The sequence below is a fragment of the Paraburkholderia dilworthii genome, assembly GCF_000472525.1.
Taxonomy (GTDB): domain Bacteria; phylum Pseudomonadota; class Gammaproteobacteria; order Burkholderiales; family Burkholderiaceae; genus Paraburkholderia; species Paraburkholderia dilworthii.
Window position 1 is genome coordinate 1 of the sequence record NZ_AWZT01000016.1, and the last position, 57,076, is coordinate 57,076.

General features: G+C 62.4%; 51 protein-coding genes and 3 pseudogenes (1 of these 54 cut by a window edge). 20 read left to right on the top strand and 34 right to left on the bottom strand.

The annotated features are described in order from the left end of the window. Both F759_RS43025 and F759_RS0115765 read left to right on the top strand, forming a co-directional pair. Nucleotides 1-288, top strand: a pseudogene (locus F759_RS43025) (SEL1-like repeat protein); the annotation flags it as partial. Nucleotides 289-320: 32 nt separating this feature from the next. Beyond that, nucleotides 321-584, top strand: coding sequence for a PAAR domain-containing protein (locus F759_RS0115765; RefSeq protein WP_027800703.1), 264 nt, complete (start codon nt 321-323; stop codon nt 582-584). A gap of 125 nt (nt 585-709) precedes the next feature. Here the strand turns inward: F759_RS0115765 and F759_RS0115770 are convergent, their stop codons facing one another. After that, complete coding sequence (locus F759_RS0115770) at nt 710-1,621, bottom strand: LysR family transcriptional regulator (RefSeq protein WP_027800704.1); 912 nt, start codon at nt 1,619-1,621, stop codon at nt 710-712. A gap of 170 nt (nt 1,622-1,791) precedes the next feature. On the opposite strand from F759_RS0115770, the gene F759_RS0115775 reads away from it, so the two are divergent. Next, entirely contained in the window at nt 1,792-2,862 is a 1,071-nt protein-coding gene (locus F759_RS0115775) for a hypothetical protein (RefSeq protein WP_027800705.1), read from the top strand. Between the two features lie 19 nt (nt 2,863-2,881). Here the strand turns inward: F759_RS0115775 and F759_RS0115780 are convergent, their stop codons facing one another. Then, nucleotides 2,882-4,291, bottom strand: a complete 1,410-nt coding sequence (locus F759_RS0115780; RefSeq protein ID WP_027800706.1) for an MFS transporter — start codon at nt 4,289-4,291, stop codon at nt 2,882-2,884. Nucleotides 4,292-4,619: 328 nt separating this feature from the next. On the opposite strand from F759_RS0115780, the gene F759_RS0115785 reads away from it, so the two are divergent. Beyond that, on the top strand, nt 4,620-6,143 hold the full coding sequence (locus F759_RS0115785) for a CoA-acylating methylmalonate-semialdehyde dehydrogenase (RefSeq protein WP_027800707.1): 1,524 nt from the start codon (nt 4,620-4,622) through the stop codon (nt 6,141-6,143). Nucleotides 6,144-6,220: 77 nt separating this feature from the next. Here F759_RS0115785 and F759_RS0115790 read toward each other — a convergent pair whose 3' ends face one another. The 6 genes from F759_RS0115790 to F759_RS0115815 all read right to left on the bottom strand — a co-directional run bounded on the left by F759_RS0115790 (nt 6,221) and on the right by F759_RS0115815 (nt 13,237). Further along, complete coding sequence (locus tag F759_RS0115790) at nt 6,221-7,561, bottom strand: MFS transporter (RefSeq protein WP_027800708.1); 1,341 nt, start codon at nt 7,559-7,561, stop codon at nt 6,221-6,223. A gap of 49 nt (nt 7,562-7,610) precedes the next feature. Then, entirely contained in the window at nt 7,611-8,174 is a 564-nt protein-coding gene (locus tag F759_RS0115795) for an isochorismatase family protein (protein WP_027800709.1), read from the bottom strand. 28 nt (nt 8,175-8,202) lie between these two features. After that, entirely contained in the window at nt 8,203-8,655 is a 453-nt protein-coding gene (locus F759_RS0115800; protein WP_027800710.1) for a MarR family winged helix-turn-helix transcriptional regulator, read from the bottom strand. A gap of 79 nt (nt 8,656-8,734) precedes the next feature. Next, the gene (locus F759_RS0115805; RefSeq protein ID WP_027800711.1) at nt 8,735-10,669 is read right to left on the bottom strand and encodes a putative bifunctional diguanylate cyclase/phosphodiesterase; all 1,935 of its coding nucleotides are present in this window, start codon (nt 10,667-10,669) and stop codon (nt 8,735-8,737) included. Next, nucleotides 10,666-11,196, bottom strand: a complete 531-nt coding sequence (locus F759_RS0115810; RefSeq protein ID WP_027800712.1) for a YfiR family protein — start codon at nt 11,194-11,196, stop codon at nt 10,666-10,668. Before F759_RS0115810 ends, F759_RS0115805 begins: the two co-directional genes overlap by 4 nt. Before the next feature lies 1 nt (nt 11,197). Continuing rightward, nucleotides 11,198-13,237, bottom strand: a complete 2,040-nt coding sequence (locus tag F759_RS0115815) for a TonB-dependent receptor plug domain-containing protein (protein WP_027800713.1) — start codon at nt 13,235-13,237, stop codon at nt 11,198-11,200. 250 nt (nt 13,238-13,487) lie between these two features. Here F759_RS0115815 and F759_RS44100 point away from each other — a divergent pair, with 250 nt between their 5' ends. From F759_RS44100 to F759_RS0115845, 6 genes are all read left to right on the top strand, one after another. After that, nucleotides 13,488-13,838, top strand: a complete 351-nt coding sequence (locus F759_RS44100) for a hypothetical protein (RefSeq protein WP_244438841.1) — start codon at nt 13,488-13,490, stop codon at nt 13,836-13,838. A 356-nt stretch (nt 13,839-14,194) separates the two neighbouring features. Continuing rightward, nucleotides 14,195-14,479 (top strand): CsbD family protein, encoded by a 285-nt coding sequence (locus F759_RS0115825; RefSeq protein WP_027800715.1) that lies wholly within the window; start codon nt 14,195-14,197, stop codon nt 14,477-14,479. Nucleotides 14,480-14,587: 108 nt separating this feature from the next. After that, nucleotides 14,588-14,962 carry a phage holin family protein gene (locus tag F759_RS0115830; protein WP_027800716.1) on the top strand — a complete coding sequence of 125 codons (375 nt, stop codon included), beginning with the start codon at nt 14,588-14,590 and terminating at the stop codon, nt 14,960-14,962. Then, entirely contained in the window at nt 14,959-15,261 is a 303-nt protein-coding gene (locus F759_RS0115835) for a hypothetical protein (RefSeq protein ID WP_027800717.1), read from the top strand. Before F759_RS0115830 ends, F759_RS0115835 begins: the two co-directional genes overlap by 4 nt. 149 nt (nt 15,262-15,410) lie before the next feature. Further along, entirely contained in the window at nt 15,411-16,580 is a 1,170-nt protein-coding gene (locus tag F759_RS0115840) for a zinc-dependent alcohol dehydrogenase (RefSeq protein WP_027800718.1), read from the top strand. A 93-nt stretch (nt 16,581-16,673) separates the two neighbouring features. Then, complete coding sequence (locus tag F759_RS0115845) at nt 16,674-17,288, top strand: hypothetical protein (RefSeq protein WP_027800719.1); 615 nt, start codon at nt 16,674-16,676, stop codon at nt 17,286-17,288. Nucleotides 17,289-17,422: 134 nt separating this feature from the next. On the opposite strand, the gene F759_RS0115850 is transcribed toward F759_RS0115845, so the two are convergent. Then, nucleotides 17,423-17,680, bottom strand: a complete 258-nt coding sequence (locus F759_RS0115850) for a hypothetical protein (RefSeq protein ID WP_027800720.1) — start codon at nt 17,678-17,680, stop codon at nt 17,423-17,425. A gap of 211 nt (nt 17,681-17,891) precedes the next feature. Here F759_RS0115850 and F759_RS0115855 point away from each other — a divergent pair, with 211 nt between their 5' ends. After that, nucleotides 17,892-19,100, top strand: coding sequence for a zinc-dependent alcohol dehydrogenase (locus tag F759_RS0115855; protein WP_027800721.1), 1,209 nt, complete (start codon nt 17,892-17,894; stop codon nt 19,098-19,100). A 99-nt stretch (nt 19,101-19,199) separates the two neighbouring features. Next, nucleotides 19,200-20,957 carry a RecQ family ATP-dependent DNA helicase gene (locus F759_RS0115860; RefSeq protein ID WP_027800722.1) on the top strand — a complete coding sequence of 586 codons (1,758 nt, stop codon included), beginning with the start codon at nt 19,200-19,202 and terminating at the stop codon, nt 20,955-20,957. Here the strand turns inward: F759_RS0115860 and F759_RS0115865 are convergent. The 8 genes from F759_RS0115865 to F759_RS0115900 form a co-directional block, all read right to left on the bottom strand. Further along, nucleotides 20,936-21,955, bottom strand: coding sequence for a UDP-glucuronic acid decarboxylase family protein (locus tag F759_RS0115865; RefSeq protein ID WP_027800723.1), 1,020 nt, complete (start codon nt 21,953-21,955; stop codon nt 20,936-20,938). The two genes, F759_RS0115860 and F759_RS0115865, sit on opposite strands and share 22 nt — an antisense overlap. Nucleotides 21,956-22,031: 76 nt before the next feature. Then, complete coding sequence (locus tag F759_RS0115870; RefSeq protein ID WP_027800724.1) at nt 22,032-22,988, bottom strand: glycosyltransferase family 4 protein; 957 nt, start codon at nt 22,986-22,988, stop codon at nt 22,032-22,034. Beyond that, the gene (locus tag F759_RS0115875) at nt 22,978-24,117 is read right to left on the bottom strand and encodes a glycosyltransferase family 9 protein (protein WP_027800725.1); all 1,140 of its coding nucleotides are present in this window, start codon (nt 24,115-24,117) and stop codon (nt 22,978-22,980) included. Before F759_RS0115875 ends, F759_RS0115870 begins: the two co-directional genes overlap by 11 nt. Continuing rightward, complete coding sequence (locus F759_RS0115880) at nt 24,114-25,193, bottom strand: glycosyltransferase (RefSeq protein ID WP_027800726.1); 1,080 nt, start codon at nt 25,191-25,193, stop codon at nt 24,114-24,116. The genes F759_RS0115875 and F759_RS0115880 overlap by 4 nt, the downstream gene beginning before the upstream one ends. Further along, nucleotides 25,190-26,935 carry a carbamoyltransferase family protein gene (locus F759_RS0115885; protein WP_027800727.1) on the bottom strand — a complete coding sequence of 582 codons (1,746 nt, stop codon included), beginning with the start codon at nt 26,933-26,935 and terminating at the stop codon, nt 25,190-25,192. The genes F759_RS0115880 and F759_RS0115885 overlap by 4 nt, the downstream gene beginning before the upstream one ends. Nucleotides 26,936-26,960: 25 nt before the next feature. Beyond that, nucleotides 26,961-28,235, bottom strand: coding sequence for a lipopolysaccharide heptosyltransferase II (gene waaF, locus F759_RS0115890; RefSeq protein ID WP_027800728.1), 1,275 nt, complete (start codon nt 28,233-28,235; stop codon nt 26,961-26,963). Next, nucleotides 28,232-28,837 carry a D-glycero-alpha-D-manno-heptose-1,7-bisphosphate 7-phosphatase gene (locus F759_RS0115895; protein ID WP_027800729.1) on the bottom strand — a complete coding sequence of 202 codons (606 nt, stop codon included), beginning with the start codon at nt 28,835-28,837 and terminating at the stop codon, nt 28,232-28,234. Before F759_RS0115895 ends, waaF begins: the two co-directional genes overlap by 4 nt. 109 nt (nt 28,838-28,946) lie before the next feature. Beyond that, nucleotides 28,947-30,242, bottom strand: a complete 1,296-nt coding sequence (locus F759_RS0115900; RefSeq protein ID WP_027800730.1) for a glycosyltransferase family 4 protein — start codon at nt 30,240-30,242, stop codon at nt 28,947-28,949. Between the two features lie 483 nt (nt 30,243-30,725). On the opposite strand from F759_RS0115900, the gene F759_RS0115905 reads away from it, so the two are divergent. Further along, complete coding sequence (locus F759_RS0115905; protein ID WP_027800731.1) at nt 30,726-33,407, top strand: ATP-binding cassette domain-containing protein; 2,682 nt, start codon at nt 30,726-30,728, stop codon at nt 33,405-33,407. A 53-nt stretch (nt 33,408-33,460) separates the two neighbouring features. On the opposite strand, the gene F759_RS0115910 is transcribed toward F759_RS0115905, so the two are convergent. Both F759_RS0115910 and F759_RS0115915 read right to left on the bottom strand, forming a co-directional pair. Next, nucleotides 33,461-34,405, bottom strand: coding sequence for a glycosyltransferase family 2 protein (locus F759_RS0115910; RefSeq protein WP_027800732.1), 945 nt, complete (start codon nt 34,403-34,405; stop codon nt 33,461-33,463). A 69-nt stretch (nt 34,406-34,474) separates the two neighbouring features. Next, entirely contained in the window at nt 34,475-35,161 is a 687-nt protein-coding gene (locus F759_RS0115915; RefSeq protein WP_027800733.1) for a PIG-L deacetylase family protein, read from the bottom strand. A 212-nt stretch (nt 35,162-35,373) separates the two neighbouring features. On the opposite strand from F759_RS0115915, the gene F759_RS0115925 reads away from it, so the two are divergent. Next, a complete protein-coding gene (locus F759_RS0115925) occupies nt 35,374-36,405 on the top strand; it encodes a flavodoxin family protein (protein ID WP_027800734.1) in 1,032 nt (343 codons plus the stop codon). Beyond that, nucleotides 36,317-37,027 (top strand): annotated as a pseudogene (locus F759_RS37865) (phosphatidylserine decarboxylase). The gene F759_RS0115925 and the pseudogene F759_RS37865 overlap by 89 nt, the downstream one beginning before the upstream one ends. Before the next feature lie 165 nt (nt 37,028-37,192). Here F759_RS37865 and F759_RS0115940 read toward each other — a convergent pair. Continuing rightward, a complete protein-coding gene (locus tag F759_RS0115940; protein ID WP_027800736.1) occupies nt 37,193-38,068 on the bottom strand; it encodes a manganese catalase family protein in 876 nt (291 codons plus the stop codon). 171 nt (nt 38,069-38,239) lie between these two features. Here F759_RS0115940 and F759_RS0115945 point away from each other — a divergent pair, with 171 nt between their 5' ends. After that, complete coding sequence (locus tag F759_RS0115945) at nt 38,240-38,740, top strand: YciE/YciF ferroxidase family protein (protein ID WP_013341523.1); 501 nt, start codon at nt 38,240-38,242, stop codon at nt 38,738-38,740. A gap of 132 nt (nt 38,741-38,872) precedes the next feature. On the opposite strand, the gene F759_RS0115950 is transcribed toward F759_RS0115945, so the two are convergent. The 4 genes from F759_RS0115950 to F759_RS0115965 all read right to left on the bottom strand — a co-directional run bounded on the left by F759_RS0115950 (nt 38,873) and on the right by F759_RS0115965 (nt 40,781). Further along, on the bottom strand, nt 38,873-39,385 hold the full coding sequence (locus F759_RS0115950; protein WP_027800737.1) for a hemerythrin domain-containing protein: 513 nt from the start codon (nt 39,383-39,385) through the stop codon (nt 38,873-38,875). Nucleotides 39,386-39,461: 76 nt separating this feature from the next. After that, nucleotides 39,462-40,013, bottom strand: a complete 552-nt coding sequence (locus tag F759_RS0115955) for a hypothetical protein (protein ID WP_027800738.1) — start codon at nt 40,011-40,013, stop codon at nt 39,462-39,464. Nucleotides 40,014-40,072: 59 nt separating this feature from the next. Beyond that, on the bottom strand, nt 40,073-40,300 hold the full coding sequence (locus tag F759_RS0115960; RefSeq protein WP_027800739.1) for a hypothetical protein: 228 nt from the start codon (nt 40,298-40,300) through the stop codon (nt 40,073-40,075). A gap of 73 nt (nt 40,301-40,373) precedes the next feature. Further along, the gene (locus F759_RS0115965; protein ID WP_027800740.1) at nt 40,374-40,781 is read right to left on the bottom strand and encodes an NUDIX hydrolase; all 408 of its coding nucleotides are present in this window, start codon (nt 40,779-40,781) and stop codon (nt 40,374-40,376) included. Nucleotides 40,782-40,944: 163 nt separating this feature from the next. On the opposite strand from F759_RS0115965, the gene F759_RS0115970 reads away from it, so the two are divergent. Beyond that, complete coding sequence (locus tag F759_RS0115970) at nt 40,945-43,590, top strand: glucose/quinate/shikimate family membrane-bound PQQ-dependent dehydrogenase (protein WP_027800741.1); 2,646 nt, start codon at nt 40,945-40,947, stop codon at nt 43,588-43,590. A 30-nt stretch (nt 43,591-43,620) separates the two neighbouring features. Beyond that, on the top strand, nt 43,621-44,661 hold the full coding sequence (locus tag F759_RS0115975) for a porin (RefSeq protein ID WP_027800742.1): 1,041 nt from the start codon (nt 43,621-43,623) through the stop codon (nt 44,659-44,661). A 223-nt stretch (nt 44,662-44,884) separates the two neighbouring features. Here F759_RS0115975 and cydB read toward each other — a convergent pair whose 3' ends face one another. Both cydB and F759_RS0115985 read right to left on the bottom strand, forming a co-directional pair. Then, a complete protein-coding gene (gene cydB / locus F759_RS0115980; RefSeq protein WP_027800743.1) occupies nt 44,885-45,901 on the bottom strand; it encodes a cytochrome d ubiquinol oxidase subunit II in 1,017 nt (338 codons plus the stop codon). After that, complete coding sequence (locus F759_RS0115985) at nt 45,882-47,333, bottom strand: cytochrome ubiquinol oxidase subunit I (protein ID WP_027800744.1); 1,452 nt, start codon at nt 47,331-47,333, stop codon at nt 45,882-45,884. Before F759_RS0115985 ends, cydB begins: the two co-directional genes overlap by 20 nt. Nucleotides 47,334-47,570: 237 nt before the next feature. Between F759_RS0115985 and F759_RS0115990 the strand changes: the two genes are divergently transcribed. Then, nucleotides 47,571-49,877, top strand: coding sequence for an FdhF/YdeP family oxidoreductase (locus F759_RS0115990; protein WP_027800745.1), 2,307 nt, complete (start codon nt 47,571-47,573; stop codon nt 49,875-49,877). A gap of 51 nt (nt 49,878-49,928) precedes the next feature. Here F759_RS0115990 and F759_RS0115995 read toward each other — a convergent pair whose 3' ends face one another. The 3 genes and pseudogenes from F759_RS0115995 to F759_RS0116025 all read right to left on the bottom strand — a co-directional run bounded on the left by F759_RS0115995 (nt 49,929) and on the right by F759_RS0116025 (nt 52,922). Next, nucleotides 49,929-50,516 (bottom strand): hemerythrin domain-containing protein, encoded by a 588-nt coding sequence (locus F759_RS0115995; protein WP_027800746.1) that lies wholly within the window; start codon nt 50,514-50,516, stop codon nt 49,929-49,931. Nucleotides 50,517-50,664: 148 nt separating this feature from the next. Further along, nucleotides 50,665-52,295: pseudogene (locus tag F759_RS37870) on the bottom strand (NAD(+) synthase). 93 nt (nt 52,296-52,388) lie between these two features. Beyond that, on the bottom strand, nt 52,389-52,922 hold the full coding sequence (locus tag F759_RS0116025) for a CinA family protein (protein ID WP_036024548.1): 534 nt from the start codon (nt 52,920-52,922) through the stop codon (nt 52,389-52,391). Between the two features lie 284 nt (nt 52,923-53,206). Between F759_RS0116025 and F759_RS0116030 the strand changes: the two genes are divergently transcribed. Next, on the top strand, nt 53,207-53,713 hold the full coding sequence (locus tag F759_RS0116030) for a GNAT family N-acetyltransferase (RefSeq protein ID WP_063829656.1): 507 nt from the start codon (nt 53,207-53,209) through the stop codon (nt 53,711-53,713). 33 nt (nt 53,714-53,746) lie between these two features. Here F759_RS0116030 and F759_RS0116035 read toward each other — a convergent pair whose 3' ends face one another. The 5 genes in view from F759_RS0116035 to ctaD are tightly spaced (at most 10 nt apart) and all read right to left on the bottom strand, a layout consistent with a single transcriptional unit that may run on beyond the window. Then, nucleotides 53,747-55,042, bottom strand: coding sequence for a c-type cytochrome (locus tag F759_RS0116035; RefSeq protein WP_027800754.1), 1,296 nt, complete (start codon nt 55,040-55,042; stop codon nt 53,747-53,749). After that, complete coding sequence (locus F759_RS0116040) at nt 55,039-56,007, bottom strand: cytochrome c oxidase assembly protein (RefSeq protein ID WP_027800755.1); 969 nt, start codon at nt 56,005-56,007, stop codon at nt 55,039-55,041. The genes F759_RS0116035 and F759_RS0116040 overlap by 4 nt, the downstream gene beginning before the upstream one ends. After that, the gene (locus F759_RS0116045; protein ID WP_027800756.1) at nt 55,980-56,312 is read right to left on the bottom strand and encodes a hypothetical protein; all 333 of its coding nucleotides are present in this window, start codon (nt 56,310-56,312) and stop codon (nt 55,980-55,982) included. The genes F759_RS0116040 and F759_RS0116045 overlap by 28 nt, the downstream gene beginning before the upstream one ends. Nucleotides 56,313-56,322: 10 nt before the next feature. Next, complete coding sequence (locus F759_RS0116050; protein WP_027800757.1) at nt 56,323-56,973, bottom strand: cytochrome c oxidase subunit 3; 651 nt, start codon at nt 56,971-56,973, stop codon at nt 56,323-56,325. Then, nucleotides 56,970-57,076: the 3' portion of a cytochrome c oxidase subunit I gene (gene ctaD / locus F759_RS0116055; protein ID WP_027800758.1), read on the bottom strand. The gene runs 1,858 nt beyond the window's last position; the window shows 107 of its 1,965 coding nt (coding positions 1,859-1,965); its start codon lies beyond the right edge, outside the window — the gene reads right to left on this strand; it ends in the stop codon at nt 56,970-56,972. The genes F759_RS0116050 and ctaD overlap by 4 nt, the downstream gene beginning before the upstream one ends.

A 57,076-nucleotide genomic window follows, 5' to 3' on the forward strand; every position in this document is an offset into this window, starting at 1 on the left:
CAGGCCGGGCTGCTGCGGCAGGTGCCGGCGCCGGCATCAGACCAGCAGTGCAACGGTCTGCAACGTTGCGCGCAGACTGGCGTCTGGGAAGGGCGCATCCCCGCAGACCACCCGCTGGCGGCACTCTATAACCGGTGGGAACAGCAGGCGTTTGTGGAAGAAGGCCGGTCCTTTCCGGACCCGCGCGCCCACTCCCTGAACATCGCATTGGAAAGCGTGCAATGGACCTATCTCGGCAGTCCGAACGCGGACGCCGATATACCCGGCGTGAAGAAGATCACCCTTTAGCTCACCCGGCATTTTCTCGTTCAGGAGACACAATGGTACGGCAGGTCATTGTAGTGGGCGACTCACTGGCCCCTCACGGCGGCACGGTTATGACCGGGTCGGATACCGATAGCGTCGATGGCAAGGCTATCGCTCGCAAGGGCGACCTTGTGAACTGTGCCGGGCATGGCGTCAACCCGATTGCGGAAGGCGATAAATCGAGCGTTTTCACCGGTAAGCCGGTAGCCCTTCACGGCCATCGCGCGGAGTGCGGCTGCACGCTTGTCAGTCATGCCGGCACGCTGACCATATCGTGACAGGTGTTTGCACGACGGACGCTACGCGCGGAGTGCAGTTCAATAGCCAGGCGACGTTTGACCAACTAATCTGTCCAGCCGGGCGGTTCATCACGGCGTATGACTTGCCCAGAGGTTAAGTCTGCTCAGTATGCAATCCGCCAAGGCGGCAACGGCCGGAATTTCGCCTGCAAGTACTGCATAAACGTCCGCGTACGGTTGGGCAGACCCGCACGCTGGTGCGTCAGTGCGATGACGTTTGCATCCGGGGCTTTCCATGCGGGCAGCAAACGGACGAGCCTTCCTTTCACGATGTCGTCCGCCACATCCCACTCGGAGCGCAGAATCACGCCGCGTCCCTCGCACGCCCATTGGCGGATGACGTCGCCATCATTGCAGCTCAAATGCGGCGAAACGCGTACGCTGCGGTGCATGCGGCCGCGGCTGAACTGCCACAGCGTGACGTCTTCGTTATTCTCGCGCAGCACGATGCAGGGCAGCGCGGCGAGTTCGTCGGGCGACTCGGGCGCGCCCAGACGCCTGACGAGCGAGGGCGCCGCGCACACGAAGCGCGCATTCGGTGCGATCGTGTAACCCACGCGGTTCGATATGGGCAGCTCGCCGATATGCACGACGATGTCGAAGCGCTCCGTCGTTTCCATGAGGGGCTGATCCGAGAGCGTCAGCGCGACGTCGATATCCGGATGCTGCTGCTGAAACCCGGCAATCGCAGGCGCCACGTAGCGCCGTCCGAAGCCGAGCGGCGCATTGACTTTCAGTGTGCCGACGAGGCCGCCGCGGCGCATCTGCAAATCTTCGAACAGCGCGTCGAATTGCTGGACGAGTTCTGCGCCGCGTTCGCACAGCAGCGTTCCTTCTTCAGTGAATTGAAGACGGCGCGCGCTGCGGTTCAGCAGTTGGGCGCCAAGCTTCTTCTCGAGTTGTTGAAGACGCTGAGTGATCGCCGATGGCGACAGCCCCAGCTTTCGCGCCGCAGCCACGAGGCTGCCGCTTTCGCGTATCGTCAGCAGGAAGCGGATGTCGGCGGATTCGTTCATGTGGGCGCTTTTCAGTTCGGGACTCCGGAGCTTAATGCGTTTGCAGGCGCGCTTCCAGTGTCGATGCACGATGCAAGGTAAAGTGATGCTTCCGTCACGCAGACGACAGTTCCAAACGCTAGATTACGCGTTGCACGATTCCCTATCGCTTTCACTTGAAGAGAAGTCCCATGCCGTTGTCACATGAGGCTGACGCCGCGTCGAAAACTGCCCTTAAACAACCGGTATTTCTACATACGGGCTGGCGCAGCGCGGGCACCTGGGTGTGGTCCCGCTTGCGTGCGCTTGGCGGCGTGACCGGCTTTTACGAACCACTCAGCAACGTGCTCGCGGATCTGAGGCTCGCCGACGTTTCCGTGAGCCGTCCTACGCTGACCTCGGGACATCCGCCGCTGCACGCGCCTTACTTCGACGAATACAAGCCGTTTCTGCATGAAGGCGCGCACGGTGTCGCGGGATACAGAAGGCAATTCAGCGTCGACCGTTTCGGCGGCGCGCCCGACGCCGAATTTCCCGCGCTGCATGCGTATTTGCGCAGCCTGTGCGAACACGCGGTGCGGCAGGGCAGCGTGCCCGTCCTCAAGTTCTGTCGCTCGTCGGGAAGATTGCCGTGGCTCAGGCAAGCGTTTCCGGATGCGATGCACGTTGGTGTATTGCGCAATCCAGCGTCGCAATTCGCTTCGGGCTGGCTGCTTAACCAGCAATGGCGCAATCCGTTTTTCGTGGCCGCGCCGTTTCGCGTGCTCGGATTGAATCGCGGCGAACCGTTGGTCAAGCAGATCATCGATATGTGCGATGTGAAGTTGCCGCCTGCCACGCCCGCTTCCGACGACGCCTTTGCAATCGCATGCGAACAGTATGCGCGCAGCGCGGAAGGCAATAACGCATACCGCGCATTCGTCGCGTTGTGGATTCTCTGCACATGGCGAATGGGACAAGGCGTCGATCTGCTCGTCGACATGGACCAGCCAGGACAGTCTCGCGAATACGCAGCCCGTCTGCAAGCCGGCTTCGAAGCGCAGAGCGGCTTGTCACCCGACTTCAGCGGCGCGCGAGATCTGGTTGAAGAAACGCGGCGCAACGCGACGCGTATCGCGGGAATCGACGGCGGGTCGATGCGCGCGGTGCATTCGGCGGCGCTCAAATTTCTCAAGGCGCAAAGCGGCGTGGAGGCCGCCTTCATCGAACGGGTTCGCGAGCAAATGATTCTCGCGAACGAGTTGACCGCGCAATGGCGCTAACGCGAGTCCTTTTCCGGGCCTATGAAGCGACGGCCTTTTTCGACTCGGCCATTGTCTCGGCTCTTAGCCGGTCATAGCTAGTCTTGTCGAGCGGCACTGCGCCGGGCTGGCCGAGATCGGTCAGTTTCACGCGGAAGTTCTCCTTTGCGCTCCATGCGGTCACGGCCGCAATAATCGTGATGCCGAATGTGATTGCTCCAATAGTTAGCGGAACGTTGTGCGATCCGGGCGGCGCGACATAAGCGAACAAGGCGGGCAGCAGCGCAGTAATCGTCGTGCCGATGTTCTGCCCGATCGCCATTGCGGAGACGCGCGAGCGCGTGGGGAAAAGTTCTGGATAGAAGCTCGGGAAGGTCGCGTTATAGCCCTGGTAGATGACGCCCCACATGAGGATCGACACGACTATCGCGAGCGCCACGTTGTGGATGCTGATCGCGTATAGGTATGCAAACGAGAGAAGCCCCGCGCCGAGCGCGCCGACAATGATCGGCAGGCGCCGGCCGATCCGGTCCGACAGATTGCCCACGTACGGAATCACGAGCACGGCGACAATGTTGCCGATCACCGGAATCCACAAGTAGACGCTCTTCGAAAAGCCGATGCCGTACGAGGCCTGCACCGCATACGCAGCGCCGAAAATCGTCGCGACCACGGGAATCACATTCATCAGCGAACAGCCGACCACGCGCAGCATATCCGCCCAGTTGTAGCGGAACGCCTCTGCAATCGGCGACTTCGGTACACCACCGCTCGCGCCTTCTTTCGCAAAAGCCGGCGTTTCCTCGACTTCGCGGCGGATGATATAGCCGGCCACCAGCACCAGAGCGCTGAGTAAAAATGGAATGCGCCAGCCCCACGAATTGAACGAGCTCTCGTCCATGTAATAGGCGAGTGGCAGAAACACGGCAGCCGCGAGAATCTGTCCGGCCTGCACGCCTTGCAGCGTGAAGCTTGCGTAATAGCCGCGTCGTCCGAACGGCGCATGTTCGAGGATCATTGAACTCGCGCCCGAGATTTCACCAGCGACCGCAAAGCCCTGAATCAAACGAAGCACGACGAGCAGCGCGGGCGCGAGCAAGCCGACATGGTGATAAGTCGGCAGCAGGCCGACCGCCATCGTCGAAAAGCCCATCAGGAACATGCACAGCAGCAAGACGTTCTTGCGGCCATGCGTATCGCCCCAATGTCCGAGCACGAACGCGCCGATTGGCCGGGCGACGTAACCGACGCCGTAAGTCGCGAGCGAGGCGACGATCGCGATCTTTGGATTGCCGGATGGAAAAAACAGCTGGGGGAAAATGAGGGCCGCTGCCTGCGCGTAGATGAAGAAATCGTAGTACTCGAGTGCCGAGCCGATCCAGCCGCTGGCCGTTGCCTTGCGAGCCTGCCCGCGATGCTTGTGACCGTCCGCCGATGCGTTCGTTGCCATGTCGCGCCTCCTCACCTGTTTGTGGGTGACCCGCTTCTGCGGCTGCCTCATTTGGCGTCTGGCGCGCGAACTATGCAAGCCAGGATTTATACGGCGAGCCAGGCGCGGGTGCGGCCGCGAGTGCATGCTGCGGCGCGGCAGACGGCGAGCACCGATGCTCGTGCTGCCTTCCTTCCAATACAGTTGCCGCGCAAAAAACAATACAGTGAGGCGCGGTTCTGTTTTGCTGTATCGGGAATATGCTGCGCAGCGTCGATACAGTTGACGGACTCGATCCGCCTGCCTGTCCGGCGCAAACGCCGCGGCCCATCCGAACCCGAGGTACGAAATGAACGCAGTAAGCGAACAAGAAAAGTTGTCAGTGCAGCAGTTGAGCCACTATATCGGCGGTGCGGTGGTTGCGCCGACCAGCGGCCGCTCCAAGGACGTGTTCAATCCCGCTACGGGTCAGGTGACGGGTTCAGTGGCGCTTGCGTCGGTCGACGAAGTGAATGCCGCGGTGCAGTCGGCCAAAGCCGCCTTTCCCGCATGGAGCGAAACTGCGCCGCTCAAGCGCGCGCGCGTTCTATTCAAGTTCAAGGAATTGCTCAACAGGCACCACGACGAACTGGCCATGCTCATTACGCGCGAGCACGGCAAGGTGTTCACGGACGCACAAGGCGAGGTCGTGCGCGGCATTGAAGTGGTCGAGTTCGCATGCGGTATTCCGAATCTGCTGAAGACCGATTTCACCGACCAGATTGGCGGCGGCATCGACAACTGGAATCTGCGTCAGGCGCTCGGCGTCGTCGCGGGCATCACGCCATTCAATTTCCCGGTGATGGTGCCGATGTGGATGTTCCCCGTCGCGCTGGCGTGCGGTAACACGTTTGTGCTGAAGCCGTCCGAACGCGATCCGTCGGCGTCGCTGCGCATTGCAGAGTTGTTGAAGGAAGCCGGTTTGCCGGACGGCGTGTTCAACGTGGTCAACGGCGACAAGGTAGCCGTCGATGCACTGATCGAGCATCCGGATGTGGCCGCGCTGTCTTTCGTCGGTTCGACTCCGATCGCCGAGTACATTCACACCGAGGCGGCGAAGCGCGGCAAGCGCGTGCAGGCTCTCGGCGGCGCGAAGAATCACCTTGTAGTGATGCCGGACGCCGACCTCGACCAGGCCGTGGACGCGCTGATCGGCGCCGCGTACGGATCGGCCGGCGAGCGTTGCATGGCAATTTCGGTGGCGGTGGCAGTGGGCAACGTCGCTGACAAGCTGATTGAAAAGCTGGTGCCCCGCGTGAAGTCGCTCGTGATCAGGAATGGTGAGAACCTCGATGCGGAGATGGGTCCGCTCGTGACCGCCGAGCATAAGGCGAAAGTCGCGGGCTATATCGCTTCGGGTCAGGAAGAGGGTGCCACGCTGATCGTGGATGGCCGTGCGCATCCGGTCACGAACGAAGCGGGCTTCTTCATAGGCGGAACGCTGTTCGACAATGTCGGCACGCACATGAAGATCTATAAGGAAGAGATTTTCGGCCCGGTGCTGGCCGTGGTACGGGTGCCCGATTTCGCGAGTGCGGTCGAGTTGATCAACGCGCATGAATTCGGTAACGGCGTATCGCTTTTCACGTCCGACGGCGGCGTGGCGCGCGCATTCGGCCGGCAGATTCAGGTGGGCATGGTCGGTATCAACGTGCCCATTCCGGTGCCGATGGCGTGGCACTCGTTCGGCGGATGGAAGAAGTCGCTATTTGGCGACCACCATGCTTACGGCGAAGAGGGCGTGCGGTTTTATACGCGTTATAAGAGCATCATGCAGCGCTGGCCCGACAGCATCGCGAAGGGCGCCGAATTCACGATGCCTGTCGCGAAGTAACTCGCAGTTCGAGCAACAAGCGCAATAAGAAAGCCGCGGCTGCATTTGCAGTCGCGGCTATTTTTTTCGCTGCGCTGCTATACACCGGACGACGTTTCTTCTTCGGCTTCGTCGAGTACGGCGTTTTGCACGGCCATCGCGGGGCTCACATAAGGCGGCGCCTGGCGCGGCTCGTCGATGCTGTAGCGCAGACGTCCCGCTTCGGCATACACGCGCAAGCCCCGGTATTTCACGAGGTACAGCAGTCCAACGAGCGCGGCAGCGAAGCCCGATGCAGCGCCGACGCCAAGCGCCCAACGCGGGCCGAAACGATCCGCGACCCAGCCGACTACTGGCGCGCCAAGCGGTGTGCCGCCGAGCGCAATGGCGAGCAGAATCGCGATCACGCGGCCACGCATGGCCGGTTCCGTGGAGAGCTGCACGAGGCTGTTGGTGGACGTGTTGAAGGTTTGCGTCGACACGCCGATGAAGGCGAGCATGATGCCGAACAGCACATAGTTCGGCATCAGCGACGCAGCCGTGCAGCCCACGCCGAACACGGCCGCGGCGCCCAGCAACAAGGCCATGCGCGGTTGCGCGCGACGCGCGGCAAGCAGCGCGCCCGTCACGGAGCCGATCGCCATCGTCGAGCTCAACACGCCGTATTCGCCCGCGCCTGCATGAAATGCGGTGACCGACATCGTCGAAATGAAAATGGGGAAGTTAAGCCCGAATGTGCCGATCAGAAACTGCATCAGAAGCGCCGCCTTCAGGTCGGGGCGCTTCCACACGTATTTGAAGCCTTCCGCGAAACTGCCGCGCGAGCGCAGCGCACGAGGCTTCGCATGCAGCTCGTGCACGCGCAACATGCGCAACGCGCCGAGTACGGCGATAAAAGAAAGCGCGTTGATCAGAAACACCCAGCCCGTTCCGACCGATGCGATCAGCAGGCCCGCAATCGCCGGACCGATCATCCGGGCTGCATTGAACGATGTGGAGTTGAGCGCGACCGCATTCGACAGATCGCCTTCGCCGACGAGATCCGATACGAAGGTTTGGCGCGCGGGCGAATCGAACGCAGTCACACAGCCTAGCAGTCCCGCGAAAACATACACGTGCCAGAGCTGTACGAGGCCCGTGAGCGTGAGCGCGCCGAGGCCGAGCGCCAGACTTCCCATGACCGCCTGCGTGACGAACAGCAGCTTGCGGCGGTCGAAGTGATCGGCGGCATAGCCCGTGAGCGGCAACAGAAGCATTTGCGGTCCGAACTGCAGCGACATGACGATACCCACGGAAGTCGCATTGTGTTGCGTGAGTTCCGTGAGAACGAGCCAGTCTTGCGCGGTGCGTTGCATCCATGTACCGACATTGGAGACGATGGCGCCACTCGCCCATACCCGGTAATTGAAGTTGCGCAGCGAACGGAATGTGCTGCTCACCGGAGTTCCTTTGCGCGAGCTTGCATGGTGCGCGGCTGGCAACGCATGATCATGCGTGCGTCTGTTCGAGCATGGCGAGTACTTCGTCCGTCGTGCCGGTCTCGCCGAGCCGCGGGAAAATTCGCGTGAGACTGTTCGTGTGAGCGTCAAGATGCAGGTCGGTCATCGAGTCGGTGGCGAACGCGATATTCAGGCCGAGCTCGTGTGCGAAACGCGCGGTCGATTCAATGCCGATGCTGGTCGACACGCCTGCCAACACGATTTGCGTGACGCCTTGTTTGCGCAGATACGCTTCGAGATCCGTATTTGTGAACGCGCCCCACGTGTGTTTCGTCACCAGATGATCCGACGCTTGCCGGTTCAATTCGGGCACGAGGTCCGAGAATCCCGCAGAGAAATTGCCGGTAGCACGCGACTGTTCTGCACGGCCCGGCGCGCCGCCCGCCACGTTGACGAGTACGACTGGCAGACCGTGGCGGCGAAACGCTTCAGCCAATACGGCCGCGCGCTCGACGACGTGTGCGGTGGGATGAGCCGTGGGCATCGCCACAATGCCTTGCTGCAAATCGATCACTACTATTGCGGTTTTTGCGTCGAGTGTAGTCAGTGCCATGTGAACTCCTGCTGTGGTGAGCGGGGAACTACGATTCGATCAGGCGTTTCAGCAATTCGACGCCAGTGGCGAGCTGCTGCTGCTCCGCCGCCGAAAACCGCGTTTGAATGGTGCGAAACAGCCAGTCTTCACGCGCCGCGCGACTTGCCTTGATCTTTTTGCGGAAGGCGGGTGTAAGTGAGAGAACGGTTTGCCGGCCGTCGTTCGGGTCGGGCGCGCCGCTCACGAGGCCAGCGGCTTTCAGAACGGAAAGCGTCTCGCTCATGGACTGCGGACGCATGCCCTGTGCGCGCGCGAGTTCGGTGACCGTTGACGAACCGTCGCGCTCGAGCAGACCAAGAACCTGTATCTGTGAAGGAGTGAAATCGCCGAGATGGGCCTCTTCGCGCAGACGGCGGCGCAGCTTGCCGGTCAGCACGCGCAACTCTTCGGCGAGTACGTGAAGCGAATCGGGGTCGAACGGCGGATCGTTCCTGCCCATGTCTGTGGAAAATGCCAGAAGATATATGAAGGCTACCTGTGTAGGTTACCTTCATATATGGCACGGGTCAAGCGGGCTGTCAGACCGTGGGCGCGCGTTGCGCTCGCGTCGCGGCCGGCGGTTTGCACCGGATGGCCTTCTCGTCTTCTTCTGCGCGAATGATCGCGAGCAGCTGTTCGAGCGTCATCGGGCGGCCGGTCAGGAAACCCTGAACCACATCGCAGCGCGCGTCGCAGAGCCATTCGAGTTGCGCCGGATATTCGACACCTTCCGCGACGACGAGCAGGCCGAAACTATGCGCCATCGAAATGATGGCGGTCACGATGGGTTGGCCGCCATTCGGCAAAGGACAGATGAAACTGCGGTCGATCTTGATGCTGTGAACCGGAAAAGATTGCAGATACGACAGCGACGAGTACCCAGTGCCGAAGTCGTCGAGCGACAGGCGCACACCGGCTGCGCGCAATTCCTGCATCCCCTGAATGCCCACCGACATGTTCGACATCAACTGGCTTTCCGTCAGTTCGAGTTCGAGCAGCGAAGCTGGCAGACCGCTTTTTTGCAGCGCATTGCAGACTTCGGCCGTGAAACCGTCCGCTCTCAATTGACGGGCCGAAATGTTCACGGCTACATGCACGCCCGCATTCGTGCCTGCGTTCCAGTTCGCCGCGTCGCAGCACGCGCGCCAAAGAACCCAGCGGCCCAAGGCGACGATCAGATCGCTGTTCTCGGCAATCGGAACGAATTCAGCCGGCGAAATAGGGCCTTCCGACGGATGCGTCCAGCGGACCAGTGCTTCCGCGCCGAGCAGGCGGCCCGACAGGCAGTCGAATTGCGGCTGATACACGATCTCCAGCCCGTCGTGATCGACGGCCTTGCGCAGTTCCGCTTCGATGCGCGCGCGCCGCTGCGCTTCGGCTGTCATCTCGCTCTGAAACTCGACGGCAATGCTTTTGCCGCGGCTTTTCGCCGAGTACAGCGCGATGTCCGCATTGCTGACCAGTTCCGCCATCTCGGTGGTGTCGTCGGGATAGACGCTGAAGCCCACACTTGCCGTCACGGCCGAATCGACGCCGTGCAGCATGAATGGGCGCGACAGGTTGCGCGCGATGCGGCCTGCGGTCGCGCGTGCGCGAACGCGGCTTGCGTCCGGTCCGACGACCACCGCGAACTCGTCGCCGCCGATCCGGCTGACGAGATCATGCGGCCGGACCACGTGGCGCAGCGCGTCGGCGACCTGCTTGAGCAGTTCATCGCCCGCGCCGTGGCCGAGCGTATCGTTGACGGTCTTGAAGTTGTCGAGGTCCACCATCATCAGCGCGACGCGCTTGTTGGCCACGCTCGCTTTGTGCAGACGCACCTTCAGTTCGTCGTAGAACGCGCGGCGGTTCGGCAGGTCGGTCAGCGGATCGGTAGAGGCCAGATATTCGAGGTCTTTTTCCACGCGCGAAACCCGTTCGCGCATGCGCTTCATCACGAGCGATGCGATCCACACAGAGCACAACGACGCGCCCACGAGGAAGCAGCCGTACTGCGCGAGCTGCATTTTTATCGCATCCGTCGTGGCGACGATCACGATGCTGCCGAGCGACTGATCGTTATGAACGATAGGCGCCGCCACGAAGATGTCTTCGAGTGAAAGACGGCGCGAGCCGCCGGCCTTCGCGAGCGTGCCTTCTTCGTACTCCGAGCGGCTCAAGCCAGGGCGCGCATAGCGCACGAACAGTTCGCCATCGGGCGTATAGACGGTTGCGGTCTCGACGTGCGGGACCTTGCGCAGCGAGCCGAGTACTTCCGCGGTAGCGCTGCGGTCGCCGAACATCGCCGATGCGGTCAGGTTCTCCGCAAGCACCGATGCCTGCATGCTGACGTCGTTGGTCAACGACGTGCGCAGCGAAACCGCCTGATAGACCAGCAGCACCACACTCGAAATGAGCAGTGCGATCGCGACCCCAACCAGATTCACGTGCTCGCGTGGCCATGCAAGCCGTGACCAGGCAGAGAAAGCCTTCATAGAACCGTCCTCGCGAGGCGCATGAGTTTGGAACTGAGTGTGATGCGCCGGCGTGAAGCCTCACTAACGCTGATATCGAACTTCAGATGATCGCCTTCGCGCACGAGGCGAATCACCCAGCCCTGTTCGGTCGTGTCGGCATCGCTCACGATCACGACGGGCGCGTCCGACGCCAGCAGCGCCTTCACTGCGGAGTTCAATGCAGTGCTGGCCGTCAGCACCGCGAGTTGGCAATCCGCGGTTTTTTCCGTGCGAGGCAACGGACGAACCCGCCACATCTGCTTGCCCGCGTGCTTGCCGTCGAGCTTCGCGAGTGCCACGCCGAGCGGGCTGTCCTGATCCACGCAGACCGACAGCATGTTCTCGGCCGGACGCCCCGATGGCCAGTCGGTGAACTGCGCGAAGTTGAAAATGTAGGCCGCTTCGAGCGCGGACAGATCCACTTGCGCGTCGACGGATGTCTGCGCCACCAGCGGCGCCGCGAACACGAAACACGCCGCAATGGTCCTGATGCGAACGCGATCCATGTCAGAACCCGTAGACGGCCTTGAACAGGAAGGTCCGGCTTTGCTGCGCAACAGTCTCCTGTGTGAAGCCGGGGCCCACCGGGTCGGCGTATCGTTTGTCGGTCAGGTTATAAATCGAAAACGACAGATCGGCTCCGCGAATCAGCCGGCGCGAACTGAGCGTGAGGTTGGCGAGGCAGAAGCCGCCTGTCTCCCCGACCGCGGCCAGACGCGCCGACGTGCATTGCACTTCGAGCCCCGTCATCAGCGCATCGGCAAAAAACGGCACTACGACATTCGCTTTCGCGAGATGCCTCGGCGAGTTTTGCAGCGCGGCGCCGGTGTTCGAGTCGTGCGCAATCTGATACGAATAGCTCGCGCGCAAGCGCGCGCCCGCCAGCCGCTGTTCGTAGGCAAGTTCGGCGCCTCGCGCCGTTGCGCGGCTCACGTTGCGGAAAATATAGAGGCCCGACGGGTCCTGCGTCGCGCTGATCAGATCGCGCGCGGTGTACTCGAACAGCGAGAGCGTGGCGCGCCCCGTCGTGGCTACGGCTCTTTCATAAACGAGTTCGGTCGTCGCGATATGCTCCGCCTTGAGCGATGGATTTTTCAACTGGCCGTCCGCGCCGCTTACCGCGTAGTACATCTCGTATGCGTTCGGCGCGCGGTAGGCCTGGCCGTACAGCAGCTTGAAGGTGTCGCGCGAGGTGAGCTTGTAGACGAGCCCGATGCGCGGACTCAGGGTGCCGCCCGAGGCCGTCTGCTCGTCGTAGCGCAAACCCGCGTTGAGCGTGAAGTTGGCGGGTAGCGTGATTTCATCCTCGATATAGACGCCGGCACGGTTGCCGCTGTGATGGTCGTCGAGAATCTGCGAGTAAGGGTCGACGTTGTAGTTGTACTGATTTAGGCGCGCATCTCTCGCGAAGTCAGTGCCAATCACGATGCGATGTCGCGCAATCGACGATATGGTTGCGTGCACCTCGGCGCCGTACCAAAGTGCGTGGCTGCCGTCGACGTTGGCCACGTCCGGCTCGGGGCCGTACACCGACGGCATACGATAGTCGTAGCGGCCCCAGTACATCTGCGACGCCAGCATGACCCCTTCCGACAGCGCATGCTGATACGTGAGGTTCACATAGCTATGGGTGTCCGTCACGCTGAACGGCGCATTGAAAACCGCGCCGTACGGCGCATCGGGAATACCCTTGGTCCGATTGCCGTAAATGAGGCTCAGCCGGAAATCGCCATAGGCGGCCTTGGCAAGAAAGTCCTGCGCGCGGTCATAGTCGAGCCGGTTCGCAACGCCGTGGTTCTGATCGGGCGTATCGAACGCCGGGTAATAAAGGTCCTGCCCGTTCCGCGCGTACGAGGTCGCCGACAGCAGAATGTCCGCACCGTGCGCGCCATGCCAGCCGTATGACGCACGCCCTTTCTTCTCGCCGAAGCTTCCTGCCGCGACGGCGGCTTCCGCGCCGGCAAGATCGCTGCCGTTTTTGGTGATTACGTTGATGACACCGAAGAGCGCGTTGGCGCCATACATCGACGAACCCGGGCCCGGCACATACTCGATGCGCTTGACGAGATCCATGTCGAGCGGAAAGTCCGTGCCGATCGGCGCCTGACCGAACACGCCGTCGTTCGTGCGCATGCCGTCGATCAATAGCAGGAAACGGCTGTTGTAGTCGCCCGGACGCTGAAAGCCGCGCGCGCCGAGGTATTCGTATGAACGATCGTTGGTCACGTAGAGGCCGGGCAGCGACGCGAGGGCGTCGGCGAGGGTACGCCAGCCGAACTCGCGAATGTCCTCGGCGGTGAGAACGACGACTGCGGCCGGTGCGTCGGTGATCGACTGATCGAAACGCGACGCAGTACTGACGGTGACCTGCATCAGCGCCTCCAATGGCATCGTAGCCAGCTCGGCGGTGTCCGAGGCGGATGCGTCGCTCGCGCGAGGCTCGCTGTCGGCGAAAGCGACCGGCGAACACAGCGTTGCCAGTCCAGCGACCGAATAAACGACCAGGCGGTGCGAGATGGAAAATGGAGCGCGCGTAGTTGGAGCCATAACAGCCGGTTAATCGAGGGAACGCTCCTTCAGAATGGATCGTCACCTTTTGTTATCGGCTCCAACAGGGGAAGCTTGAATCGGGGTGGCCCCCGTTTCCCGCTGTCGAGCACTGCGCAGGGCCTTCGACGAATGCGGGCTTTGTAAAAAGGGTAGGACGTTGGCCGTTTACGCCAGGCCTCGCGCCTGAAAGTGGACCCGGGACGCGGCTCGCGCGCGGTCTGCCGCGTTGTGCAGTAGCGTGTCCCGCATGGACTTCGGCGGTATTGGACGGGGCAGTGAGTGGTTTGCGGCACGCGGCTTGCTGTCCGACGGTCTTTTTACCGCTACCTGCACCGTCATGCGACACACCTTTAATTCCGGGGCGCTCGGCGCCATGCGACAGGCGATGATCGAGCGCGATCTTGCCCATATCGAACATGTCCTTTTGGGCTCGCATGCAAGTGCGCGCGACAATTCCGCTTTCCCGCCCAGTTACTGGCACGAGCGCCTGCGCCGCATTAAGGACGGCGGTCAGCTATGGGGCGTGCATCTTCGGAAGATCGATACGTTGCAGCGGATATTGAACGGCGCATTGCCTGACGGTTATTCCGCTCGTTAGTCCGCTCGTCGTGAACTTGTTGCGCATGCGCTCAAAGAGGAGCCGCGCATCATGACTTGTCCTGATTGCGCGAATGCACGCATCCATGTAGCCGCACACCGCTGGCACCGCTGGCGCCGCGGCGCTCGGTAAACGTGTCCGTCGTCCCTCGCCGGCATTCGTCGTTTCTCTCCCTGCGATCCGTTGCCCCGTCTGTCGTCGGCATTGTTCTCCGCGCCGCTCCATCTCTTCCCGATGCGTTTTTCAAACGCCCTCTCGCGGCGCGCTTCTTGCGGCGTCACGGCAACGCATGCCGGAGCCCCGGCAGCGCGGCCAGTGCAGTGCACCCTCGTGCGCGCAAACCACGGAGAGCAGACATGGAAACAGGAAAAGTGGAAGGGGCAGTGAAGGAACTAGGCGGCAAGGTGCAGGAGACGGCGGGTGAAATGCTCGGCGACACCGGGACCCAGATGGCCGGCACCGCTCGCGAATTGAGCGGCAAGGCTCAACAGGTGTGGGCTGATCTCACGGATGTCGTGCGCGAGACGACCACCGAGCGGCCGTTCACCGCGCTCGCGATTGCCGCGGCCGCGGGTTTCATTCTCGGCGCGCTGCGCTCCGCGACCGCACGCGATGTTCGCGGCGATAGAGATTACCGTTAGAGACGGTTGGCACAGAGTCGATTGCATCGTTCGGATGACGCGCTCGTCGCCGGTTCACGCATCCGGTGGCGAGCGCCCGTGACGACAATTGCTGGCGGGAGATACAGGATGTCGATACATACCAAAGTGAGCCAGTGGCGCAACGTGGCGCGTTTCTGTTCCAGTCGCGCAGTCGACTACGCCGAACTTCTGGCGCTCGAGCTCGAAGAGGCTAAAGGGCGGCTGGTGCGCGAGGTGATCGCGATGGTCGTGCTGGCGGTCGCCGCCATGTTCACCCTCTCTTTTCTCTGCGTGGCCGTCATTGTCACTGCGTGGAATACGCCTTACGTCGTCGCAGTAGCGTGGGGTGTCGCCGCCGCATGGCTGCTTATATCAGTCGCCACCTTCGCGATGATGAAGACGCAGAAGCCCGTCGAGCCGTTGCATGTGCTGCGCGACGAAGTGTCCAACGACCTCGAAGCCCTGAAGGATGCCTTGAAATGAAACATGATCGAGCCTGGCATCAGGAACGCCGCGCGGCGATTCTTCAGCGCATGGCCACCTCGCGCGCGCGCCTGCTGTCCGCGAATCTGGCGTTGCATACGCCGCGGAGAACCGCGAGAGCCGGCGTGCCGGCCGTCAACGTGATGAGCTCGCTCGCCGACACGCCGTACGTGGCGCTGCTGCTGGCGGCCGGTTTTGCCGCCGTGCTGCTCGGGCCGCGCAAGGCGATTGGAACGCTGGCGCGCACAAGCGTGATGGCGTGGCTCACCCGATCCGCGAGAAGCGTATTTCAGCGCTAACGCGCAGTGCGGCGCTTGTATGACGGCGCGGCGAATTTACACGCGCGATGTAGCGGCTATCGCGCAATGCCCGATCGCGTGGCGCATCTCATGCGCGTGTTTTCGCAGCAACCCGCGAGCAGATCAACCGGTTCAGTGTGGAGGAATATATGAAGGCGCTCAGATGGCATGGCAAGAAAGACATCCGGTGCGACACCGTGCCCGACCCGAAGATCGAACATCCGCGCGACGCGATCATCAAGGTGTCGAGTTGCGCGATATGCGGCTCGGATCTTCACCTCTATGACGGCTTCATGCCGGGCATGGAATCCGGCGACATCATGGGCCACGAGTTCATGGGCGAAGTGGTGGAAGTCGGCAAGGAGAACACTGCGTTGAAAGTCGGCGACCGCGTTGTCGTGCCCTTCACGATCATTTGCGGCGAATGCGATCAATGCAAACGCGGCAACTTTTCGGTGTGCGAGCGCAGTAACCGCAACAAGGACGTCGCCGACAAGATGTTCGGGCACACCACAGCAGGCCTCTTCGGCTACACGCATCTGACGGGCGGCTATCCAGGCGGGCAGGCCGAGTTCGTGCGCGTGCCCTATGCGGACAAGACTCACGTGAAGATTCCCGATGGTCTCACCGACGAGCAGGTGCTTTTCCTCGGCGACATTTTCCCCACCGGCTGGCAGGCCGCCGTGCAATGCGATATCGAACCGACCGATACAGTCGCGATCTGGGGTGCCGGGCCGGTTGGGCAAATGGCGATTCGCAGTGCCGTGCTGCTGGGCGCAAAGCAGGTGATTGCGATCGACTACGTACCCGAGCGGCTTTCGATGGCGCGTGCGGGCGGCGCCGTCACGATCGACTTCAAGGAAGAGAGTGTGCTCGAACGATTGAAAGAACTGACGGGCGGCAAGGGCCCGGAAAAATGCATCGACGCCGTCGGCATGGAATCGCACGCAGCACGCTCCGTTGATGCGATGTACGACCGCGCCAAGCAGGCCGTGATGCTCGAAACCGACCGTCCTCATGTGCTGCGCGAAATGATCTACGTTTGCCGTCCTGCCGGAACGCTGTCGGTGCCGGGCGTATACGGCGGGCTGCTAGACAAGATCCCGTTCGGTGCGTCGATGAACAAGGGCCTGACGTGGCGCATGGGGCAAACGCACGTCAACCGCTGGACCGACGATCTGCTGCGGCGAATTCAGGAAGGGCAGATCGATCCGTCGTTTGTAATCACGCACACGGTCTCGCTCGATGAAGGCCCGCGCATGTACAAGACGTTCCGCGACAAGGAAGACGGCTGCATCAAGGTCGTGCTCAAGCCTTAAACGCGCTGAGCAGTTGTGATGGCGGAACAGGCGCTGGCTATTTTTTCATGAGAGCCGCGTTTTGCGGCTCTTCACAATGTGAAGGTGATGCAAATGGATTCTCGCTCTGAGTCGAAGCAGGAGGGCGGCGTACACGCTCTGAAGAAAAGACTGCCGGAACCGGATTCAGTCGCGCGCGGCCTCGGGTGGTTCAGCATCGCGCTCGGCCTCGCGGAACTGGTCGCGCCGCGCATGATGGCGCGGGCCGCCGGTGTCGAGACCGGCGCCGGCGCCATGCGTTTCTATGGATTGCGCGAACTCGCGTGCGGCGTGGGCATACTCGCGTCGCGCAATCCGCAGCCGTTTTTATGGGCGCGTGTAGGCGGCGATGCGCTCGATCTCGGCACCCTCGCGCTATCGTCGAACAAGCTCAGCGCTCGTGACCGGCAACGCGCGACCGTCGCGGCGGTCAACGTCGCCTGCGTCACCGCGCTCGATGTATATGCGGCGAATCGCGCGGCCAATGCGCAGCGTTTACCGTCGGTCGACTACAGCGACCGGACCGGCTTCGCGAAGTCGCCGGAGCACATGCGTGGCGCCGCGCTCGCGGACTTTGAAACCCCACGCGACATGCGCACGCCCGATGCACTCGCGCCGTACACGCGCGACGAGCGGTCGACGGTCACGGGTGATCGCGTGCGCGCGGGGAATACCGCGAGTGGCGCATGACTCGACGCTGAGCGCAAAAGCGGACCCGCCGCGTGGCGGTTGCGCTTTCGATTGCCCGGCAATGTGCGGGCCCTTTGCGAGCCGCTTGCACGATGCCTGCAGCGATTTGCGCCGCCTGCATTGCACGCAGGCAGTCAGGCAGACAAATCGCCCTTGCTGGTCGGGTGCCCTTTGGCGCCGCCCGGTTCGAGATCCGGATCGACGTGATCGTGCTCCGGCGTATACGGTCCTTCGGCCGGGTGATCTTTTCCCTTCGGAACGAGCGTTGGGTCCATGCTCCCATGTTCGCGCTGTTCGACTGTGCCGTCGGACTTGATCTTCACATCGCCGTCGCGCAGCGTTTCGCGCCGCTGGTCCGCGCGTTCGACGGGATCGGACGGTTCCTGGTTCATCGCTTTCTCCTTTCGGTCTGGTTCGCGCTTCGTCACGCACTTACGCAGTCGAGCAAAAGCGATACCCGCAGCTGCTTTGCTGAGTCGCGGCGAAGCGCTGCACGCGGATTGCTGCGCCGCTGATAAGGCCCGCGAATTCAACCGCAAGCACTCATGCAGGCAAGCACGCGGGCCGCGACATCGTCACGATCGAAAGAGAAGGAGATCGCACATGAAAGCAGTGGTATTTCACGGCATAGGGGACATTCGTCTCGACAATGTTCCGGACCCCGGGCTCGAGCAACCGACCGACGCGCTTGTGCGTCTTACATCGAGCGCGATTTGCGGCACGGACCTGCACATGGTGCGCGGCACATTGGGCGGCATGGTGCCGGGCACGATTCTCGGTCATGAAGGCATCGGCATGATCGAGGAAGTGGGCCGCAGTGTGCGCAATCTGCGCCAGGGCGATCGCGTTCTGATTCCGTCGACGATCTCGTGCGGATATTGCGCGTATTGCCGTTCGGGCTACACGGCGCAATGCGACAACGCCAATCCCAATGGCGCGAGCGCGGGCACCGCATTCTTCGGCGGACCGAAAATGACGGGCCCGTTCCAGGGCCTGCAAGCGCAATACGCGCGCACGCCGTTGGCGCATGCGAGCCTGATCCGCTTACCCGACGAAATCGACGACGACCGCGCGATCCTGCTCTCCGATATCTTTCCTACCGGCTATTTCGGCGCGCAACTCGCGGGCATTCGTACCGGCGATACGGTGGCGGTGTTCGGCGCGGGACCCGTGGGGCAGTTCGCCATTGCGAGCGCGAAGCTGATGGGCGCGGGCCGCGTGATTGCAGTGGACCGCATCGCGTCCCGCCTCGACATGGCTCGCGCGCAAGGCGCAGAAGTGATCGATTTCGACGACGAAGATCCGGTCGATGTCATTCTGCAACTGACCGGCGGCATCGGCGTGGATCGCGTGATAGATGCGGTGGGCGTCGATGCGGTGCGTGCCGATCACGGCCCGGCCGCGCAGAAACAACGCGACCAGCAACAGGCGTTCGACAAGGAAGTAAAGGACATTGCGCCCGATGCGAAGCCGGACGGCGATAACTGGCGGCCGGGCAGCGGGCCGTCGCAAGTGTTGACGTGGTCCGTGCGAGCCGTGGCGAAAGCGGGCACGGTGTCCATCATCGGCGTGTATCCGCAGAACGACCGCGTTTTTCCGATCGGCGAGGCGATGAACCGCAATCTGGTGATACGCATGGGGAACTGCAACCATCGCGCGATCACGCCGCATCTCGTCGAAATCGTGCGTAACGGCTCGTTCGATCCGCTCGCCGTGTTGACGCAGCGTGAGCCGATTACCGACGTTATCGAGGCATACCGTGCGTTCGACAATCGCGAGCCGGGCTGGATCAAGGTCAAGCTGCAACCGTGAGCGAGGCGTCACGACATCCTGGCGGCTTGCTTTTCACTTCACATTCATCATTCACACAACCGCGGGCGAGAACGCCCGCAAGGACGCTTGCTTCCAACCATGACAGTCGACCAGCGGCTTCGCAGCATGCGCAAGACCATGCGTGACATGTTCGGCATCGCGCGTTTGCGCGCGGGGCAGGAGGACATTATCCGCAGCGTATTGCAACACCAGGACACGCTTGCCACGATGCCGACCGGCGCGGGCAAGTCGCTTTGCTATCAGTTACCCGCGCTGCATCTGGATGGCACGACGCTTGTCGTATCGCCGCTGATTGCGTTGATGAAGGACCAGGCCGACAAGCTACTTGCGGCCGGCATCGATTGCACACTCGTGAACAGCACGTTGCGTAGCCGCGCCGAGCGCGAAGCGCTGCAACGGATCGCATCTGGCGAGAGCGGCATTGTATTCGTGACGCCGGAGCGTCTTGCGCAACCGGCATTCATCGAGACGTTGCGCTCGCGTCCGGAAAATCGTGTCGGCCTCGTGGTGGTCGACGAGGCGCACTGCGTGTCGCAATGGGGACACGATTTCCGTCCCGCGTTTCTGGAGATCGCGGCGGCGGTAAAGGCGCTTGGGCAACCGCCTGTGCTTGCGTTGACCGCGACCGCGACGCCGCGCGTGATCGACGACATCGTGCATTCGCTTGCATTGCGCGAGCCGCGCGTGGTTCGCACCGGAACGTATCGCGAGAATTTGCGCTATCGCGTAGTGCAGGTCAGCGCCGCGGGAGGCAAGGACGGCGCGGCGCGCGCAATGGCCGCCAAGCGCGAGCAACTGTCAAAGCTGATTGCGTCGCTGAGCGGCAGCGGCATCGTCTATGCGGCGACTGTGCGCGACGTCGATCGAATCTACGGCTGGCTGGCGGAAGCGGGCGAATCGGTCTCGCGCTATCACGGTCGGATGGCGGCGGCCGCGCGCGAAGAGGCACAGGAGCAGTTCATGTCGGGCGCTACGCGTTTGATGATCGCGACGAACGCTTTCGGCATGGGCATCGACAAAGCGGACATACGCTTCGTGATTCACTATCAGATTCCCGGCAGCCTCGACGCTTACTATCAGGAAACCGGCCGCGCGGGCCGCGACGGCGAGCCTGCCGATTGCGTGCTGTTGTTCGATCTGAACGACCGACGCATCCAGCAGTTCTTTCTCGCGGGACGCTATCCGAGCATCGAACTCGCGCAGCGGGTTTACGACACGCTGGCGGCGCATGTCGCCGACGAACCGAAGGGCATGACGCAAGCCGCGCTCAAGAACGCATTGCCGGATGTCGGCGCGGGCAAGCTCGAAGTCGCGTTGAACATGCTGGTCGACGCTCGCGTGGCCGGCCGCGACCGGCAGCGGCGCTATCGTCTGCGAAGCCGTGAAGGCACGCAGGAGTCGGCGCGCGACATGGTTGCAAAAGCTGCGGCGCAATTCGAGCAGATGAGCGCGCACGACAGGGAAACGCTACAGCAGATGATCGACTACGCGCAAACGGGTCAATGCCGCTGGCGTGCGATCCTCGACTATTACGGCGACACGCCTGCGCTCGAGCGCTGTGGCGTATGCGACAACTGCGCGAATCCGCCGCAAATCGATGTTGGGCAGGACGCTATCGTAGCGGGAGAAAGTCACCCGGCTGAAGTTGCGCAGCGCCAGCGAAAAAAGCCGGGTAAGCCGGATAAACCGCGCATCTGGGCGCCAGGCGATGCGGTGCGGGTGCCGCGCTACGGTGCGGGCGAGGTCGCGCTCGCGAACGGCGAACAGGTGGCCGTGCAGTTCCCCGACGGCAGCACCCGCACGTTTCTCGCAAGTTACGTCAGGGCGGCGCGCTGACTGGCAGGCGCGCGGGTCGAGGCCGCTTCAGAAGCCGGTTGCGCAGTGGCTTCAATCCGCGCGCGGAAATAGCGCGCGGTCTCCTTCAGACCGTCGTCGAGCGAGGTTTGCGGCTGCCAGCCGAGCAGTTCGCGCGCGCGTGAAATATCCGGCTGGCGATGCCACGGGTCGTCGGTCGGCAGCGGATGTAGTTCGAGCGGTGAGCGCGAGCCCGTAATCGCGACGATCCGCTGCGCGATCTCGCGCATGCTGAGCTCGTGCGGATTGCCGAGGTTGACCGGGCCGCCGGGATCGTCGGCCGAATTCATTAAACGGATGAACGCGTCGATCATGTCGTCCACGTAGCAGAACGAACGCGTTTGCGAGCCGTCGCCGTACAGCGTGATCGGCTCGCCGCGCAGCGCCTGCATCATGAAGTTCGACACCACGCGGCCATCGGCGGGATGCATGCGTGGCCCGTACGTATTGAAGATTCGCGCGATGCGAATGGAAAGCCCATGCTGACGGTGGTAATCCATGAATAGCGTTTCCGCGCAGCGCTTGCCCTCGTCGTAGCAGGAACGCGGTCCGATCGGATTCACATGACCCCAGTAGTCCTCTTTCTGCGGATGCACGAGCGCGTCGCCATACACTTCGCTCGTCGACGCCTGGAAGATCCTCGCCTTCACGCGCTTGGCGAGGCCGAGCATGTTGATCGCGCCGTGCACGCTCGTTTTCGTCGTTTGTACCGGATCGTGCTGGTAGTGAATCGGCGACGCAGGGCACGCGAGGTTGTAGATTTCATCGACTTCCACGTAGAGCGGAAATGTCACGTCGTGACGCATCAACTCGAAGTTGGGGCAGTCGAGCAGACGCGCGATGTTGTCCTTCGTGCCCGTGTAAAAGTTGTCGACGCACAACACGTCGTGGCCTTGCGTTACGAGCCGCTCGCACAGGTGCGAGCCGAGAAAGCCGGCGCCGCCTGTAACGAGAATCCGCTTGCGGGTAAGTTCTTTCATGTTGCGTCGTCCCTGTCGTTGTCCTTTCCTTCGTTGTCCGTGCGATGCTTCGGCGTGAGTCGCGCTGACCGCTGGCCTACGCCGTCACTTGCAGCAGTGCGTCGTGCCAGTCCCGTGCGAAACGGTCGATGTGAAACCGTTCGAGCGCGGTGCGCCGCGCGCCTTCGCCAAGGCGGCGGGCCTCCGCGGGATCGCGCAGCAGTTCGTGCATCGCGTCGACGAGCGCATTCACATCCGTATGCACGAAGCCGTTCTCACCGTTGCGGATAACAGTCGCGAGTTCAGTGGTCGCGAGGCCGACGATCGGCATGCCGATCGTCATCGCCTCGACAATCGCGAGGCCGAGACTCGTCCAGCGGATCGGATTGAAAAAGAAACGATAGCGCGCGGTGAACGCCGCCAGTTCCAGATTGCCGATTTCGCCGATGCCGTCGAGCCGTTGCGCATCCATGCCGACGAGATCGAGCGGCACGCGCGTGCGCGTCTCGGCGAATACGTCGGCGCCGAGGCGTCGTCCGCGCTGCGCGAGATGATTCACGACCACTATGCCGCGCTCCAGTTCGCCGCTATAGCGCACGCCTTCGGGCACCACCACGCCATGTTCGATCACGCGCGTTGGCGTCACGCCGCAATCCCACATCAACTGGTTAAAGTGCGTGACGTGAACCAGCAGCGTGTCAGGGTCGTCGACCCAATGCCATTGCTGGAACGGATTTTCTTGCGGCGGATCGTGTTCGATATACACGCGCGGCAAGCGGCGCTGCGCGTCGCTCAGTACATGCTCGCGGTCGTATTCCCAATGCGTCTTGTGCTGATACAGGATCACGTCGAATTCCTGATCGGGCACGTCGTCCGCATTGATTTCGTGGACGTTATCGCCCCACGGCAGCACGCCCACTTTTCCCGCGTAACCGGGCGGATGGCCGGGCTTCGTGACCAGATAGAAATCGTGCGGCGCCTGTGTCAGGTAGTACAGGTAGTTGCCGTGCACGTGCCATGTCAGCACACGGAGACGGCGGCAGTTACGCAGCATGGTGCAACTCCTCGAAGGGCCCGGTTTCGGTCCGTGTATGCAATGCGCAGGGACCGGCAGGATGCGCGCCGCGAACTTCGGCCAACTGCGCGCGCGCCGTCTCGACAACGCGATCCACGCCGATGTTGAGCGCGCAAGGATGGCCGTAAGGGCACTCGCGGAACATGCAGGGCCGGCAGGGCGGATAGTCGGCAAGCACGCGATGCCGTACGTGATCGAGCGGCGCCCAGCGTTGCGTGTCGCTGCCCGACGCGACTACCACGGAGGCGGTCGCCATCGCCGCGGCGATATGCGAAATACCGGTGTCGTTGCAGACGACAAGCTGCGCGTGCGCGACGAGCGCAGCCAGTCCGCCTAGCGATGTGGAACCCGCAAGGTGCAACGCGGGCGCGGTCATCGCGCCGAGCACGGCACCGGTGAGCGGCGCTTCGGCTGCGGTGCCGGTGATGGCGATCTGCCAGCCGTCGGCGGCGAGGCGGTCCGCGACTTCGGCGAAACGCTCGGCCGGCCAGCGGCGCGACGGCAATTGCGCGCCGGGATGCACCAGCACGAGACGTTGCGCTTCGATGCCATGCGTGGCCGCCAGCGACGCATATTCGTCGCCATCTCGCTCGCAAAGCGGAAACGACAATTGCCGCCCGGCGGATTCGGCGCCGAGCGCGCTCGTCAAGGCAAGGTAGCGCTCGGGTTCGGGGAGATCGTCGGGCCAGCCGATAAACACACCGTCGCGCGGCCGCTCGTCGGGTTGAACGAAGCCCGCGTACGCGCGCGCGCCGAACTGAAGCAGCAGATCGTTTGCGATGCCGCCACTGCCATGCAGCTGGATCGCGAGATCGACATGGTGCGCGCGCATCCGCTCATAAAACGCAGGCAGTCCGTCGTTTGATTCGCGCTGCTCGGGAAAGCCCTCCGCGCCAGGAAACACGATCAGATCGTCGACGAGATCCGCGTAACGTTCGACAAACGATTGCGCCCACGGCAAGCCGATCAGCGCGATATGCGCTTGCGGCGCGGCGGCGCGCAGTGCCCGCAGCGCGGGCACTGAGCACAGCATGTCGCCCAGTTGCAGCGCGCGGAAGATCGCTATGCGGCGCGGCGCGAGAGCGGCGAGAAACGAGCCTGCATTCATAGAAAGAGCACCCTGTAACGTACAGCGCCGTAGAGCCGCCAGAAGATCGAAAGAAATGGAATCGGTATCGACGTCCATGCCATTTCGGCGATGTGCCGCAAACTGCGGTCCCGGCCGCGCAAACGCATTGCGCAGAAATACGCCGTCAGCGCGAACCACGCGAGCAAAGCGAGCGTCACGGTGGAGGCATCCCCCACGAGCGCGCCGATCAGCGCGGCCAATGCCGCGCACAGAATCAGGTAATACAGGAATGGAGGCGACGAGCGGATCCGCGTTTTGAACAGTTCGGGGTGCTTCTTGTAAAGCAACGCGTCGAACTGGCTCTTCTTCTGCTGCGAGATGCTGACGCCCCAGCGCGCGGGGCGCACCGGATGCACGACCACCGCATCGTTCGCGCGCACGATCTTGCCGCCCGCTTGCAGCAGCGTGAATTGCAAATCGGAGTCTTCGCGCCACGCCGACGTGAAGCGTTCGTCGAAGCCGCCCGTCATCGTTAGAAAGCTGCGGGCGACGAATACGTTGGCGGTCGCAAATTCGGCGCGCTGAAGCCCGCTCGCATCCGCTTCGTAGTCGGTCGGCGTCGCAGGCAGCGGCACGACGATTCTGCCCGCGGCGGCCGCGGCGCCCTGGCTAATCGCCGCGAGCCCTTCGTGCAGCCAGTGCGGATCGGGCAGCGTGTCGTCGTCGGTAAACGCGATCACCGGCGAGCGCGCCTGCTGCCACCCTGCATTGCGCGCGCCCGCCGGGCCTTGCGTGCGAGTCACCGGCACGTAGCGCACCGCGAGGCCGCGCTTGGCCTGCTCGCTGGCGATGCGCGCGACGCACGCGCGCGTCGCTTCGTCGGGACCGTCGTCGCAAACCACGATTTCGTAGCGATCGGCGGGGAAGTCCTGTTCCGTCAACGCGCGAAGACATGACGCGAGCATGTCGGGCCGCCGATAAGTCGGCACGACCACCGACACATCGAGGTGCGCGAGCAGCACGCCAGGATAGCCGGCCGCGATCGGCTCGGTTTCGCTGTGCGGATCACTGAAGCTGCCTCGTACGTCGATGGGTCCCGTAGCGGATGGACTCATGCGCTGCCCCCCGCTTTCTCGACGAGAAACGGACCGATCACGAGCGCGTCGAGCGGTGAAGTCCAGAACGACTCAACCGCATCGCGCGGCGAATTCACCATCGGCTCGCCGCGCGTATTGAACGACGTGTTGACGAGAATCGGCACGCCCGTGCGCTGGTTGAACGCGGCGAGCAGGTCGTAGTAAAGCGGGTGTTGCGAACGGTTCACGGTTTGCACGCGCGCGGTGCCGTCCACGTGACGCACGGCCGGAATGCGCGCGGCCTTGTCGGCATGTACGTCGAACACGAACAGCATGAAGGGCGCGACCTTGCCGTTCACGAACCATTCGCTCGCATGTTCTTCCATGACGACGGGTGCGACAGGGCGAAAGTCCTCGCGGTCCTTGATCTCGTTGAGCTTGGCCTGCATGTGCGGATCGACCGGCGACGCGAGGATCGAACGCGCGCCGAGCGCCCGCGGACCGAACTCCGTGCGGCCCTGATACCAGCCGATCACCTTGCCGTCCGCGAGCAGATCGGCCGTTTCGCCGGCAATGTCATTGAGCCGGCGGTACGGCACCTTCGACCATTGCAGGAACTGCTCGATTTCGCGTTCCGGATATTCGGGGCCGAGATACGCGTGATCCATTGTCCAATGACGTTTGCGATCGCCGCGCTCGCTACGTTCGCGATAGTCGATCCACAGCGCTGCGCCGAGCGCGGTGCCCGCGTCGCCCGCGGCGGGCTGGACCCACACTTCGTCGAACGGCCCCGCGTCGCGCAGCTTCGAGTTCATCACGCAGTTCAACGCGACGCCGCCTGCCATGCTGAGCTTGCTCAAGCGGGTCTTCTCATGCAGCCAGCCCGCGAGTTGCAGCACCGTTTCCTCGAGCACGCTCTGCAACGAATGCGCAATGTCGAAGTGGCGCTGTTCGAGCGGGCCACCGCGTTCGCGCGCCGGGCCGAAGCGTTTGACGAGGCGCGGCGCGTCGACCGTATAGCTGCCGTCGCCGCGATAGCGCACGATATCGCGGAACACGTCGACATATTCCGGCTTGCCGTATGACGCGAGCGCCATCACCTTGTACTCGTCGGACGAATGCAGAAAGCCCAGCCAGTCGGTCACGGCTTCATAGAGCAGCCCGAGCGAGTGCGGCAATTCCACCTGTTTGAGCCGCGTGTATTCGCCGTCGACGAACTGGCCCATGCTGGTCGTGACGCCTTCACCGCGTCCATCCATTGTTAGCACGGCGGTGTCGTCGTAAGGGGCGGAGAGAAACGCGCTGGCTTCGTGCGCGAGGTGATGCTCGACGAAATGCCACTTGAAGCCGTTATTGCGGTCCACGCCCTGAAAGCGCTTGCGCAGATGATGCGGCGCGCCGTCGAGCAATTGCGCCTTGGCGTTCGCGATGTAGCTGAGAAAGAGCGGGTCCCACGGCGATGCGGAGGGGTCGGACAGACGCGTATTGGCCGGATCGAACGGCAGTTCGATCGTCGCACCGGGACGCTTCGGCATGCCGCTGAAGAGACTCGGATCGTATGAATAGGCCACATGATCGATGTCGGCAAGCGTGATGCCGGCGGCTTTCAGGCAATAGTCGATTGCATCGAACGGCAGTTGCCAGGTCGAGAAGGGCACGGGGCGCTTCGCATGCTTGACGTGCGTGAAGCGTTCGTCTTCGGCGGCGGCGAGCACCACACCGTCGCGCAGCAGGGCTGCGGCGCTGTCGTGATAGACGGCATTGATTCCGAGTGTGTACATGGGCGTTCGCAGTGGGAGTAAGTTTTCAGGGAGCCACCGGTTCATCGGCGAGCGGCGGTGCCGCGTCGCTGTGGTGGGCGTTGGATTGGATATCAGTCGAGCGGCACGAGCCTCGGCCGACGGACGCCGCGCGCGATTGCGCTTCGGCGCGCAACTCGAGTGCCGCTGTCACGACCTCGCCAGGCGTCACGCCGAGCAGACATGCATGATGATGCTGCGGACACACGCTGCGATAGCACCAGCGGCATTCGACGTCGCGAAACAGCACGCGATTCGGCGTTTGCCACGGCGTGTGCTGCGGATTGGTCAACGCGTACAGATCGACGACCGGCGTGCCAAGCGCGGACGCGAGATGCACCGGCCCGCTGTTGTTCGACACCAGCACGCTCGCGCGTTCGATCAGCGCCGCGAGTTCGCCGAGCGTGAGCGCGCCGCTCAGATCGTGCAGTTGCGCGCGAACGCGAGGCGCGGCTGCGGCAATCACCGCATCGACGAGAGGACGCTCGCTCGCGCTGCCTGTGATCAGAAGCGGTGCGCCGGTCTCGCTGGCGAGGCGCGTCGCGACCTGACCGAAGCGCTCGGGCGGATAGCGTCGCGATGCGGCGGTTGCGCCGGGGTGCAACACGATCCACGGCGCGTCGGCGTTCGCGCCGCTGTGCACGCCTCTCGCGGCGAACTGCTCCAGAAGCGTTCGCCGATCCGACTCCTGCACCGTAAAACGCATCCGCGTGTCGGGCGCTTCTGCGCCGACCTGGCGCACCAGGTCGAGTTGCCGTTCGACCTCATGACGCGTGCGCTGCTGCGGCTCCGGTTCGCGCAGCCACTCTGTCAGCAATGCATACGGGTTCTCGCGGCAATGCGCGAGCCGCCGCGGAATGCCCGCGAGATGGCACAGCATCGCCGCGGGCAACGGACTCTGGCTATAGACGGTGAAGATCACCGCCGCGTCGAAACCGCCGCGCCGCAGACGTTCTTGCATACGCTGGTCGTCGGTGAGCGAACGGGCGCTCGTCGGCGGATTCGCGACCCACGGCGCTTCATACTCGATCACGTCGTCGACATCGTCGAGAAACGGCGCGAGCGCGACGCCGCTGCGCGACGCAAGCAGCGTGATGTGACGGCCGGGCGCGGACTCGCGCAGCGCGTGCAGCGCGGGCGTGGTCATTAGCACGTCGCCGAGATTGTCGAGCCTCACACACAGAATGCGCTTGATGTCTTCGCCCCAATGCGCAAGCTGCGGGCTGTCGGGCACGCGAGCGTGAGCGAGTGTTGGTTGGGCGATCAGCAGCGGCGCATTCATTGAGGGGTTCCCTCGCCGGCGGGCGCGGGCCGCCCCGCGGCTTCCGCACTGTTCGCGACAATGCGCGCAGCCTCATGAAGATCGGCGGCGCGCGCGGTGGGAACACGCTGCGGTCCTTCGATCCACTCGGTCTCATGGCCGTTGTCGAGCAGAATCGTCCGGCATCCGGCGCGATTGCCCGCTTCCACATCGTCGAGAATGTCGCCGATGAACCAGCTGCGTGCGAGATCCAGCCGATGCTCGCGAGCCGCGCGCAGCAGCAGGCCTGGCGCCGGCTTGCGGCAATCGCAGGCGGTTGCATACGGGGCCACGGTGCCGTCCGGATGATGCGGACACCAGTACGCGCCGGAGAGCGTCGCGCCGGATTCGGTGAACATGCGCGCGAGTTCGCCTTCCACTTCCTTTAACGCCGCGCGCGGGAATCGGCCGAGCGCGACGCCCGGCTGATTACTGATCACGAACAGTGCGAACGGCTGGGTCGCGAGCAGCGTCAACGCTTCGCGCGCGCCCGGCGCGAGGCGCATCAGCGAAGGGTCGATGTTGTAGGGCACGTCGTCGAGCAACGTGCCGTCTTTGTCGAGAAATACAGCGGGTCGCAGCATGACAAAGGCGGTCCGGAAAAACGTGAGCGAATCGCCGGAAGCGGACTGTGCGTGCGCCCCGGCTGGACAAAACAGGCCGCGCTAATAGCGCTGCAATGACGCGTGGCGCCTAACGGAACGACGCGCCGGCGGCCGCCCGCATTGGCACCTCCACGCGGTTTTCCGCGGCTTTTGCAGGCACGAGCCGCGCGGTGCGCATATAGATTTGCGCAAGCGACTCGCCCACGCCGCGCCATGTGAACTCCTTGCGCGCGCGTTCGAGACCTGCTTCGCCCATCCTGCGTGCGAGCGCGGGATCGCGCCGCAACTGGTTAAGGCGCGCGGCGAGCGCAGCCGGGTCGCGCGGCGGCACGAGAAATCCGGTGATGCCGTCCGCCACCGAATAGCGGATTCCGCCGACATCGGCGCCGATCACCGGCGTGCCGCATGCCATCGCTTCGACCGGCGTGATACCGAACGGCTCGTACCACGGCGTCGTCACGAATACGTCCGCGGCGCTATAGAAGTAACGCAGTTGCGCGCGCCCCCGCCGTCCGACAAAATTCGTTTGCTCGGCCACGCCGCATTCAAGCGCGATACCGCGCAAGCGCGCGATTTCCGGCGTGGCCTTTTCATTCGGCGCGTCCGAGTTGCCGCCCACCACATAGAGTTGCGCGGAGGTCCTGAAGGCTTTCTTCAGAACGCCGACGCCGCGCAGGACGTTGTCGATACCCTTGCGCTGCACGAGGCGTCCGAGTTGCAGCACCGTGAACTGATCCTGCTCCCAGCCGAGTGCTTCGCGGGCGGCGCCGCGGTCCATCGGATGAAACTCGTCGGCGTCGAAACCGCACGGCACAATCTCGATGCGCGCGGGGTCGGCCTGGTAATGCGCGATCAGGTCGGCTTCGTCCTGCGGGCATTCGGCGATCACCACGTCGGACTGCGCGACGAGGTCGTCCTCGATTGCGAAGCGTTCGTCCGGGAAGCCGTCGTTCGCGCCTTGATGAATCCGGCGCACACGGCCGAGCGCATGAAACGTCGTGACGAGCGGCACGCCGAGCGCCGCTTTCACTTTCATTGCCGCGAGCCCCGACATGAAGAAGTTCGCGTGTATCACGTCGTACGGGGTCTTTTCGCGGCGGAAGAATTCGATCAGGAACGCAGCGAACTCGTCCATGAACGGCAGCAGCAGTTCCTTCGGCAACTGCATCGGCGGCCCTGCGGGAACGTGGATCACCCGCACGCCCTCCATGTCGGACACGAGCGGCAGCAACGCGCGATCGCGCCGCGTAAACACGTCCACTTGATGGCCCATCTCCGTCAGTTCACGCGCGACGTTCGCGACATAAATGTTTTGTCCTCCACTGTCGACGCCTCCGGCGACGGCGAGGGGCGAGGCGTGTTCACTGATGAGGGCGATCTTCATTGACATTCCTTCGCGAGATAGGCATTAGCAGGGCGTGCGTGGCGCGTTTTGCTGAGTACTCTTAGGCAATCTCGCGCGATGCGACGCTGTCACCCCGCCTGAGCATGCGCTGTGCCTATGTGCAGCAAGGGCGGCCGGAAGCTCAATGTGGCGTTGGGTGTGCCGAAGCGCTGTAGCACTCCCTTTTATGGCGCGGCGAAGCGGTGTGGCGTTCCCTTTTTCTACAAGCCGTCATGTAAATTCGAGTAGCGCGATCCGTAGAAACGCGAATTTTTTTCTGCGCGATGCGCAATCGATTGGCGCCTGTCACGCACGTTCGCCTATGCTAAGTTTTGTCCGACGCCGGGTTCAGGGATTGCTCGTCACTGACCTCGGCGTGCAGGCCGAACACCCGCGCTTTGTTCGCGCCGCTTTGTCAATCCGCTTCGTGGAATCTGATGCCGGCTCGCAGTCCACACGCTGCGGCGGCCTTCACAGGACACCATGCCGAATCCCGCAACGCTGCCCCGTTCCCAGTTGACCCGCCGCATTGCCGCCGACCTGATGCGCGCGGTCTGGCGTTATCGCCACCAGACCGTCGCCGCCTTGCTGCTGATGGTGGCGGCGAAGTTGTCCACCGTGCTGATCCCGCTCGTGCTGAAGCACGTGGTCGACGAACTGGGACGCCCGGTCGCGCAGGCGCTCTTCCCGGTGTTCCTCGTTCTCGCCTATGCGTTACTGCGTTTTCTCGGCGATGCGCTGAACGAAGCGCGCGATGTGGTGTTCAGCATCGTCACGCAACGCACGGTCGCCGCCTTCACCGAGCGGACGTTCGCGCATCTGCATCGCATGAGCGCGCGTTTTCATACGAAGCGCGAGACCGGCGCAATCGTGCGAGACGTGCAGAAGGGCGCCGACGGCATCGGCTTTCTGCTCGGCGTCGCGCTATTTACGATCGTGCCTACCGCGTTCGAGATCGTCGCCATTGTCGCGATCATGGTTCACAACTACGCGCGCGAATTCATGATCGCGATTGCCGCGACCTTCGTTTGCTATGCGGCCTACACGTTTATCTTCACGCGGCGGCGCGTTGCGTTCCAGCGCGCGGTGAATGCTCTGGAGGCGCAATCGGATGGCCGGCTCGTCGACAGCCTGCTCAATTACGACACGGTCAAATATTTCGCTACTGAAGACACGGAAACGCGGCGCCTGTCCGCTGTGCTCGAAAAGTGGGTGCACGCGCGAACCGCGAACCAGCGCGCACTGACCGCATTGCATGTGGGGCAGAGCGCCGTGATCGCGCTCGGCATTGGCGCCATCATGCTGCTCGCGGCGCAGCATGTGGTGGCGGGAAGCATGAGCGTCGGCGATCTGATTCTGGTGAACGCGTACATCATCCAGGTCTGCATGCCGCTCAATACGCTCGGCTTCGTGTTTCGCGAGACCAACGACGCGATGGTCAACGTCGAGCGGATGTTCGAAATACTCGTCGCGCGCGGGCGCGTGGGCGAGGATATCGACGAGCCCGCCGCGAAGCCGTTGATGGTGAGCGCCGGGCAGATCTCGTTCGAGCACGTTGACTTCGGCTACGACCCGGCCCGACAGATTCTGCGCGACGTCGACTTTCATGCGTATCCGGGCAAGACGCTGGCGATAGTCGGCGGAAGCGGGTCGGGTAAATCGACGCTCGTGAAGCTGCTGTTCCGTCTTTATCAGCCGAATAGCGGCAAGATCCTGATAGACGGGCAGGACATCGGCCACGTCACACAAAAGAGCCTGCGTGAAGCAATCGGCATCGTGCCTCAAGATACGGTGCTCTTCAACGAGACCATCGCCTACAACATCGCGTATGGCCGGCCTTCGGCGACGCGCGCCGATGTGGTGCGTGCGGCGCGCGCGGCCCAACTCGACGAATTCATCGAACGTCTGCCGGATCATTACGACACGCGCGTCGGCGAGCGCGGCGTGCGTCTGTCGGGCGGCGAGCGGCAGCGCATTGCAATTGCGCGCGCCATTCTGAAGGACCCGCGCATCATCGTATTCGACGAGGCGACTTCCGCGCTCGACACGCGCTCCGAGCGTGCGATCCAGACCGAGTTGACGCGGCTCGCAGAAGGCCGCACGTCGATTGTGATTGCGCACCGGCTGTCTACCGTGGTGGACGCTGACTGGATTCTGGTGATGGAGCATGGCCGCGTGGTCGAGCAGGGCACGCATCGCGAACTGCTCGCGCGCGACGGCGTCTACGCGAAGATGTGGTCTCTGCAATGGCAGCAGGGGGAACTGGAGCACGCACAACGCAAGCTCACCGCGCAGTCGGTGAGTCTCGCCGCGCTGATGGCCGGCGTGATCGACGCGTTGCACGACGAAATTGCGGCGCGGCGCGTGACCCTGTATCCGCAGATCAGCGACAACGATCTGCGCGTGACAGGCGACCCAAGCGTGCTGCAACCGCTGATCGCCGAGTTGTGCCGCAACGAGATCCTGCACGCAAGGCCGGGGCAGCGCATCGAACTGCGCGTCGAGCGGCATAACAATCAGGTGTGGGTGACGGTGCTGGGTATGAGCGAAACGCCTGCGGAATTGTCGCAAGCGGCCGCTCGCTACATGGAAGAAGCGCTGGCTGCGGCGGGCGGCAGCTTCACGCTAATGACGCTCAACGGTCGGCTCGCGTATGTGGCGATGTTGCCCTTGCGTCCTGTGGCCGATGCGGATTCGCATACGCCGGCCGCGCCGTTGACAACCGCAATCGGCGGCGCGGCCCCGTTGGAAGGTCTCTTTGTGATGGCCATCGACGACCAGGAAGATGCGCTCGACGCATTGGAAGCGGTGCTTGCATCGAGCGGCGCGCGCGTGCGTACCGCGTCGTCGGGCAAGGAGGCGTTGGACTGGTTTGCCCGGACACCGACAATGCAATGGCCGCACGCGCTGCTATGCGACATCGTGCTCGCCGACGAAGACGGCTACGAGGTACTGCGTCGTTTGCGGCGTCTCGAAGCCGACCGGCAATTGCCGCTCCAGGACCGTGTGCCGGCTATTGCATTGACTGGCTATGCGCAGGGCGAAGACAGCATGCGAGCGAAGATGGCCGGTTTCCAGGCGCATCTGACGAAGCCGGTTGCGCCGGAGAAGCTGATCGGCGAAATTCGCAATCTTGCTATGGCGTCCGCGCGCACGGGCGTCTAGAACGGATAGCACCGTTTTCGATTCGCAGCGCGTGTCCGCTGACGTTGCACGTGTCAGGTACGCGCGTCGGCCTTGCCTACCGCCGGCTTCGCGCGAGTAGTCGGCGCTGGCGCGGCCAGCTGCCGTTCACCTGTTCGTACCCGCTCGCGCAGATTCAGCACATGATGCGACACCGGCTTGCGGCGTCTCAATGCCCATGTGAAACCGCGCAGTAGTGCAAGACCGTCGCGCGCGAGCGTGCCTTCGCGTGAAAATGTCGTGAGCGCCTGCACGGTGGTGCGGCTGGCTTCGGGCCAAGGCAGGCGCAGCCATGCGATCCACGCCGCATTACGCGCGAGTGTGCGCCGCCGCAAGCCGCTATCGCGTGACGGCGACGGATGATGATGCACGGTCAGCTGATCGCAATAGACAATCGCGTGGCCGGATGCGAGCACGTCCAGCGCGACGAGTTCTTCTTCGCCGCCGATAAAAAGACGCGGCTCATAGCCGCCCAGTTGGCGAAACAGCGACGAGCGAAACACACATGCGCCCGCCATGTAGCCGATCAACGCCGGGCCCGGCAGCCCATCGCTGCCGAGCGGGCTTGCACGCATCACCGAACACGTGGGATCGGTGACCTTGTCTTCGCCCACCACCACGCGCGCGCTCAATACGCCGACATTCGGCCATGCATCGAGCAATTGCACCGCGCGTTCGAGCGAGCCTGGCTCCCACCACGTGTCGTCGTCGCAGAAGGCGACGTAATCAGTGCCGACGCAGGCAGCAGCGCGATTGCGCCCTGCCGCGCCCAGATTCGCGCCGCATTCGATAATGCAGACGGTCGGGAACAGCGTCTTCACCAGCGCGACCGTATTGTCGTTGGAGCCGTTATCCGCGACGAAGACCGGCGGGTTTTCCGGGAGGGCAAGTAGGCGTTCAAGGGTAGCCACAAGCTCGTCGGCGCGGTTGTGTGTCAGAACGACGACCGAAATGCGCCGGGAAAGCGATTTTTTTTCCATGCTGTTCTTTGTTCTAACGAGGCGATGCCCCGGTCAAGCAAACCATGTGCCGTTCGCTTTCAACTGCCGTCAGCTTGCTTGCAGTCGCCAATACTTTTCCGCCGAGTAGAGCGAGGCTTGGCCTTTTGGCCCGAATGCGCGTAACTGGCTCGCGTACGCGGCGATAGCTTCGCGCTTCATCGGCTCATGCGTGCTGGATTCATTGGTCGCGAGCGGGTCATTGGCGTCGCGCAACGTGTAGCCGCGTTTCGTCAGTTCTTCAATGCGTTTGGGGACAACGGTGTCTATCTGTCGATACGGTACGTCCTCATAGACGTGCCATAACACCTGGGGCATTTGCGCGATGAGCGCGAGACATGCATCCGACACGAGCGTGTGGTCGGAATGAAACAGACCGAGCGGGACCAGTACTTTTTCGGGCGAGTGCGCCAGCAGTATGCGGTGAAGTGCTTCCATCACTTCGTCGAGCGCCGGAGTCAGAAGATATTGCGCATCGCAAAAGGGCAGGTGTACCGGCCGCGCGCCCAGCTTTTGCAGAGCTCGAATGTCCTCCTGCTTGCGCGTTTCCATTGCCTCGAACGCGTCGGTGAAGCCCGATTGCCGGTCCCAGTCGGTAGACATGTTTTCACGTGGCGGCGCGGCGAAAACCGTGCAGACGATGGCGGACGGATTAGCTGCGAGCATCAGTCCACAGCTCAAGACGGCATCGTCGAGATGCGGAGAAACGACGAGCAGGCGGGCGCGCGATTGCATCATTCTGTGATGGAGTTGTCTTGGGCTGAGCAGTACGATCCGACTCACGAGCAAACCGCGGACCTGGCATGCGAACGGAGGCGCGACGAAAACGGGAATGTGCTTTGCTTGAGCCTAGCCATACTGTTGCCAGGCGAGGTCTCGTGAGCGAAGCGAACAACCGCTCGATAGCGGCTATACCCGTTGAAGTCCGTAAAGGACAAGTCACGGAGCAACTGTCTCGCGAAGTTTTCCGCGAACGCTTCATGGCTCGCTTCTACGATCCCGCGTTTCGCGCGGAAGACAAGGCAATCGCGCGGCTCGAAGCGATAGCGTGGGATGCCTACTCGCACTCGCGCAAATCGCCGATAACGGTGAAGGCCGGCGCGGGCTACGCGGATCCGGACTACGACCTGTCCGTCGAATGGCGCGCGGCGAGTGAGCGGATCAAAGCCGCGCAGGCCCGGCAACGCGACCCGGCTACGCGTTCACGCGTGCTGATCGTCAATGCCTCGTCGCGAAACGACTATACGTGCCCCGGCGAAATGTCGAAGAGCTTTCGTCTCGCGAAGATCGCGCAAGGCGCTCTCGAGCGGCGCGCTTTCGACGTGGACTTTCTCGATCTGTCGCGCCTGAATTCCGACCGCGATCTGCATATTCACCCGTGCAAGGGATGTGTGTCGACGGCAATGCCGCTCTGCCACTGGCCGTGCAGCTGCTATCCGAATCATTCGCTCGGTCTCGTCAACGACTGGATGAACGAGATCTACGAGCGCTTTGCGGCGGCTCACGGCGTGATATTCGTTACGCCCGTCTATTGGTATCAGGTGAGCAGCCCGCTGAAATTGCTGATGGATCGCCTCGTTTGCGCGGACGGCGGCAATCCCGATCCCACGTCGACCCACGGCAAAAAGGCCGACGAGGCGAAAAGAATCGAGCTTGCCGGCTGGGATTATCCGAAGCACCTGGCCGGCAGGGCCTATGGGGTGGTGGTGCACGGCGATGTGGCGGGTATCGAGGGCTCGCGCCGCGCGTTGAGCGATTGGCTCGGCTGGATGGGGCTGATCGAATCCGGCCCGAAATCGCGGCTCGACCGCTTTATCGGCTATTACGAGCCCTATGCGACGAGTCATGTCACATTGGACAGCGACTCCGATATTCAGCGCGAGGTCGTGAACGTTGCACAGGCGGTGGCCCAATGCGTCGATCAGATCCGCAGCGGACACAAGCAGCCCGGGGACGGACTCGAAACGCCGCGCGCGAAATAGACGGTTACTGCGCCGTACTACACACAAGATCATTGTCAGCCCCCGCGAGGCCGCTCCGTATAACACCCGGACAGACGTCAAACTGACCGACACCTTCTGGATCAAGGCGCAGCCTTATTCGCTGCTGGACATGTTTTCTGCGAGCCAGCGCAAACTCGCGCAGCGCTTTGTCGGCGGCTCTATGTACCAGTCCTTTCTGAGCGCATTCAACTACCACCGGTGACATGCGCCGGTCAGCGGTGTGATCAGGAAAGCGTACGCGCTGGATGGCACCTATATTCGGACGCGGATGCCGAAGGCCGCGATCCCGGCGGCCTGAACGATTCGCAGGGCTACATTACCGCGGTTGCCGCGCGCGGTAATCGTGATCGAACGCGACGATCCCGCCGTCGGCCAAGTCGGCTGTCTGTTCGTCGGCATGGCCGATGTGTCGTCGTGCATGATAGAAGCACTGCCTGGGCAGCGCGTCGAGAAGGGCGACGAAATAGGCTTCTTCCAGTACGGCGGCTCGACGTGCTGCCTCGTGTTCGAACCGGGCATGATTAGCGGCTTCGTGCCGCAACCTCCCTTCGATAATGCGCCGCCCGTGAAAGTGAACACGCACGTTGCGACCGCGAGATAGTCGGCCGGCTCTTTTCAGCGAGCCTGGCATCGATGTTCAAATGCCGCGAAGCGAGACGCGCTACGCGGCATTTTTCTTCTTGCAGGCGACTTCGGCGGCGGTGGCCGCGGCGCCGGATGCCGCGGTCGCTATTCAGCGGCACAGCAGGCCGCAGCGGATAGCAAATCAGCCCGGTTGCTTACCCGACCCGAGATCGGCCCCGGTGACCGGATCCGTTGCCGTGTCCGAAGCAGTTCGCGAAGCCAGCGCGCCGAGTACTTCGACATCCGCTTGTGTGACGTTGACCGACGGCAAGCCGTCGCCACCATCCACCGCCGGTTGCGGGGCTTCGACAAATTCCCATTCCGGCCCTTCGTTCCACGGGCCGCGTGCGTCGCCTTCTCCCGCCGACATGTTGTAGTACACGTTTGTAAATTCTGGAACGCCCGGCAATTTGCCTTGCGGGAAGTTCGGCTGGATAGAATGCAGCGCTTTTTCGAACGACTTCTGGTGAGCGATCTCGCGCGTCATCAGAAAGCCGAGTGCTTCCTTGATGCCCGGGTCGTCCGTGACGTTCAGCAGCCGCTCATAGACGATCTTTGCGCGCGCTTCCGCAGCGATGTTCGAGCGCAGGTCGGCGGTCGGTTCGCCGATCGTGTCGATATACGCGGCCGTCCACGGTACACCCGCGGAGTTTGTCAGCGCAGGTCCGCCGCCATAGAGCAGGGCGGTCGTGTGCGAGTCGTTGCCGCCGCCTGTCAGCGAGCGATACAACTCGGCTTCCTGCTCGACGCCTTCAGCGAGCTGGCCCTTCGCGCCTTTATTCAGCATAGCGACGATGGAGCCGATTACTTCCAGGTGACTCAGTTCTTCAGTGGCAATGTCGAACAGTAAATCCTTGCGGCCCGGGTCGTCTTCGGCGACGGCCTGGGTGAAGTACCGGCAAGCGGCTGCCAACTCGCCCTGAGGCCCGCCGAATTGCTCGAGCATGAGGTTGGCAAGCCCCGGATTCGGGGCGGCGACACGCACGGTATATTGAAGTCGCTTGTTGTGGACGAACATTGGCTTCTCCGTTGAGTATGGTTGGGAACTACGGACTGCATGGCTGCCTGCGCATGCCGCATACCCGGGGCGTATGCGGCGCCCAATGGCGGATCAGACGCCCCGGTTCATGCAGGCGGGCACATGTGTTGCGCGATGCAGGGCTCCTATCCACTACTTTGGGAGTTGCACATGACACAGCGAAAGACCGTCGACGATCTGTTCGTTCACATGCTGTCGGATATCTACAGCGCAGAGAAGCAATTGACCAAAGCATTGGCGAAACTCTCGCGTGCTGCGTCCGATCCGCAACTGAGCGAGGCGTTCAAAATCCACTTGGAGGAAACACAGGGACAGGTGGAAAGAATCGATAAGGTTGTAGAAACGAGTGGCGTGAAGTTGAAAAGAATGAAGTGCGTCGCGATGGAAGGTTTGATTGAGGAAGGACAGGAGCTCATCGACGAAATCGAAAAAGGCGCGGTGCTCGATGCGGGTCTCGTCGCCGCTGCGCAAAAGGTGGAGCACTACGAAATCGCCGCGTATGGCAGCCTGTGCGCGATCGGCAAGCAATTAGGCTTCACGGAAGCGGTGAATCTGCTGAAGGAAACGCTGGAAGAAGAAAAGGCGACAGATCTGAAGCTCACCGAATTTGCCGAGCGAGCCGGCAACGAAAAAGCGAAGCAGCAAAAGTAAGTAGGGCGGTTCCGCGGAGTGAACAACGAAGCGGGGCTGATCGAGCGGTGTCGATATGGGTGGTCCCGCCCGTTTCAGGGCGGGTTTTTTGCGGGCCGCGCGTGCCGCGTCAGCCCGCATACATCTCATGCGTCAGGTTTTGTCGCCGACGGCGTGGCTTCCTACTGCGTCGAGCTTGCCCTGCAGTTCCATTTTGCGTTTCGCGATCTTCTGGCCGAGCGCCTTTACGTCGAGATTGGCCTTGCGCAATTCCGGGAAAAGCTCGTTCTCTTCTTCCTCGACGTGGTGTTGCACCATCTCGCTCATCACCTTGAAGGTTGCGTCGAAGCCTTTGTCGCCTGCCTTCAGCGTTTCGAATTTGCTGATCAGGGTCTTCACGAGAAAATGCTCGACGTAGGCTTCCTCGACATCGACCACATCGCCAGACGGCAGCGCTTCGCCTGCGGCCGGATAAAGCAGTTCTTCTTCGATGATGGTGTGGATGGTCAGTTCTTCGCACGCGCGTTGCGCCAACGTGGCCTTCGCTTCGAGATCGTCTTCTTTTGCTTCTTTGAATGCGGTGAAAAGCCGTTCAACCGCTCGATGATCTGCCGTCAGCAATTCAAGTGCGTCGTCGGTGTTGGGGTTCGGTTGTTTTTCTGGCATGTCGCTCTCCATGTTGAACGCCGCCTGGCGGCAGGTTTGGAAGAGCCCGCAAGCATTGTGCCTATTCGAATGCGGCTCAGCTTTTACTCTTGCGTGGCGCCGCGGCGTTAAGCAGCGGATTGAATGCTGCGGTTCTGGACGGCTGCCGCGCGGGCGAGTCGGAATCTTTCACTCTGGAGGTGCGCCCGCGCCGGTTAGTGCGAGTGCTGCCGGACAGTTGCTCTGCCAGTTCGGCGCTAGTGTCGTCTTCGGCGGCGGATTGTTCGTCTTTCCGTTCGTCGTCCTCTTCGTCATCTTCGTCTTCCTGATTCTTTTCGTTCTCGACTTTGCCGGAACCGCGCGTCGTCTTGTTGGCTTTCGATGCGCCGGTGATATGCGCGATTACGGACATGAACGACTTGCGCCCCGAGCGTAGCGATTCGCCGGGCAGCATCGTGAGAACGACGACTTCGTGAAGCGAGCGTCCATCGACGGAGCGTTCGGTCGGCTCCGTCTCCCAGTCGGTTTTCTCTTGCGCGAAGGCGGCAAGAAGCCGTTCGAGGACGGCCGGCGACAGCACGCCGCCGTCATACAGACTGATGATCGCCCGCTCGGCGAGCGCGAACGGCGTGGCAGAAGTCCTCGGCACTGTTTTCACCTCCTCGCCGTGCGCGGTTCAGGCTGCCGCGACGCGATTACTTGCGCCGATCAGACCGCTTGCCTCGCTTCGCTGCCCTTTAGCTCACCGTGCCGATGAGCATGCGTGGCCGCATATTTGAGCTCGTAGTGCGCGCCTTTGCCGCTACGCGTCGGCGGGAAATGCTCTCCCTCCACGCACGTCACCTCAAATGTGTCTTTTCCATCGTCGTGAACGACCGAATAGATGCCGGACGTTTTGACGATTTCTCCTGGCTTGAACGAGTTATCTCCTGCCATTGTGAAACTCCATGGATGAGTAAGCGACACGCATGCTTCATGCAACGCTCGTGCCACGCCTCGAGGTCCGCACTCAGAAAACGCGCAATGGACTCGACCTTCGCGCGGGCCCCACCGGACTGGTTTCCTCGAGCAGTATCTGGACAATGCCGCGAGTAGACACGCTCACCCACGACGACTGAACGTCCTTCGCACGAACCCAGCGGCATCGGCTGATTTCGTTGCTGGGTATCGGTTCGACGTCGTCGGGAATACGCGCGGCAAATACATAGTGGCGAGTGCGCACGCCCCAGAATTCAAAAATGTACTGAAGCGTGACGCCGGCTAATTGCGTCTCTTCCAGCAGCTCGCGAACCGCAGCCGCAGACTCGAGTTCGCCCGCTTTGCAGCGACCGCCGGGCAGCGCCCATCGTCCGTTGGATCTTGCGACGAGCAGGATGCGATTGGCGCGCAGGCAAAGAACAGTGGCTCGGTGCTTCATGACATGTCTGGCAGGAAGGTGCGACCTTGCAAAGCATGCTGCGTGCCTTGCCGGCGAGGCGTCCGGGAACCGTAAATGCTACCTGGAAGGCGGTGCCTTTCGGTCTGCCAGGCGGACAGTTTTTGCAACTCAATTCGAATCATTGTCTGTAGAGGTGGTGAATATGTCGAAGCCGCATCGGTTTCCTGCCGCGCTCGCGGTCCCCGCTGTCGTATTTATCATTGTCGGTTTAGCACTGGCTGCGGGCGGAGTCCCGCTCGTTACGCTTGGTGGCTCGTGGTATTACGTGGTGACGGGTATCGCAATTGCGCTAACCGGTGTGTTGCTGGGCATTCGCCGCCGTTCGGCCCTGTGGTTGTTCGCGCTGATTCTATTCGGCTCGACGATCTGGGCCGTTGTCGAAGCGCGCTTCGACTTCTGGCAATTGCTACCTCGCCTCTGGGTATGGCTACTACTCGCTTTGTGGCTGCTGCTGCCGCCCGTCACGCGCAAGCTGGTATTCGGGCCGCCGGCCGCGCATCGGGAAGGCATTGTGCCATTGGCTGGCGCGGTGGTCTTGACGGTGTTGCTTGGCGTCCTCACCGCGTTCAATCATCCGTACGATCACCCGGGCACGCTGGCGTCCACCGCTGCTGCTCCCACTACACCGATTGCCGGCGATGCCAACCGGCAGGCGGGCGACTGGACCGACTATGGCGGCTCACCGCTCGGTCAGCGCTATTCGCCGCTTACGCAAATTACACCGGAAAACGCGGGGCAATTGAAAGTGGCCTGGCAATTTGAAACGGGCGACAAGCCGGGCCCCGGCGATCCCACTGAAACCACCGACGAAAACACGCCGATCAAGGTCGGCAACAAACTCTTTCTGTGCACACCGCACAGTATCGTTATCGCACTGGATCCGGCGTCGGGCAAAGAACTCTGGCGATACGATCCGCATATCCAGAGCCCTGTCGGCTTCAAGCATTGGGAGCATATGACTTGCCGCGGGGTGTCTTATCACGACGATGCGATGTATCCGGCAAATGCCGCGGTAGCGGCGGCGGCTTCGGGCTCGCCTTCAAGTGCGAGCGCAAGTGCAAGTGCGGATGCAAGCGCGAGCACAAACGCAGCGTCTGGCGCTGCCGCTTCGAATACGGACGCATCGGCTTCCGCGCCCGCTGCGGACGCCGCATCGGCAAGTACCGAAGCAGCCACTGCCGCTTCGGCAGCGACGGGCGCGACGCAATCCGCATCCGCGCCTGCTGCCGCGAGCGATCTTTCCGCGGCCGTGCAGCAGACAGCTAACGCTGCCGCGAGCGCCGAATGCCCGCGCCGCATTTTCCTGCCGACCGCCGATGCGCGCCTGATAGCGCTCAATGCCGACACCGGTCAGCCGTGCACGCATTTCGGCAATAACGGTCAGATCGATCTGCGCACGAATATCGGGCCGTTCACGCCGGGTGGTTATTACTCGACGTCGCCGCCTGCAGTCACGCGCGACCTGGTCATCATCAGCGGCCACGTCACCGATAACGAGTCGACCAACGAGCCCTCGGGCGTCACGCGTGCGTTCGATGTGCACGACGGTCATCTCGTGTGGAACTGGGACGCAGGCAATCCGGACGCAACGCAACCGATTGCCGGCAATCAAACGTATGTTCGCAATACGCCGAACATGTGGTCGGTGTTCAGCGTCGACGAAAAACTCGGCATGGTCTATCTGCCGCTCGGCAATCAGACGCCCGATCAGTGGGGCGGCATGCGCACGCCTGCTTCGGAAAAGGTAGCGGCAGGCGTCGTCGCGCTCGATCTCGCGACCGGCAAAATGCGCTGGAATTACCAATTCACTCACCACGATCTTTGGGACATGGACGTGGGCGGTCAACCTTCGCTGATCGATTTGCAGACGCCCGGCGGCGTGCAGCCGGCGCTGATCGCGTCGACGAAGCAGGGCAGTATCTACGTGCTAAACCGGGAGACAGGCAAGCCTATCGTGCCGATCACGGAAGAGCCGGTGCCGCAGGGCGCTGGAACCGGCGATCACACATCGCCCACGCAACCGTTCTCCGCACTCAACTTCAAGCCGCCGAAAGTTCGCGAGCGCGACATGTGGGGCACCAATCCGTTCGATCAATTGTGGTGCCGCGTGAAGTTCAAGTCGGTGCGTTACGACGGGATGTTTACTCCGCCGTCGGAACAGGGATCGCTCGTGTTTCCGGGCAATTTCGGGGTATTCGATTGGGGCGGCATTGCGGTCGACCCGGTCCGCCAGATCCTCATTGCGAACCCCAGTTACATGGCTTTCACCTCGAAGCTGATACCACGCTCGCAGATTCCTTCCGATAACGGCGACAAGAAGGGCAGCGAAACGAGCGGCATCAAGCTCGCTCGCGGCACGCCATACGGTTTCGAGTTGAAAGCGTTTCTTTCGCCGCTCGGCATTCCGTGCCAGGCGCCGCCGTGGGGCTATGTGGCGGGCGTCGATCTGCGCACGAACCGCATCGTGTGGGAACATAAGAACGGTACGATTCGCGACAGCGCGCCTTTGCCGATTCCGATGCCCCTCGGTGTGCCGAGTCTGGGCGGTATGATCACGACTGCTGGCGGCGTGGCGTTCCTCTCCGGTACGCTCGACTATTATTTGCGCGCTTACGATGTGCGTACCGGCGACCGCTTGTGGCAGGCCCGCTTGCCGGCAGGCGGGCAGGCTACACCGATGACGTACGCCGACAGCAACGGCAAGCAGTATGTACTCGTCACCGCGGGCGGCCACGGCTCCCTCGGTACGAAGCAAGGCGACTATGTGATCGCGTACACGCTGCCTTGAAAATAACGTTCAAAAGGATTGCGCGAGCGGATGCCAAAAAGAAGATCGTATTCGGGGGTCCGCCGCGCGCTTGCAGCAGGCGTGCTGGCGTCCGCATTGAGTGTGTCCGGTCATGCGCAGGGCACCGTCACGCTTTATGGCGTACTCGACACGAGCATCGAGTTAACCGACCCGGGCAACGGCTGGACGCCGCGTCTCGATTCCGGCGCCTATCGCGGATCGCGGATCGGCCTGCGTGGCGACGAACCGCTTGGCGGCGGCAATCATCTTCTGTTCGAACTGGAAAACGGTTTTAGCAGCGCGGACGGTTCTCTCGCGACAGCGGGCACGCTCTTTAACCGGCAGGCATGGGTGGGAGGGCAAGGCCGCTTTGGCGAGATCCGGATAGGCCGGCAGTACTCGCCGATCTACATTCCATTCAAAGGGCAACTCGATGCATTCGGCGCGGGCACGATTGCATCGGGCCTCAATAACCTGTCGAAAATCACGCCTTATTCGAGCGACGCGATTGCCTGGCTGTCGCCGGAATTGAGCGGCTTCAGCGCGACCTTGATGTACGCATTGCGCGATGCTGCCGACGAAGACGGCAACGGCTTCGCCGGCTATTATGCGACATTCGAGTACCGGCTCGACGGCCTGCGTCTCCTTTACGCAAGACAGCAAACGCACGGCGCGGGCGCGTTGCGTTCCAATCTTGGCGGTGTCTCCTATTCGCTCGGCAACTGGCAGGCATGGCTGTCGTTTTTCAATGGCGACGGCGGCACTCCGGCCTATCACGGCAATGGCATGTCCGCTTCGGTGCGCTATCGCTTCTCGCCTTCCGCGAGCCTATCGCTCGGCTATGCACGCGTGACCGACAAACTAGACGACGGCGCGAGCGCTGAACAGTTCAGTGCATCGTTCGAATACGCGCTTTCAAGAACGCTGCTGATGTATTTGAGCGCCGCGGATCTGTTGAACCGCGGCAACGCGACCTTCACGCTGCGCGGCGTCAATGTCACTGGACTACCTGCGGCCTATCCCGGCGCACCGGTGAAGGGCATGCAAGTTGGTTTGATCGAACGGTTCTAGGCCGCGGGCTTACAAATCGAAAACTGCTCAAATGCCTATGCGGTTGAAAACGTTACGCGTCAGCAAGCAAACATTCCAGCCGCGATGACCCTCACTGCAAGTTCTCCGAACCGCTCAATGCGTGGCTGCGTGTAATACAGCTTTCAATAAGCCTGCCACCACAGCGACCGTTGCAACGCCCAGCATCCAGAGGCCGATAAACCATGCGAATCGTCGCCACATGTCAGTGATATCCCTCGCCGGGACGCATTTTGCCCTTGAAGACGGTGTAGGCGTAGATCGTATAGCCGAGAATCATCGGAACGGTAATCGCGGCGCCTACGAGGAGAAATAGCAGGCTTGCATGCGGCGCGGCGGCATCGCGGAAAGAAATCGCGGGCGGCACGAGATACGGATACAGGCTGATTAGAAGCCCGGCGTAGCAGAGCACGAAAATGCCATAGGCGAAAAGCAAAGGCAGCACGTGACGCCGCGACGATAGACTGCGCCACAAGCCGGCCGCGAGAAGAACCAGCAATACCGGCACCGGTGCGGTCAATGCAATGGCCGGCCAGCGGAACCAGCGCGCTGCGAGCGAGCCTTGCAGCATCGGCGTCCACAGCGTGACCACGATGATCAACGCGAGCACGGCGACTGCGGCAGTACGCGCATAACGCCGGCAACGCTCGTGCAATGCGCCTTCAGTGCGCCAGATCAGCCAGCAGGACCCGAGCAGCGCATAGCCCACGATAACGGCAAGACCGCACAACACGGTGAAGCCGGTGAGCCAGTCCCACCAACCGCCGGAATACGAAACCCCTTCGACATGGATGCCCTGAAGCAGCCCGCCCAGCACGAGGCCCTGACACAAAGCGGCCGTGGCCGACCCCGAGAAGAAAGCGACATCCCACCATGCGCGGCCTGCACCCATCGCACGAAAACGAAATTCGAAGGCCACACCGCGAAACACAAGTGCGAGCAGCATCGCGATGATCGGCGGATAGAGCGCGGGCAGGATAACCGAGTAGGCGAGCGGAAAGACGGCAAACAGTCCGCCGCCGCCGAGCACGAGCCATGTCTCATTGCCGTCCCATACGGGCGCGATCGAATTCACCATCAGGTCGCGATCTTCCCGCTTGCGCTCGAAAGCGAACAGGATGCCCACACCCAGATCGAAGCCGTCGAGCAGCACGTAGGCAAGCACGGCAAACGCGAGAATAGCCGCCCATACGAGCGGCAGATCAATCGTGGTGACTGTCATGGCGATTGTCCCGTGCAGAAGGGTTGCCTGTGGTGCTGGATGCGGGCTGCCGTTGCGCGGGCCCCGGCGTGATGCCCGCGCTGCGATGCGGTATGTTCTTCGCGGGCCCCTCGGTGGCGAGCGATGGCGGTCTCGCCATGAGCCGCAATAGAAACACCATCGCCGCGCCGAATACGATCAGATACACCACGCCGAAAGCCGCAAGCGATGTCGCGACACCGGGCGCGGCGATGGGCGACACGCTGTCGGCCGTGCGCAAATGGCCATACACGGTATAAGGCTGACGGCCCACTTCAGTGACAGTCCAGCCGCATAGCAGCGCGATCAGCCCGGCAGGTCCCATTGCAACCATGAGCCGATGCAGCCAGCGCGCCCGATAAAGCGAATGGCGCGCCCGAAGCGCGAGACTCGCGAAACCGGTCAGCGCCATCAGCACGCCAAGGCCGACCATGATGCGAAAGGCCCAGAAAATTAGCGGTGAAAAGGGCCGGTCCTCACGCGGGAATTCCTTGAGCCCTTTGATCGAGCCATTCCATGTGTGCGTGAGAATCAGCGCGCCGAGGTGCGGAATCTCGACGGCGTAGTCAGTCGTTTCGGTCTTCATGTTTGGCATGCCGAACAATATGAGCGGCTGGCCCGGTTTGGACTCCCAGTCGCCTTCCAGCGCGGCGATCTTCGCGGGTTGATGCTTGAGCGTGTTCACGCCGTGCGCGTCGCCAGCGAAAATCTGGATCGGCGCGACGAGGCACGCCATCCATAGCGCCATCGAAGCCATCAGACGCGCGGGCTCGTTGCTGGAATCGCGCAGCAGGTGCCATGCGCCGACCGCGCCGACAATGAACGCCACGCTCAGATAAGCCGCGAGCACCATATGCACGAGCCGGTAGGGGAACGACGGATTGAAGATGATGCTCAGCCAGTCCGCCGGGAAAAAGCGGCCGTTGACCAGCGTGAATCCTTGCGGCGTTTGCATCCATGAATTGACGGCCAGAATCCAGAAGGCGCTCATCAACGTACCGACAGCAACGAGCGCCGTCGCCAGAAAATGTAGCTTGGGGCCGACCCGCTTCATGCCAAACAGCATCACGCCGAGAAAACCGGATTCCAGAAAAAATGCGGTGAGTACTTCGTAGCCCATCAACGGGCCGACGATGGGACCGGCGCGATAGGCGAAGCCCGCCCAGTTGGTGCCGAACTCGTACGACATGACGAGGCCCGACACGACGCCTACGCCGAAGACCACGGCGAAGATCGTCAGCCAGTAGCGAAATACCGCCAGGTAGACGGGTTTGCCGGTGACAAGCCATGCGCCTTCAAGAACCGCGAGATAGCTGGCGAGCCCGATCGACATTGCCGGGAAAATGATGTGAAAGGCGATCGTGAAACCGAATTGCGTCCGGGCGAGAAAGAGAGCGTCGACCGAGGGTGGCATCGGGATACCTCGAGTAATGGACGGAACCGCATATTGCGCTGCAAGCGCGTGTAAAGGGTAGCAAATGCATGGCCCGGCCGCCCCGGTCGACAGACAGTTCATGCGTTGCGCAACGACGCGTAACCCGGCGCAGTCCGGCGTAACCGGCGTGACCCTATTGTCAGGAGCATGCGCTCTTTCGGTTGACAGGTACACCCTTTGCTGCGCGCCTGTATGGACGTTAGCGCGGAGACGGCAATGAAAGAGAAGGACACGACACGAGATTATCCCTATGCATCCGGCGGCTGGGGCTCGCTCAGGGCAGTCACGACGATTCTGACGCAGGAACACGTCGGCGCGAAAAACAGCGCGGTGCTTGCCAAGCAGAATAAACCGGACGGCTTCATGTGCGTGAGCTGTTCATGGGCCAAGCCGGCGGACCCGCACATGTTCGAGTTTTGTGAAAGCGGGGCGAAGGCTACGGCGTGGGATCTCACGTCGAAGCGAATGACGCCCGAGTTCTTTCAACTCCACACCGTGACCGAACTCCTGTCGTGGCACGATCACGATCTGGAGGAGGCCGGGCGGCTCACCGCGCCTTTGCGCTACGATCCCGCCACCGACAAATACGTGCAGGTGGAGTGGCAACAGGCATTCGACGAAATCGGCCGCGAACTCAACAAGCTCGATCCAGACAGCGTGGTGTTCTATGCGTCGGGCCGCGCATCGCTCGAAGCTTCATACATGTACCAGCTGTTCGCGCGCATGTACGGTACGAACAACCTGCCCGACAGTTCGAACATGTGCCACGAGAGCACCAGCGTCGGGCTGAAGGAAGCGATCGGCGTGGGCGTCGGCACCATTACGCTCGACGACTTCGAGAAGACAGACCTCATGTTCTTCTTCGGCCAGAATGTCGGCACGAATAGCCCGCGCATGCTTCACCAGTTGCAGGACGCGCGCAACCGCGGCGTGCCGATCATTACCTTCAATCCGCTTCGCGAGCCGGGGCTCGTACGCTTTGCGAATCCCCAATCGCCGGTGCAGATGCTGACGCCCGATAACACCCGAATCAGCACCCAATATCATCAGGTCAAGACAGGCGGCGATACCGCTGCGATGCTCGGCATCTGCAAGGCGGTGATTGCCGCGGACGATGTCGCCGTTGAGCAGGGCGGGCCGCGTGTCGTCGATGCGGATTTCATCCGCGATCACACGACCGGTTATGAGGCATTCGCGAACTATGCACGCGAGGCATCGTGGGCTGGGATTGAAAAGGTCAGCGGCTTGACCCGCGAGGCGATAGAGGCCGCAGCCAACGAGTACATGAAGGCGAATGCCGTGATGATCCATTACGGCATGGGACTGACGCAGCACAGGCTGGGCGTGCAAAACGTTCGCATGGTGTGCAACCTGCTGTTTCTGCGCGGCAACATCGGCAAACCGGGCGCCGGACCATCTCCTGTACGCGGTCATTCCAACGTGCAAGGGCAGCGCACGGTCGGCATCACGGAGAAACCCGAATTGGCGCCGCTCGACAAGCTGGCCAGTCAGTTCTCATTCGAACCGCCGCGCAAGAAGGGACTCAATACAGTCGAGGCGTTCGAGGCGATGGTGAAGGGCGAGGTGAAGGGCGTATTCAATCTTGGCGGCAATCTCGTGCGTTCCGTGCCGGACCGCTTGCGCACGGAACCGGCGTGGCGCAGTCTGCGGTTGAACGTGAACGTCGCAACGAAGCTCAATCGCAGTCATCTTGTGCACGGCGAGATCTCGTACGTACTGCCGTGCCTGAGCCGCATTGAAATCGACCGGCAGGCGAGCGGCGACCAGGCGGTATCGATGGAAGACAGCACCGCCTGCATGCACGGCTCGCATGGCATGGCCGAACCCGCCAGCGAGAACATCCGCTCCGAGCCCTACATTATTGCGGGCATCGCGAAAGCGACGCTAGGCGATCGCTTCAACGTGAATTGGGATGCGTGGCGAGACGATTACTCGGTGGTGCGCGACGAAATTGAGAAGACTTACCCCAAGATATTCCACGATTTCAATCGGCGCATGTGGACGCCGGGCGGGTTCCCCAAGCCTTTGCCCGCACGCGAGCGGCAATGGGAAACGAAGAGCGGCAAGGCGGAATTTCTCGTGCCCAAAGCACTCGGCGAAGATCCTGACATGCCCGAGCGCGAAACAGACGCGCTGCGACTAATGACCCTACGCTCGGACAGCCAGTTCAATACGACGATTTACGGTCTCGACGACCGCTTTCGCGGCGTAAAAGGCAACCGCATGGTTGTGCTGATGAATAAGGACGATATGGCCGCGAGTGGTCTTTCTGAAGGCGACAGGATCGGCTTGCAGACTATTTCCGACGACGGCTTCGACCGACGCATAAGCGGCCTCACCGTGAAGGCCTACGACATTCCTCGTGGCTGTATTGCCGGCTACTACCCGGAATGCAATCCACTACTTCCGCTCTGGCATTACGCCGAAGAGAGCAAGGTGCCCGGCGCGAAATCTATTCCGGTGCGAATCGTCGACAAGCCAGGCGTCCGGTCTGCCGCGTGACAGTCTGCCGGGCCAGTTGCCCGGCAAACCCACGGTTCTTTTCAGTCGCGGTCAATCCGCGTAGCGCGTTCTGCGCGCTTTCGGCAGGCAATGCGTCGCGCCGATCACGAGCAAGGACCCGAGCAGGAAAGTGGCGATCGGGAATGTGCCTGCCGTGTTGACCGCGATTTCGCGCGGACGCTCGCCGAGAAGCTGAAGTCTGCGGCGCGTCATTCTCGCGCCGAGCGAACGGAGTTCGTTTTTCAATGCGCGCTCTGCCGTGGGCAGCAGCACCGTCTCCTCGTCGGCGACATGATGCATGACCTCGCGCATCAATTGCTGAAACAGGCCGTCGTAGGCTGCATCTTCGGGTCCGGTGGCGCGCAGCTTCGCAATAGTCGCGCGCATTTCATCGTGTTCCGGGCGGCTTTTTTCGAGCGTCTGATCCTGGTTGAGTACGCCCGCCAGTGCGGGATAGAAGATTTCTTCCTCCAGTTGGGCGTGAATTTCGAGCGCAGCACAGACGGAATTGATGATCGCGCGCTTGCGCCACCACGGACTGTCGGCGTGATAACGATGGAATGCGGCGAGCACATGCATATGATCGAGGCGGATCATCGCGGTGATGGTAGGGGACATCGACGAACTGGTATCGGGCATGGCGTTTCTCCAGAATGACGCGGCGCCGCGCGTCGGTTTGTGGGGATTATCGGCACGCGCAGTCGACACGCGCAATGCACGTACGAACTGGCATGCGGGCGCTCGCGGATGCGCGACATACCGCATTTCGCATACCTGCACTGCCGCGCTAGCCAGGAATTTTTTCGATGTCTTGTAGCCAGACGGTTGCCTCGCTATCGTTCGGTGCACGCCAGTCGCCGCGTGGCGATAGCGAGCCTCCCGATCCAACCTTCGGCGCATTCGGTATGCACGAGCGCTTGAACTGGCTGGTGCGGAAAAAACGCTCGGCGAAGATCGCCAGATTCGCCTGTGCCGATCACGATCGCCTGGTGGAAGTTGGCGAGCCTGAAAAGGTGGCTGGTGCGCTCGCCCGTCTGGACGTTTTCGAACGTGACGTCGTATTGTTTTTCACCGGAGGCGAACGGATGGTGCAAATCTTGGAGCATTTTCATGCAGCCAGGACTTATGTCGATTTCCTCCATCGAGCAGCCGATGGCTTGCATCAGATCCTTCGCCTGTTGGAGCGTGCGGCTGCTCGTCGCAAAACCCGGCATCGTATAGCCGAGGATGTTCGAGCGCGGCAGCTTCAGCCTGTCCACGGCCTTCGCGCAGACAAGCAGCGCCTAGGTGGAATCGAGTCCGCCCGAAACACCAATCACAACTTTTGAAATTCTGGCGGCGCCGAGTCTTTGCAGCAGTCCCTGCATCTGAATGTTGTAGACCTCGGCGCAGCGTTCATCGCGCGTCGCGGGATTGGACGGCACATAGGGAAAACGGTTGATCGCGCGCATAAGCGGCAGGTACTCCGCGTCGGGCAGCGACGCGGGCACACTGACCACCTGGAATTTGTCGACCTCGTTCGCGTGGCGGCGCGTGGACTGGCCGAAAGTGGTCTGCCGCATCCGTTCGCGCGACAGCCGCTCGAGGTCGACGTCGCCGTAAATCACGTGAGAGGTGTCGAGAAAGCGCTCGGATTCCGCAAGCAGTTCGCCGTTTTCATAGATCAGCGCCTAGCCGTCCCATGCAACGTCGGTCGTGGATTCGCCGCGGCCCGCCGACGAATACAGATATGCGGACTGGCGTCGCGCGGATTGCTGCCCAGCCAGTTGATGCCGGTAACCCGACTTGCCGATCACGATGTTGGACGCAGGCAGATTGACCAGCACCGTTGCTCCGCCAAGCGCCGCGAACGATGAAGGCGGCACAGGAACCCATACGTCCTCGCAGATTTCAACGTGAAAGCGAAAGAGCGGCGCTTGTGGAACATCGAATAGCAATGACGCGCTGAAGGGCGTCTGCTGTCTGCATAACGTCACTTGCGTAGGCGATGCGTTCTCCGCCGCGCTCAATTGCCGGGCTTCGTAGCACTCCCCGTAGTTCGGCAAATAGCTTTTTGGCACCACCGCGCACAGCTTGCCGTTCGAAATGGCCAATGCGCAATTGAACAGCTTATGTTCGATCTTCAGCGGCGCACCGATCACGAGTACCGCAGGGATATTCGTGGACGCCGCAACGATGTCGCCGATTGCCGCCTCGCACGCGTCGAGTAGCGCGCTGATGGAAGAGGTCGTTGCATGTATAGGCCGATATGCCGAGTTCCGGAAACACTACCAGCAGCGCGCCTTTTTGCGCGGCTTCCCGGGCGAGCTGCAGCGTCTCTTTTGCGTTGAATTGCGGATCGGCCACGCGGCACACCGGAACCGCAACCGCCACGCGCGCGAAATCGTGACTGTACAGATTGAAAAATGATCGCGTCATGATGTGCAGCGCCTTGTAAAAGCCGGCTGGATGCGAACGGCTGGCCACTCCTGTGTGGGTTGGACGTCGCCCGATGCAGCGTTCGAAACCCGCTTAGCTCGAATGCGACGAGTCGCGCCTCGCGTTCCTCACGTTCGGCAATTGATTGAAGTAATGCTCGACGCGCGAGAGCGCGTAAAGCGCCGCGTTTTGCCTGATGGTGGTACGGTCGCCGTCGAATACACGTGTTTCGCTAAACATGTATTCGCCGTCGCGACGCTTGTAGCGCCATGCGAAGCATTGCGTGCCCGCTGGCAGATCCGTGCCTCTCGGTGGAGGGCCTGCGAGCCCGGTATTTGCAACAGCGATATGCGCCGAGCACGCTTCGAGTGCGAGTACGCCGGTGGCCATCTCACGGGCGACTGCTTCGCTCGTCAAGCCGTGTTCTTCGATTGTCTGCGCCTGCACATTGAGAACACCGCATTTGCCCGATGGCGAATACACGACGAGGCCCACGTCGAGGCATGCGCCGCTGCCCGGCACGTCGGCGATCAGCGATGCGATGAGGCCGCCGGTGCACGATTCGGCGGTGGCGATCACGAGACCGCGCGACGAAAGAAATCCAACCACGCTGCGGGGAATGTTCATTTTCCGTCCTCGTTTATCGGAGCTCATTGAGCTAAGGTAGCCAGTCAGTTATCAACGAGCAAGTGCGATACCCGTCGCGCGGCAGCCCGAATCGAGCGGCACGTCGATTGCTCGACACCGTGGTCCCTCACCGGGACGCCATGGTTGTTTGTTCGGTTTGGCTCGCCAGACGGCGAGCCATTTTTTTGCGTGCGACCTCGCCGCCATTCGCGCACTGCGTCGCCAATCGGTACAGCGCTTGCTGTTTGTGCTTCGTATGCGACAGCAAAGGAGGCGCGCCCATAATGTTTCCGACAATCGTTATCAATCGCGAGGACCCGTCCTCGACTGACTCGCAGACGCTGCTCGACGAACTGAGCGCCACGCTTGCCATGTTCACCGGCGACAGCGGACAGAGCCGCTTTTCCATTCACGACGTCGCACTCGAACGCTCGCGGTTTCTGGTCGCAAGGAGCGGCTCGGCAACGCCGCTTGGTTGCGGCGCGTTTCGTCCGCTAGGCGAGCATATCGCCGAGATCAAGCGTCTGTACGCACGCCCCGGCGCCGACGGCGTGGGCGGTGCAATCCTCGCGCAGCTCGAAAAAGAAGCGGGAGAATTAGGCTACCAGGCGTTATGGCTCGGCACGCACGCGAATAATCGCCGCGCCATCGAGTTCTATGACAAGCATGGTTTCCATCGCATCGCCCCGTATGGACCGTATGTCGGCAAGACGGACTCGTGCTGTTTCGAAAAGCGCCTCGATCAACAGGCGCCCGACAATCAGCGCAAGGCGACCGTGCGCGGAGCGTAATGCGATTGCATCGCGAGGTGCGCGACAGCCGCGCTATTTATGCAATTTTTCGCGCAGCGACTGAATGTCGTTCGCGGTCACAGGCCGCGCGTCGTTGCCCCAAGACGTGCGAATCCATGAAAGCACGGACGCCATTTGCGCATTGGTGAGCGTTTGGGCGAAGCCGGGCATGGCCTGGCGCGGTGGTCCGCCGATAGTTGCGGGGCTGTTGCCGCCTTCCACTATCAGGCGAATCAGCGAGGTGGTGTCTTCCGTGAGCACCGACGGATTGCCCGCGAGCCGCGGAAACACCTTCGGCACGCCCGCGCCGTCCACACCGTGACATTGCGCGCAGAACGAGATATAGACTCGCGCCCCCACCGATTGCGGCGCATCGATGCGATTGCCGTTGCGCGCCGGCAAGTCGGGCTGCGCGTGGGGGGCGTAGCGCCCGGACGGCTTCTGCGCAGGCAGCGATTTCAGATAGTGCGCCATCGCGAGCGCGTCTTCGCCGGTCAGGTACTGCGTGCTGTCTTCCACCTGCTCGACCATTGAACCGAATGCCGCGAGACCCGCACCGTGTCCCGTCTTCAAAAACGCAGCAAGATCTTTTTCGCCGATGCGCCCCAGTCCCGAGCCGGGGTCTCCAGTGAGATTCGGCGCGAACCAGTTGTCATTGACTCCACCCGTCAAGTAGGTTGGCGACGATTCGTCGTAGCCGCGTTCCTGAAACCCCGGCCCACGCGGCGTGTGACACGCGCCGCAATGGCCCGGGCCCTGGACGAGGAACGCGCCGCGATTCCATTGCGCGTCGCGGCCAGGCTTCGGCTGATACGCTTCTTTCGGTGCGAACGCGAGTTGCCAGAAATACAGCACCCAGCGCTGGTTGAACGGGAATGGCACCTTGGTGGGCGGAGCGGGTTCGGGCACCGGCTTTACTGCATGCATGAAATACGCGTAAAGCGCCCGCATGTCGTCATCGGACATTTTGGAAAACGACGCGTACGGCATCGCCGGATAGAGCCGCTTATTGCCCGGCGACACGCCTTCGCGCACAGACCGCGTGAAATCCTCGTAACTGTATGCGCCGATGCCATACCGGCGATCCGGCGTGATGTTGCTGCTCACGATCGTGCCGAACGGCGATGTCAGTCCGAGACCGCCCCCATACGCTTGTCCGCCAACCGCGGTGTGGCATCCCGCGCAATCCGACGCTTTCGCGAGATATTCTCCGCGCGCGACAAGCGCCGCGTCCACCGCGCCGGAGGGCTGGGCGTTGACGCGCGGCGCCGGCAACAAGCCAAGGATCGCCGCACCGGCCAGCGCTATGAGCGTAAAGCGCCTAGTCATGAACTACTGTCCCGGTGCGCGGCCAGCGTGGCCGGCATGAGCGTCGCGGGCGCGCGATGCATCAGCCAGCGCGCGCCCGTCAACAGCGCGGCGATCAGATAGGCGAGGCCGCCCGGCACCCACATCACGAGACCACCGAGTTGTTGATCCTGCAACGGATCGAAGCCGAGCGCCGACGTCGGCTCGATATACGCCGGATACCAGAGACCGGGCGCGAGCGTCAGCAATGCGCCGAGCGCGCCGGTGTGAACCATCGTCGTAAACAGCGATAACATCGCGTAGCCGCTTTGATTGCGCCGCGCGCCTTCGCCGAACACGACCCACCAGAACAGCAGCGCACTCAGCAGAAAACTCGCGTGCTGGAATGTATGAATGCCGTCCGACGCGAGCGCCGCTTCGAAGAACCGCGGCATATGCCACACCCACAGCGCGGCCGCGTGCAGCAGCCACGCGGCGGCCGGCGCGCACAGCGCGCGCCACAGGCCGTGCAGCACCGGCGTGCGGACTGCCGCCGCTATCGCATGCCGGGCGGCCGGAGGGAAGGCCCACAACCACACCGCGAGCGGCCGGCCGAGCACGAGCAGCGGAGCGGCGACGATCATCATCAATTCGTGTTGAACCATGTGCGCGGAAAATAGCGCTGCACTGAGTGCATCGAGCGGCGAATCGAGCGCGGCCACGAGCGCAAGCCATCCGGCTACGAACGCGCACAGTTGACGCACGCGAATGCCGCGCCCGCGTCTGCTGCGCGCGCACAGGCGCCGGTAGCCGGCTGCGTAAAGGCCGAGACTGATGATCAGCAACACGACGACCCACGGTTCGAATGTCCAGCGCAGCACCGGCGGCGCGCTTCGTTCGGCAGCGCTGAGCACGTGCGCTTCTACGGTGAGGGGAATGCACGCCGCCCCAAGCGCGAGTACGCAGCGCGTTAGTGTGTTCATTGCACGCAGGGAGAAATGAGCCATTGCGGTATCCACATTGCGACGAGTGCGAGCGTCGAAATCATGCCGACCCACGTGGCCGCGCATGCAAGCATGGCGGGCCGCGCGGGTAGTGCGGTCGCGTTCGCGGGGGCGATCATGCTGGCCTCGCGCCAGCGGTGCCACGCCAGCAGCGTGGCGATAATCGAGAACAGCAGCCCAGTGCCGGTCACACTGCCCAGAGGCAGGATCGTTCGCCACGCACACGAGGGCGTGACGAGTGCATAGTCGGCGCTCAACGCGGCCAGTACCGCCGAGGGCGCACCGAGGAGCGCGAGCCAGGTTCGCATGGCAAACCTCTCACAATCGGGGAGCGAGATAGATCACCGCATAGATCGGCAACCAGCTGAGTACCACGAAGTACCAGTAGAGCGCGTTCTCGCTCACGTCGACGAAACGTTTTCCTTCGAAGGGACCGGTGAACAGCAGCACGGTCAGCACCGCGGTGTCCACGGTGTCGGTAATGAGGTGCGTGGTGTGCAAGCCGAGCAGCAGCCACACGACGGAACCGTATGCGTTGGTGTACCAGCTCACATTCAGTGCCGCGAATTCGAACCCGCGCACGACGAGAAATGCCGCGGCGAACAGCAGGGCAACGCAGAGCCACAGGCGCGAGCGGGCGCGCTGCTGACGCTCGGCGGCGCGCTTGGCAAGCTGGTTCGGCCACATGCTCGCGAGCAGAATCGCGGTGTTCGCGGTGCCCCACAGTAGTTGAGGCGGCGCAGCATTGAGCGGCCAGTTCGCGGTGAGACCGCGCAGATAGAAGTACGCCATTGCGGCGATGGCGAATACGGTGCCCTCGATCAGCATCAGGCACACGGTGCTCCACCACATCAGGCTGCGATGTCCGAAGCCGAAGCTCGGCAGATGGCGCACGTCGAGCATCAATGCAGGCGTGGTGCCCGCGTCGTTCGACATCGCATTTGCAGGCACTTTGCGCAATTCCGTCATGGCCGTTGCTCCAGTTGGAGCGCGCGCCGGTTCTGCCCGCGATTGGGCCAGAACCAGCCGATCAACGCGATGGTGACGGGCACCGAGCCCCACACCACGGCCC

Coding starts and splice junctions, on each gene's coding strand:
- F759_RS0115845 (WP_027800719.1), top strand. CDS start 16,674: ATGGATTCTCGCTCTGAGTCGAAGCAGGAGGGCGGCGTACACGCTCTG.
- F759_RS0115825 (WP_027800715.1), top strand. CDS start 14,195: ATGGAAACAGGAAAAGTGGAAGGGGCAGTGAAGGAACTAGGCGGCAAG.
- F759_RS0115885 (WP_027800727.1), bottom strand. CDS start 26,935: ATGTACACACTCGGAATCAATGCCGTCTATCACGACAGCGCCGCAGCC.
- F759_RS0115945 (WP_013341523.1), top strand. CDS start 38,240: ATGACACAGCGAAAGACCGTCGACGATCTGTTCGTTCACATGCTGTCG.
- F759_RS0115905 (WP_027800731.1), top strand. CDS start 30,726: ATGCCGAATCCCGCAACGCTGCCCCGTTCCCAGTTGACCCGCCGCATT.
- F759_RS0115940 (WP_027800736.1), bottom strand. CDS start 38,068: ATGTTCGTCCACAACAAGCGACTTCAATATACCGTGCGTGTCGCCGCC.
- waaF (WP_027800728.1), bottom strand. CDS start 28,235: ATGAATGCGCCGCTGCTGATCGCCCAACCAACACTCGCTCACGCTCGC.
- F759_RS0115975 (WP_027800742.1), top strand. CDS start 43,621: ATGCCAAAAAGAAGATCGTATTCGGGGGTCCGCCGCGCGCTTGCAGCA.
- F759_RS0115985 (WP_027800744.1), bottom strand. CDS start 47,333: ATGCCACCCTCGGTCGACGCTCTCTTTCTCGCCCGGACGCAATTCGGT.
- F759_RS0115830 (WP_027800716.1), top strand. CDS start 14,588: ATGTCGATACATACCAAAGTGAGCCAGTGGCGCAACGTGGCGCGTTTC.
- F759_RS0115770 (WP_027800704.1), bottom strand. CDS start 1,621: ATGAACGAATCCGCCGACATCCGCTTCCTGCTGACGATACGCGAAAGC.
- F759_RS0115795 (WP_027800709.1), bottom strand. CDS start 8,174: ATGGCACTGACTACACTCGACGCAAAAACCGCAATAGTAGTGATCGAT.
- F759_RS0115960 (WP_027800739.1), bottom strand. CDS start 40,300: ATGGCAGGAGATAACTCGTTCAAGCCAGGAGAAATCGTCAAAACGTCC.
- F759_RS0116050 (WP_027800757.1), bottom strand. CDS start 56,973: ATGACGGAATTGCGCAAAGTGCCTGCAAATGCGATGTCGAACGACGCG.
- F759_RS0115995 (WP_027800746.1), bottom strand. CDS start 50,516: ATGCCCGATACCAGTTCGTCGATGTCCCCTACCATCACCGCGATGATC.
- F759_RS0116025 (WP_036024548.1), bottom strand. CDS start 52,922: ATGAACATTCCCCGCAGCGTGGTTGGATTTCTTTCGTCGCGCGGTCTC.
- F759_RS0115910 (WP_027800732.1), bottom strand. CDS start 34,405: ATGGAAAAAAAATCGCTTTCCCGGCGCATTTCGGTCGTCGTTCTGACA.
- F759_RS0115895 (WP_027800729.1), bottom strand. CDS start 28,837: ATGCTGCGACCCGCTGTATTTCTCGACAAAGACGGCACGTTGCTCGAC.
- F759_RS0115860 (WP_027800722.1), top strand. CDS start 19,200: ATGACAGTCGACCAGCGGCTTCGCAGCATGCGCAAGACCATGCGTGAC.
- F759_RS0115785 (WP_027800707.1), top strand. CDS start 4,620: ATGAACGCAGTAAGCGAACAAGAAAAGTTGTCAGTGCAGCAGTTGAGC.
- F759_RS0115810 (WP_027800712.1), bottom strand. CDS start 11,196: ATGGATCGCGTTCGCATCAGGACCATTGCGGCGTGTTTCGTGTTCGCG.
- cydB (WP_027800743.1), bottom strand. CDS start 45,901: ATGACAGTCACCACGATTGATCTGCCGCTCGTATGGGCGGCTATTCTC.
- F759_RS0115990 (WP_027800745.1), top strand. CDS start 47,571: ATGAAAGAGAAGGACACGACACGAGATTATCCCTATGCATCCGGCGGC.
- F759_RS44100 (WP_244438841.1), top strand. CDS start 13,488: ATGGACTTCGGCGGTATTGGACGGGGCAGTGAGTGGTTTGCGGCACGC.
- F759_RS0115970 (WP_027800741.1), top strand. CDS start 40,945: ATGTCGAAGCCGCATCGGTTTCCTGCCGCGCTCGCGGTCCCCGCTGTC.
- F759_RS0116035 (WP_027800754.1), bottom strand. CDS start 55,042: ATGACTAGGCGCTTTACGCTCATAGCGCTGGCCGGTGCGGCGATCCTT.
- F759_RS0115965 (WP_027800740.1), bottom strand. CDS start 40,781: ATGAAGCACCGAGCCACTGTTCTTTGCCTGCGCGCCAATCGCATCCTG.
- F759_RS0115850 (WP_027800720.1), bottom strand. CDS start 17,680: ATGAACCAGGAACCGTCCGATCCCGTCGAACGCGCGGACCAGCGGCGC.
- F759_RS0115880 (WP_027800726.1), bottom strand. CDS start 25,193: ATGAGTCCATCCGCTACGGGACCCATCGACGTACGAGGCAGCTTCAGT.
- F759_RS0115835 (WP_027800717.1), top strand. CDS start 14,959: ATGAAACATGATCGAGCCTGGCATCAGGAACGCCGCGCGGCGATTCTT.
- F759_RS0116040 (WP_027800755.1), bottom strand. CDS start 56,007: ATGGCTCATTTCTCCCTGCGTGCAATGAACACACTAACGCGCTGCGTA.
- F759_RS0115840 (WP_027800718.1), top strand. CDS start 15,411: ATGAAGGCGCTCAGATGGCATGGCAAGAAAGACATCCGGTGCGACACC.
- F759_RS0115915 (WP_027800733.1), bottom strand. CDS start 35,161: ATGATGCAATCGCGCGCCCGCCTGCTCGTCGTTTCTCCGCATCTCGAC.
- F759_RS0115900 (WP_027800730.1), bottom strand. CDS start 30,242: ATGAAGATCGCCCTCATCAGTGAACACGCCTCGCCCCTCGCCGTCGCC.
- F759_RS0115765 (WP_027800703.1), top strand. CDS start 321: ATGGTACGGCAGGTCATTGTAGTGGGCGACTCACTGGCCCCTCACGGC.
- F759_RS0115775 (WP_027800705.1), top strand. CDS start 1,792: ATGCCGTTGTCACATGAGGCTGACGCCGCGTCGAAAACTGCCCTTAAA.
- F759_RS0115875 (WP_027800725.1), bottom strand. CDS start 24,117: ATGAATGCAGGCTCGTTTCTCGCCGCTCTCGCGCCGCGCCGCATAGCG.
- F759_RS0115865 (WP_027800723.1), bottom strand. CDS start 21,955: ATGAAAGAACTTACCCGCAAGCGGATTCTCGTTACAGGCGGCGCCGGC.
- F759_RS0116030 (WP_063829656.1), top strand. CDS start 53,207: ATGTTTCCGACAATCGTTATCAATCGCGAGGACCCGTCCTCGACTGAC.
- F759_RS0115805 (WP_027800711.1), bottom strand. CDS start 10,669: ATGAAGGCTTTCTCTGCCTGGTCACGGCTTGCATGGCCACGCGAGCAC.
- F759_RS0115800 (WP_027800710.1), bottom strand. CDS start 8,655: ATGGGCAGGAACGATCCGCCGTTCGACCCCGATTCGCTTCACGTACTC.
- F759_RS0116045 (WP_027800756.1), bottom strand. CDS start 56,312: ATGCGAACCTGGCTCGCGCTCCTCGGTGCGCCCTCGGCGGTACTGGCC.
- F759_RS0115855 (WP_027800721.1), top strand. CDS start 17,892: ATGAAAGCAGTGGTATTTCACGGCATAGGGGACATTCGTCTCGACAAT.
- F759_RS0115950 (WP_027800737.1), bottom strand. CDS start 39,385: ATGCCAGAAAAACAACCGAACCCCAACACCGACGACGCACTTGAATTG.
- F759_RS0115815 (WP_027800713.1), bottom strand. CDS start 13,237: ATGGCTCCAACTACGCGCGCTCCATTTTCCATCTCGCACCGCCTGGTC.
- F759_RS0115870 (WP_027800724.1), bottom strand. CDS start 22,988: ATGCTGCGTAACTGCCGCCGTCTCCGTGTGCTGACATGGCACGTGCAC.
- F759_RS0115780 (WP_027800706.1), bottom strand. CDS start 4,291: ATGGCAACGAACGCATCGGCGGACGGTCACAAGCATCGCGGGCAGGCT.